Raw genomic sequence first — 55347 nt, forward strand, 5'->3', positions numbered from 1 at the left:
GTAACGTTCGGTGTGCTGTCCGATGGGGGACAGCCGCACGGGTCGTTTCCGGCGGAGGATGGGCTGGTCCCGCCTCGACCGGTGAGGCGGGTTCGTCACGGTCGACGACTGACCGGCCTACCCACGGTGTACGGTCGTGCCGTCCGGGTCGACCGGTGCAGCGGTGGTGTCGACCGCCGTCGCCGGGGCGGGACGGGTCGCCGCCTGCGACACCGAAACGCGGGCGAGGCGTTACGTTGGACGTCCGGACCGCCGTGGGCCGGTGGGGCCCGGAGCGGGTCCGTGCCGGGCCGGTCGGCGGGGACACGAGCAGGAGTGAGGTCGGGGAGTAACGTGCCGAGCAACGCCAGGACCACCCGTCTGGTCATCGTCGAGTCACCGGCGAAGGCCAAGACGATCTCGGGCTACCTCGGCCCGGGGTACGTCGTGGAGGCCAGCTTCGGTCACGTCCGTGACCTGCCGCGCAACGCCGCCGACGTGCCCGCCAAGTACAAGGGCGAGTCGTGGGCCCGGCTCGGGGTCGACGTGGACAACGGCTTCCACGCCCTCTACGTGGTCTCCGCCGACCGCAAGCAGCAGATCAGCAAGCTGGTGAAGCTGGCCAAGGAGGTCGACGAGATCTTCCTGGCCACGGATGAGGACCGCGAGGGCGAGGCGATCGCCTGGCACCTGGTGGAGACCCTCAAGCCCAAGGTGCCGGTCAAGCGGATGGTCTTCCACGAGATCACCAAGCCGGCGATCCAGGCCGCGGTGGCCAACCCCCGGGAGATCGACCGGGACCTGGTCGACGCCCAGGAGGCCCGGCGCATCCTCGACCGGTTGTACGGCTACGAGGTCTCCCCGGTGCTGTGGAAGAAGGTCATGCCGAAGCTCTCGGCGGGCCGGGTGCAGTCCGTGGCGACCCGGATCGTGGTCGAGCGGGAACGCCAGCGGATGGCCTTCCGCACCGCCGAGTACTGGGACATCCTGGCCACCCTCGCGGTGACCGACGCCGGCGAGGGCCCGCGAAACTTCAACGCCACCCTGGTCGCGCTGAACGGCGACCGGATCGCCACCGGCAAGGACTTCGAGCCGACCACCGGCCGGGTACGCCCCGGCGCCGGCGTGGTGCACCTCGACTCCGACGGGGCACGGGGGCTGGCCGCCCGACTCGAGGGCCGGCCGTTCACGGTCACCCGGGTCGAGGAGAAGCCCTACCGCCGCCGCCCGTACGCGCCGTTCATCACCTCCACCCTCCAGCAGGAGGCGGCCCGCAAGCTGCGGTTCTCGTCCCAGCAGACGATGCGTACCGCGCAGCGGCTCTACGAGAACGGCTACATCACCTACATGCGTACCGACTCGGTGAACCTGTCGGAGACCGCCATCGCCGCGGCCCGCCGGCAGATCGTCGAGCTGTACGGCGAGCGCAGCGTGCCGCCGGAGCCGCGCCGCTACACCGGCAAGGTCAAGAACGCCCAGGAGGCGCACGAGGCGATCCGCCCGGCCGGGGACAACTTCCGGACCCCGGGCGACGTGGCCAACGAGCTCTCCGGCGAGGAGTTCAAGCTCTACGAGCTGATCTGGCGGCGGACCATCGCCTCGCAGATGACCGACGCGGTCGGCTCCAGCGTCTCGGTCCGCATCCGCGCGGTCTCGGTCGCCCAGGAGGAGGCCGACTTCGGCGCGACCGGCAAGACCATCACCGACCCGGGCTTCCTGCGCGCCTACGTCGAGTCCAGCGACGACGAGAACGCCGAGGCCGAGGACGCCGAGCGTCGCCTGCCCAACCTGGTCAAGGGCCAGCCGCTGACCGCCGACGAGCTGGCCGCGCAGGGCCACCACACCCAGCCGCCGTCGCGCTACACCGAGGCCTCGCTGGTCAAGGCCCTGGAGGAGCTGGGCATCGGCCGCCCCTCCACCTACGCGTCGATCATGCAGACGATCCAGGACCGGGGGTACGTCACCAAGCGCGGCCAGGCGATGATCCCCACGTTCCTGGCCTTCGCGGTGATCGGGCTGATGGAACGGCACTACCCCCGCCTGATCGACTACGACTTCACCGCCAGCATGGAGAACGAGCTGGACGAGATCGCCGGCGGTGACCACGCGGCGGTCGACTTCCTCACCGCCTTCTACTTCGGCGGCGCCAACGGCGCGGGTGACCAGGACATCGCCCGCTCCGGTGGGCTGAAGAAGCTGGTCACCGAGAACCTCAGCGAGATCGACGCGCGCAGCGTCAACTCGATCCCGCTGCACATCGACGACGAGGGCCGCGAGGTAGTCGTCCGGGTCGGCCGGTACGGGCCGTACCTCCAGCGGGAACTGCCCGGTGGCGAGTCGGCCACGACCGCCGGTGCCGGTGCCGGCGGTGCTGGTGCTGAGGGTGCCGCTGGTGCCGCTGGTGCCGGTGGTGCTGGTGCTGGCGGTGCCGAGGGCGGTGCTGCCGACGGCGGTAGCCAGGGGGACCGGGCGCCGATCCCGGAGGGGCTGGCCCCCGACGAGCTGACCCCGGAGAAGGTGCACGAGCTGTTCCTGGGCGGCGGCGGCGAGCGCAAGCTCGGCGACGACCCGGCCACCGGGGAGCCGATCCTGCTCAAGGCCGGCCGCTTCGGCCCGTACGTCGCCAGTGGCGAACGCAAGTCCTCGCTGCTGCGCTCCCAGTCGCCGGACTCGCTCACCTTCGACCAGGCGTTGCGGCTGCTCAGCCTGCCCCGCCTGATCGGGGTGGCCCCCGACGGCGGCGAGGTCTTCGCCAACAACGGCCGCTACGGCCCGTACGTCAAGCGTGGTGACGAGTTCCGCTCGCTTGACTCGGAAGAGAAGATGTTCACCGTCACGCTGGACGAGGCGCTGGCCCTGCTGGCCGCCCCGAAGACCCGCCAGCGTCGAGCCGCCGCGCCGCCGCTGCGGGAGATGGGCGTCGACCCGCTGACCGAGAAGCCACTGGTGATCAAGGACGGCCGGTTCGGCCCGTACGTCACCGACGGGGAGTTCAACGCCTCGCTGCGGCGCGGCCAGACCCCGGAGGAGCTGACCGTCGAGCAGGCCTCCGAGATGCTCGCCGAGAAGCGGGCCAAGGGGCCGGCCCCGAAGAAGAAGGCCACCGCCAAGAAGGCCCCCGCCAAGAAGACCGCCACCAAGGCCGCCGGCGCGACGAAGGCGGCTGCCACCAAGGCGGCTGCGGCCAAAGCCGGTGCGGCGAAGGCGGGCGCGACCAAGGCGGCTGCTACCAAGGCGGCTGCTACCAAGGCGGCTGCTACCAAGGCCGGTGCGGCGAAGGCCGGTGCCGGTGGTGCGGGTGCGGGTGCGGCGAAGGCGACCGCCGCCAAGAAGGCGGCCCCCCGAAAGGCCGCCCCCAGGAAACAGAGCAGCACCTCAACCTCCGAGTGAGCCCGAAGGTCTGACCGGAGACGGAACCACCTTGGACCGGCCTGCCCTGTTCGCCGGCCTGTCCTGTTCGACGGCCTGTCCTGTTCGCCGGCCTGCGAGGCATCTGCGGCAGACAGGGTGACTGGGAAACGAAGCCCAAGGGCTCTTCTACCCATCACCTGGACTGCTCGACGCCTCGCTGGCCCGACCGGACAGGTGGGTGCAAGGTGGTTCGATTTCTCGGTCACCCCCACCAGCCCCGACCCGTCGATCATCCCGGCTCCCGCCCTCTTCCGCCGCCGATGCGCCTCGCCCTCTCCGTGCCCGACCGGGGTGTAGATCTTGGACACTTACCGTCCAAATAGAACGGTAAGTGTCCAAGATTCACTTCGGGGCCCGCTCCGGCGGTGACGGGGTGGGTGGGTGGGTGGGGAGATGGAATGGGCTTGCGTCGAAGCCGAGGGCCGAGGGCCGACAGCCGAGGGCCGAGGGGTAGGGACAGTTCTCGGTCAGGGGCCGAGGAGGTGGGTCAGGTGGGGGTTGGCGAAGACGCGGTGGGGGTCCAGGCGGTCGCGGAGGCGCTGGAAGTCGGCGAACCGCGGGTAGGCGGGGGCGAGGGACTCCGCGTCGCGCCAGTGCAGCTTGCCCCAGTGCGGCCGGCCGGCCAGGTCGGTGGCGACCCGTTCGAAGGCCCGGAAGTACGGCTCGTACGGCATTCCGGCGTACTGGTGGATGGCCAGGTACGCCGAGTCCCGCCCGTGACCGTGCGACAGCCAGATGTCGTCGGCGGCGGTGAACCGTACCTCGGCCGGGAAGAGCACCCTGGTCGGTAGCGTGTCGACGATGCGGCGCAGCGCGTCGAGGGCCTCGGGCAGGGCGGCGCGTGGCAGGGCGTACTCCATCTCGGTGAAACGGACCCGGCGCGGTGAGCAGAAGACCCGGTCGGAGCGGCCGGTGTAGCGGCGTTCACCGAGCAGCCCGGCAGCGGTCGCGCTGATCGTCGGGGCCAACGCCGGTACGGCCCGGCCGAGCCGGCAGGCGGCACCGAAGACGGTGTTGGCGAGCAGGTCGTCGTCGAGCCAGCCGCGCCACCGGGACAGTGGCCGGTCGTCGACAGGTACCCGGTCGTTGGTCTTGACCTGCACCCGGTCGGTGTAGGGGAACCAGAAGAACTCGACGTGGTCGTGTGCCTCGACCAGGGCCGGCAGGTCGGCCAGTACGTCGCCGAGCCGGGCCGGTCGTTCGTGGGCGTGTAGCACGAACGCGTCGACACACTGGAGGGTCACGTCGACCAGGATGCCGAGCGCGCCGAGGGAGACCCGGGCGGCGGCGAAGACGTCGGGGTGCTGGTCGGCCGAGCAGTGCAGCACCTCGCCGGTGCCGGTGACCAGGGTCAACGCGGTGACGGCGGTGGCCAGGCAGCCGAGTCTCGCGCCGGTGCCGTGGGTGCCGGTGGAGATCGCCCCGGCGATGGTCTGCGCGTCGATGTCGCCGAGGTTGGGCAGCGCGAGGCCGTGCCGGTCGAGCAGTCGGTTGAGCGCCCGCAGGGTCGTCCCGGCCGGCACGGTGACCTGCCGCCGATCGACATCCACCCGGACACCGGCCCCGCCACCCGGCCCGGCAAGCGGCCCGCCACCCGGCCCGGCAAGCGGCCCGTCACCCGGCCCGGCAAGCGGCCCACCACCTGGCCTGTCGGCCAAGCCATCGAGCGGCCCGGCAAGCGGATCGCCACCCGGCTGGAGGTGGTATCCGTCGGTGACGGCGAGGGCGGTGAAGGAGTGGCCACTGCCGACCGGTCGGATCCGTCGACCCTGGGCCGCGGCGGCCCGGACGGCGGCGACGGTCTCGGCGACGGTGCCGGGTCGGATCACCTCGGCGGTGGTCCGTTGGTTGCCCGCCCAGTTGGTCCAGAGGACACGCGGTGTCACCGGTTCGGCCATCGACCCTCCTCGAAACATAGGTGAACGAACTTCGCAACAGGAACGTTGTCCCTGGTAGATACCGCAATCGAGGTCGGCTCGTTAGTACCGGTAGTCACGCATTCGTGACGGGCAGATATGTTCATCCGTCGAAGGGGGGTGGCGCCGAGTGTCCACACCAGCCGCCACGACCGGGCCACTGCGCCGGGTACCGGTGCAGGGTCGAAGCGTCGCTCGGGTCCAGCGGATGCTGGACGCCTGTGCCGAACTCGTCGACGAGGTGGGGTACGAGGGCCTGACCACGACCCTGCTCGCCGAGCGCGCCGAGGTGGCGATCGGGTCGGTCTACCAGTTCTTTCCGGACAAGCGGGCGATCGTGCAGGCGTTGACCCTGCGCACGATCGAGTCGTACCTGCAGCGACTCGACGAGCGGTTCGCCGTCGACGACCTCGCCCACTGGTGGGACGGGGTCGACGCGGGCATCGACGAGTACATCACGATGCACCGTACGGTCCCCGGATTCCGTACCCTCCACTTCGGCGACGTGGTCGACCTGCACCTGCTCGACGAGCAGCGGGACAACAACGGCGTGATCGCCGACCAGTTGGCCCGGGTGCTCATCGAGCGTTTCGGCATCGCCGACGAGCCCCGGTTGCGGTTCATCCTGGAGATCGCCGTCGAGGCCGCCGACGCCCTGATCAAGCTGGCCTTCCGCCGTCAGCCCGACGGCGACGAGCGGGTGCTGGTGGAGGCCAAGGCGCTGATCCGGGAGTACCTGCACCGCCAGGTCGACGCCCCGGCGGTCAGCAACCAGCCCGGCTGACGTCCGGGTCACAGGAAGGCCCGTCCCTCGCCCCGGTATGTGGGCACCGTGGCCACCACCGTGTCGTCGGCGACCAGGTGTAGTTCGTTCACCCGTTCACACAGCTCACCGGCCTTGGCGTGGCGGAACCAGACCCGGTCGCCCAGCCGGAGTCCGGCCGCCGCCGGGCCGGTGAGCGGGGTCTGCACCTCACCGGCGCCCTCCGCGTTGATCAGTTTCAGTCCCTCGGGTAGCCACGGGGTGGGCAGTCGGCTGGGCGCGGCCGACCCGGAGGCGATCCAGCCGCCGCCGAGCACGGTGACCAGCCCGGGGGCCGGGTGCCGGACCACCGGGCAGGCGAAGAACGCGGCCGGGGTGGGGCGCCAGGTCCGGTAGGCGTCGAAGAGCGTCGGCCCGTACAGCCCCGATCCCGCGGTGACCTCGGTGACCGCGGGATCGGCGCTGGTCGCGGCGATGCTGCCGGTGCCGCCGCCGTTGACGAACGCCAGGTCGGCGTGTTCGCGTACCGCGGCCACCGCCGCACCACGACGGGCCAGCAACTCGCGGTACGACCCGCGCTGGGCGAGCCGGATCGCGGCGGCCAGCGCGGCCCGGCCGGGCGGGGCGTCGCCGAGGCCGGCGATCTGTGCCTCGTACGCCATCAGCCCGACCAGCCGGAAGCCGGGCCGGGCGGTGATCGCGGCGGCGAGCGCGCCGGCGGCCCGTGCGCTGTGCACCGGCGATCGGCGTACCCCGAGGTGTAACCGTCCGCGTAGGGGTCGCCAGGAGGCGTCCAGGTCGAGGCAGATCTGGACGGCGGGACGCCGGGTGGCGGGGCGGACGGCGTCGACGAGGTCGAGTTGCCCGGTGGCGTCCACCATCAGGGTGACCCGGTCGGCGAGGGTGGTGTCGGCGGTCAACTCGGCAAGCGCCGCCCGGTCGGCGCTGGGGTAGGCCACCAGCACGTCGTCGGTGAGTCCGGTCCGGGCCAGCCAGATCCCCTCGGCCAGGGTGAAGGCGAGTACCCCCCGCCAGCCGGGCCGCGCCAACGCCCGGCTGGCCAGGTCGCGGCAGCGCACCGACTTGCTGGCCAGCCGGACGGGCTTGGCCCCGGCCCGGTCGGCCAGGGCGGCGGCGTTGGCATCGAAGGCGGTCAGGTCCAGGACCGCGTACGGCGGGTCGAGGTGGGCGGTCGCCCGGTCGAGGCGTTCGCGAAGTTCGTCACGTTCGGTGGCCACTGGTGCACGCTAACTGTCCGGCGAAGAATGCGAAATAGCCTCACCTCTGTCGGGGCTGCGGTCGGTGGCTCCGGCCACCTAGGCTCGACGAGCAGGCGATGTCGCGGCGGGGTGACTCCCCTCCGGGGCTAGAGTGTTCCACCGGGGGTGCCCAGCGATGGGCCGGCACGTGGAGGTACGGCCATCGAAAGCCAGCAGCACGGCGAGTCGCCCGGCGTGTCGTCGAACAACGATCCCGCCACCGGCGGAAAGGACCCGACGGGTGCCGGCCAGCCCGGTGGCCAGAGCGACCGCTCCGGGTACGCGGGGATCCGCTCGGTGCTGCGCATCCAGCCGTTCCGCCGGCTCTGGATCGTGCTCGGCGCGGCCTCCTTCGGCGACTGGCTCGGCCTGCTCGCCACCTCGGTCTTCGCCGCCGCCCAGGTGCAGGGCAGCACCGCGCAGGGTGCCGCGTTCGGTGGCGTGATCGCCATCCGGCTGCTGCCGGCGTTGCTGCTGGGGCCGATCGCCGGTGTCTTCGCCGACCGCTTCGACCGGCGCTGGACGATGGTCATCTGCGACCTGCTGCGGTTCCTGCTCTTCGCCTCGATCCCGATGGTCGCGCTCCTGGGGGCCCGGGGTGCGGTGGTGGTCGGCTGGGCGGCCGTGGCCACCTTCCTGATCGAGACGATCACCCTGCTCTGGATCCCGGCCAAGGAGGCCGCGGTCCCGAACCTGATCCCCCGGGCCCGGCTGGAGGCGGCCAACCAGCTCACCCTGATCACCACGTACGGCTTCACCCCGGTGCTCGCCGCGCTGGGCATCGCGGTGCTCGACCGCAGCGTGCGCGCGGCGACCGGCGGCGAGATGCCCAACTGGGCCGAGCCCGCCCAGTTGGCGCTCTGGTTCAACGCGTTCTCCCGGCTGGCCACCGCGCTGGTGGTGGCCTTCGGGATCAAGGAGATCAGCCGGACCCAGGCCGCCGAGCGGGACCGCACCGAGCAGAGCATGATGCGCCAGTTCACCGAGGGGTGGCGGTTCATCGCCAAGACGCCCCTGGTCCGGGGCCTGGTGCTGGGGATCTTCGGCGCGTTCGCCGGCGGCGGCATCGTGATCGGCACCGCCCGGTTCTTCGCCAACTCCCTCGGTGCCGGTGACGCCGCCTTCTACCTGCTCTTCGGCGCGATCTTCATCGGTCTGGCACTCGGCATCGGGCTCGGCCCGATGATCGTGCGGGACATGTCCCGCCGCCGCTGGTTCGGCATGAGCATCGTGCTGGCCAGCGCGGCCGTGATGACCCTGGCCTTCGCCATCCACCTGTCGATGGCGATCGTCGGCGCGATCGTGGTCGGCGCGGGCGCGGGCATGGCGTTCCTGGCCGGCACCACCCTGCTCGGTGGCGAGATCGCCGACGAGGTACGCGGCCGGGTCTTCGCGGTGGTGCAGATCGGCACCCGGATGGTGCTGATCCTGGCCATCGGCCTGAGCAGCCTGCTCGCCGGGGTCGGCGGCTCGCGCGAGCTGAACATCGTCGACCTGGGCATCTCGATCTCCTCGACCCGGCTGCTGCTGCTCGCCGCCGGTGCGGCCGGCATCTTCGCCGGGATCAGCGCCTTCGGCCAGATGGACGACAAGAAGGGCGTGCCGGTCCTGGCCGACCTCTGGGGCTCGATCCGGGGCCGCCCGCTGATGCCGGCCGAGCCGTTCGTCTCCGCCGGCCTCTTCGTGGTCTTCGAGGGTGGTGAGGGCGCCGGCAAGTCGACCCAGGTCAGCCAGCTCGCCGGGCGGCTGGACGGTCAGGGCCGGGAGGTCCTGGTGACCCGCGAGCCCGGGGCCACCGGGGTCGGTGAACGGATCCGCGCGCTGCTGCTGGGCACCACCGAGGCCGACGCGCCGTCACCGCGGGCCGAGGCGCTGCTCTACGCCGCCGACCGGGCCCACCACGTCGCCACCGTGGTCCGTCCCGCCCTGGTCCGGGGCGCGGTGGTGATCAGCGACCGGTACGTCGACTCGTCGCTGGCGTACCAGGGTGCCGGACGGACCCTCCCGGTGGACGAGGTCTCCTGGCTCTCCTCCTGGGCCACCGGTGGGCTCAAGCCCGACCTGGTGGTGCTGCTCGACGTCGACCCGCGCACCGGGCTGTCCCGGGTCACCGCCCGCGGCGCGGACACCGACCGGTTGGAGGCCGAGTCGGTGGCCTTCCACGAGCGGGTCCGGTACGCCTTCCTCGACCTGGCCGCCACCGATCCGAAGCGCTACCTCGTGCTCGACGCCTCCCGCCCGGCCGAGGAGCTGGCCGAGCTGGTCGCCGCCCGGGTCGACGAGCTGCTCGTCGCGCCCGGTGACCCGGCGCGGCCCCGGCCGACCGGGACGTCGGAGACGCCGGGCCGCCCGGAGTTATCGGACGAGGAACTGGTGGGCGTGAGGCGCCCGGGCTGATGTCGGACGTCTTCGTCGATCTGGTCGGCCAGGACGACGCGGTCGACACCCTGCGCCGGGCGGCCGCCGCCGCGGCCGACGTGCTGCGGGGCACCGCCGACCCCGGGGCCGGGATGACCCACGCCTGGATCTTCACCGGCCCGCCCGGTTCGGGCCGCTCGGTGGCGGCGCGGGCCTTCGCCGCCGCCCTGCAGTGTGCCCACGGCACTGGGTGCGGCCGGTGCCCCGGCTGCCACACCACGCTGGCCGGGACCCACGCCGACGTCCGGCTGGTCGTGCCGGAGGGGCTCTCCATCGGGGTCACCGAGATGCGGGCGTTGGTGCTACGGGCGGCGAGCACCCCCTCCGGGGGCCGGTGGCAGGTGGTGGTGGTCACCGACGCCGACCGGCTCACCGAGGCGGCGGGCAACGCCCTGCTCAAGGCGATCGAGGAGCCGCCGCCGCGTACCGTCTTCCTGCTCTGTGCGCCGTCGACCCACCCGGACGACGTCTCGGTGACCATCCGGTCGCGGTGCCGGCTGGTCCAGCTCCGGCAGCCGCCGGCCAGCGCGGTGGCCGAGGTGCTGGTCCGCCGGGACGGGACCGCCCCGGACGTCGCCGAGTGGGCGGCGGCCGCCGCGCAGGGGCACGTGGGCCGGGCCCGCCGGCTGGCGGCCGACCCGCAGGCGCGCGAGCGGCGGGCCGCGGTGCTGGCGGTGCCGCGTCGGTTGACCGGGGTGGGTGCCGCCTTCGACGCCGCCGCCGCGTTGATCGCCGCCGCCGAGGCGGAGGCCGAGGCGGTGGTGGCCGAGAGCGACGCCGCCGAGCGGGCGGCGCTGCAGACCGCGCTCGGTGCGGGTGGCACCGGCCGGGGGGCCGCCGGGGCGGCCCGGGGCAGCGCCGGTCAGCTCAAGGAGCTGGAACGGCGACAGAAGTCGCGGGCCACCCGGGCCCAGCGGGACGCGCTGGACCGGGCCCTGGTCGACCTGGCCGGCTTCTACCGGGACGCGCTGACCATCGCGGTCGGGGCCCCGGTGGCCCCGGTGCACGCCGACACCGCCGAGCTGGCCGGGGCGGGGGCGCAGAAGTGGTCGGCCGAGGGGGCGTTGCGCCGGTTGGAGGCCGTACTGGCCTGCCGGTCGGCGATCGAGGCCAACGTCAAGCCCCGGATCGCGGTGGAGTCCATGATGCTCACTCTCTGGCGGGGCTGACCTGCCGCTCAGGCAGGCCCCCGCGTAGGGCCATCGACAGTCGCAACCGGGTGCGGTACGGTCCCGGTGATGTCACCGTGACCCTGGTGGCACGCTGCGTGAGGCAGCGCGGTCGGCCCGACCAGGCGACCGTGGCGAGCACTGCCGGGAGGAGCCGCCGATGCCGCGGGGGGAGATCGACGAGGCCTGGATCGAGGAGGCGGTGCGCAGGTACCGCCGGATCGAGACCCTGCAGGCCGAGTTCGACCGGGCGGTGGCCACCGTCGAGGTGACCGTCCGGTCGCCGGACGGGCTGGTCGAGGTGGTGGTGACCGCCGACGGGAAGATCACCGACGTCCGGTTCCTGGGCCCGCTGCACTCCCGCAACCCGCGCGCCGTCGCCGGCAGCGTGCAGGCCGCGATCGCCGCCGCCGCCGACGCCGCGCAGTGGGCCCGGGAGAAGCTGCACAACGAGACCTTTTCGGCGTACCGCACGTTGGCGGGGGCCTGAGATGGACCGGTTGCCGGCGCTCGCCGCCCGACTGGACGAGGCGAGCGACACGCTGCGCACGCTTGCCCGCTCGGTGACCGCCACCGACCCGGCCCACCCGGCCTTCGGCGCCGACGCCGCGGGCCGCCCCGGTGAGGTGGGGCGGGCCCTGCACCGGCAGTGGGTCGCCGCCACCGAGCAGCGGGCCCGCGAGGCCACCGCCGCCGCCGCGCGACTGGCCGCCGCCGCCACCGCCGTGCGGTCGGCCGCCGAGCGGTACGTCGACACCGACGCCGCCGCCGAACACCGCCTGCGCGGCCTCGACCCTTCCGCCCACCGCACCGGCGGGCCGCGGTGATGGACGCGCTGGACCGGCTCGCCGAGCCCGGCCTGGACCTGCTCCGCCGGGTGGACACCCTGCTCGCCGGCGGCGCGCCGGAGGGCCACCCGGTCTGGCCCCTGCTGCGCCGCCTCCAGGTGCTGCCCGCCGAGGCCGTCCGCGGCTTCCTCGACCTGCATCCCGCGCCGTTGACGACCGCCGGCGACGAGGTGCGCCGGCTGGTCCGCTCCTACGACCAGGCCTGCGCCCCGTTGACCGATCCGGTCGCCTGGTCGGGGCCGGCCGCCGCGTCGTACGGGCAGGCGCGGGCGGCGTTGCTGCGCCACCTCGACGAGGGGCCGGAGAGCCTGATCGGCCGGCTGGAGTCCACCGCGGGGTACGCCGACGCGCTCGCCGACTGGGTGGAGCGCAGTCGGATCGCGCTGGCCCGGACCCTGGCCGAGGTGCTCGGCTCGACCGAGGCGGTGACGGTGGTCGCGGCCACCACGACCGCCACCGGCGCCGGCACCGGCCTGACCGCCAGCGGCACCGGCCTGACGGTCACCGGCGTCGGCGCGGGTGTGACTGCCACCGGCGGCACCCCGACTGCCGGCGGTGCCGTCGACCAGCAGCCGGGGGCCGGCCGGCGGGGTCACCGCGAGGCGGCCGAGATCGCCCGGCGGGTGCTGGCGGTGCTCTGTGTGGCCTACGACGGCGCGGAGACCCTGCTGCGGCAGTGGTCGCCGAGCCTGGCCGTCGCGCCCTGGCGGCCGGCGGTGGACGCCCCGCCGCGCGTCGACGCCACCACCCGGCTGGGTTGGTGACCGTGACTGCTGACGGTGATCCTCCGGTGACCGCCGGCCGGACGCCGCCGGCCGATCCGTCGTAGGGTGGGGCCATGGGCATGCTCTGCGCGGTCAGCTTCAACCGGTACGGGCGTCTCTACTACCTGGACCCCGGCGAGTTCAGCCCACAGGTCGGCGACAAGGTGCTGGTGCCCACCGACGACGGCCCCGAGGTGGCCGAGTGTGTCTGGGCCGCCCAGTGGGTCACCGAGGACACCGACGGTTTCCCCCGGCTGGCGGGGCTGGCCCAGGACGACGACCTGCGCCGCGACGAGACGCTGCGGCGGCGTAAGGCCGAGGCCAAGGTGGCCGCCAAGCGGCTGATCCGGGGGCACGGCCTGCCGATGAAGGTGGTCGCGGTGGACCACGTCCTGGCCGCCGCTGACGGCAGCAGCGACCGGACCACCATCTACTTCACCGCGCCGCACCGGGTGGACTTCCGGGCGCTGGTCCGGGACCTGGGGGCCACCCTGCGGTGCCGGGTCGAGCTGCGGCAGCTCTCGGCCCGTGACTCGGCCCGGGTGCAGGGCGGCATCGGCTCCTGCGGCCGGGACCTGTGCTGCGCCACCTTCCTCAACGACTTCGAGCCGGTGACCATCCGGATGGCCAAGGACCAGGACCTCCCGCTCAACCCGCTGCGGATCTCCGGGGCGTGCGGCCGGCTGATGTGTTGCCTCAAGTACGAACATCCGCTGTATGCCGGAGGCGGCACCTCCTATCCGAACCCGGGCCAGCGGGTGGAGACCCCGGAAGGCCAGGCCAAGGTGATCTCCCGGCACCCACCGAGCGAGACCGTCGTGGTCCGGCAGCTCACCGGGGGCGAGACCAAGCGGTGCGGCCTCGCCGAGGTCTGTGGCTCCCGCCAGGCGTACGAAGCAGGGGGCGATCCCCTTCCCCTCCGGGCGGAGTGACGGTCAGCTGGATGCCCGGGCGTCGGCCGGGACGACGGTCGGCGGCTCGGCCAGCCGGGGGCGCAGCGGCTCGGCGGGAGCCAGCCAGGAGGCGTCCGGACCGGGATCGGGGTTGACCTGCCAGCGGCGGCCCACCCGGTCGATCGCGACCGGATAGATCGTCAGCGTGCCGTCGGGGTCGATCCGCATCCGCAGGAAGGCCTTGGCGTCCTCGATGCCCTGACCGGCGAAGAGCTCGTTCAGGTTCACCCCGAACGCCCCGGCCAGCAGCAGGTACCCGGCCACCAGCTGGGTGGCCACCAGCCCGGCGACCGGGCCGTACAGCGCCGCGGCGGCGACCGCCGGCAGGGGCCAGGGCCAGTCGTGCGGGGGCAGGCCGAGCCAGGCCCAGGTGCCGAGGGCGGCCAGCCCGACATGCGCCAGCCCGTGACCCACCCCGAGCAGCCAGTGCCGCACCTGCCGGTTGCCGCTGGCCGTGGGCGGCTTGGCGAAGAAGGCCGCCCCGAGCAGGGTCACCACCACCATCATCACCAGCGGTACGCTGAACAGCCGCTGGTCGGTGCTGTCCACGTCCTGGGTGGCGACCCCGGCCATGGCCAGCATCAACAGCGTGTGCAGGGTGCCGAGCAGGGTGACGAAGCCCGGGTTGCGCCAGGGCAGCCGGGCGAAGACCCCGAAGCCGTACCGTCGGGAGCGGCCCGCCGTCGGATAGCGCCCGGCCAGCGCGTACTCCCGGGTGCGGCTGGCCCGCCGGGACAGCGTCTCCCGGGGCGGCACCTCGATCCGTTCGGGCAGCTGGTGGGTGGGGTAGAGGTACGCCCCGCCGCCGCCACACGTGATCAGCTGCCGGTCGCCGCTTTCGTACCGGGAGTAGTGGTGCAGGTCGCCGGAGAGGATCACCCGGACCCGGGCCCCGGTCGGCGCGACCACGGTCCGCACGAAGTAGTCGATCGAGTCGTACGCGGTGGGGTCGTCGACGGCCTTGACCCAGGTCGGCTCCGGCACCACCAGGATCACCCGGGACTGCGGCCCGAGCCGCCGGGCGACCTGCTCGAAGTAGGTAAGCTGCGGATCGTCGAGGTACGAGCCGGACTGGTCGTCCAGGCCGAGCAGCCACCAGTCGGCCGGCAGTTCGGCGGCGAAGTACGACCGGGTCTGCCCGGTCAGCCAGCCGCCGAAGTGCCGGTCCCGGGTCCGGGCGAAGATCCGCAGGAACGCGGTCAGCCCGTCGTACCAGTCGTGGTTGCCGGGAATCGCGAAGAGGGTGGGCCGCTCGGGCGGGGTGACCGGCAGCGCGGCCTGGTAGGGCCCCTTGCACCGGTCCTCGTACGCCGCGTAGCTCGCCGACGGGTAGACCTGGTCGCCTCCCATGATCAGGGTCTGCGCCCGGGGCAGCCGGTGGCCGTCGACGGTCAGCTCCCGCTGGGCGAGCAGGTACGCCACCGAGTACGTGGCGTCGAAGCCGTCACCCAGGTCGGCGACGTAGTCCAGCCAGAGCCCGCCGTCCGGTCCCACCTGTCGGGGCACCTCGTCGGCGAAGGCCCGCTGCAACTCCCGCTTGTCCAGGTACGCCCCGAACAACATCGCCAGCAACGTACGCAGCCCGGTGCTGATCAACAGCAGCGGCGCGAGCCACGGCACCGGCCGGCGCGGCGTGAAGCCCAACTCGTGCGGCTTGGTGGAACGCGGCCGGTGCGCCTCGCGGCCGCCGGCGGCCTCGCTGGCGTGGGTGTCGTCCGGCTCGACGACGGGGGCGGAATCGTCGGTCACCCGGGGCAGCGTAGTGCTCCCGGCCCGGTGGCGCTGTCTGGCGACCGACGCTGGGCCGGTCGGGGAACCCGTGCGGGCGGAGGGCTGCCGGTGCCGTACACTTGCTGATCGTTGCCGCCTTAGCTCAGTCGGCTAGAGCGACGCACTCGTAATGCGTAGGTCGACGGTTCGATTCCGTCAGGCGGCTCAGAGGATGCCCTGACCAGCGGAGACGCAGGTCAGGGCATCGTTTGTATCGATGAGGATTCGAGTCACCCCCCCCGGAAGCCAGGTCAGGTGGCCGATGTGAACTCCGCTTCTCAGCTCTGCAGGTAGGCCAGGACCGCCAGGATTCGGCGGTTGTCGTCCTCGGAGGGCTTGAGACCGAGCTTGGTGAAGATGCTGTTGCTGTGTTTGCTGACAGTCTTCTCGGTGACGAACATCCGGGTGGCGATCGCAGCGTTCGACCGGCCCTGGGCCATCAGAGCGAGGACCTCATGCTCGCGCTGGCTCAGCTTCAGGAGCTTGGGGTCGGCGGCGCGGTGGGTGAGCAGTGCACTCACCACGTCGGGGTCCATGACGACGCTCCCGGAAGCGACCTGCCGGACGTTGTCGATGAACTGGCCGACGTCCGTGACCCGATCCTTCAACAGATAGCCCACCGCGCCCGCGCGATCCGACATCAGCTCCCGGGCGTAAATCTGCTCGACATACTGTGAGAGCACCAGAATGGGAAGCCCTGGAATCTGCCGGCGGACTTCTACGGCGGAACGCAGTCCCTCGTCGGTGAAGGTCGGCGGCAACCGCACGTCGACGATGGCGACGTCAGGACGGTGCGTCATCAGCGCCCGGATCAGGGCGGCCCCGTTGTCAACGGCTTCCACAACCTCGAACCCATTGGCCCGCAAGATCCTGATCAGGCCCTCGCGGAGCAGGGCGAGGTCCTCGGCTATCACGATACGCACGGCAGCGACATCCTCACCTCGGTAGGTCCGCCCGGCGGACTGTCAACGGTCAGCGTGCCGTCGAAGGCCGCCAGCCGACGCTGGATGCCACGCAGGCCGGTGCCGGAATCGATCGAAGCACCCCCACGGCCGTCGTCGGACACCAGCATCGTCAACTCTCCCGCAGCGCCGTCCCGATGGGGTGCGAACTCCACGGTGATCCGGATCTGCCGGGCCTGGGCGTGCTTGATGGCGTTCGACAACGCCTCGGCGACGGCGAAATAGGCCGCGGACTCGACCGGGGCCGGCAGCCGTCCCGGTAGGCGGGTCACCACCGTGGTCGGGATCGGATTCACCAGGGCCAGGGCCTTGAGGGCGCCGTCCAGGCCACGGTCGGCCAGTACCGGCGGATGGATGCCCCGCACCAGCTCACGCAGCTCGGTCAAAGCGCTGGCGGTCGCCTCGCGGGCCTCGGCCAGCAACTGTCGGACGGTCTGCGGATCCTTGGGCAGTAACTGTTCGGCCAAGCCCAGGCTCATGCCCAGCGACACCAGCCTTGCCTGCGCGCCGTCGTGCAGGTCGCGTTCGATTCGGCGCAGCTCGTGGGCCTGGGTGTCGACGGTCTCAGCGCGTGTGGTCGCCAGCTGTTGGACGCGGGCCCGCAGGCGCGCCTGCTCGGTGGGGCCGAGCAGAGCGCGGATCATCCGAGCGTTGAGGTTCGCCAGGCGTGCCGCAGTGGCGTACCAGAGCAGGAGGAAAACCGGACCGAGCGGTACCAGCGCGAAAGACTGCGCGACGTTGTGCAGCCGGAAGGCCTCCCCCAGCGGAGTGCGGAATACCTGAGGAGGCGTCAGTTGATAGATGAGCGGATAGGTCAGGTAGACGACTCCGAAGGCGAAGAACAGCAGCGACAGTCCGCAACTCCACCATATGGTGATCGAGTTGACCACCAACCAGATCCAGTCCCGCCACGTCGCCGGATCGCGCAGGATCGTCCAGAGCCGCACCAGCCAACCGGCGTCCGGCGTGGGCTGATAGGGGTGGGCGGGCACCGGTACGCCGAGCCGGTCGGCGGCCCACTGGCGGTGCAGGTCGGCAAACCAGCGCACCAGCGCGGTGGTGAGCAGAATCAAGGGGATCCCGACGCCGAGAGCGGCGACTGACATCGAGGTGATCCAGACCGTGGCCAGCACGGCACCCAGGGCCGAACCCGTCAGCAGCACCAGCGACCAGCCCAACAGGCTCATCCGCAAGCCCAGCGCGGAGCGCGGAGCTGGACCGCTGCGTGCGACGGGACCAGGCCCGGAGCGTTCCCGCGAGGGCGAGGAGCCGCCGGGAAGGGTGGTTCCGCTGGAATCGGTCATTTCACTCCCTCATCGCGCATCGTGCCGAATCGACGGGACTGGCGGTCGGTCCATATCGGCCCCCGGGCGATCCGCAATTTCCGCGCGGTGAGGTTTCTTCACTTCCGCCGGTAGACGACTCAGCCGGCTGAGTCGTCTGCCGGCGCACACCTTACCCGCCGCGCAAGCAGTGTCGGCCCGCTCCCGGAATCTCTGCCGCCACCTCGCCGTCATCGAGATCCGGGCCCCTGTCACCCGCTGGCACGATGCCGTTACTTGACGGTGGCGGTCATCTGTGCGATTTCGTTGAGCACCAGGACGGGCTCGTCCTGGGGAACGTCGTGCGAGCTGCCCTTGGCGGTGACGAGGGTGCGGTCGGGCCCCGCCTTGACGAACGCGGCGGCCGCGTCGCGCCAGGCCTGAGCGTCCTGCGGAGATCCGTCGAAGGGTGTCTTGTCCGACACGACATAGATGACGGGGACGCTGTCGGGCCAGGAGACCTTGTGGTACGCCTGGTGCGTGGGACCGAAGTTGTCGGCCGTGGCAATGAGCTGGCGGTTCGCCTTCGTCGACGGCGCCTTCTTGAGCTCTTCGATCTGCGGCGCGGTCAGCGTGACAATTCGTTGGATCTGGGTGTCGGTGAAGAATTGCGGCACGTTGGCATCGATCAGCACCGCCCCGGAGACAACGCCGGGGTTCGCGAGGACGAAGTAGTGGGCCACCTCCCCTGCCTGCGAGTGGCCCGCGAGGACCACGTTCTGGGTGACGCCGAGTTCACGCAGACCGGCCTGCAGGTCGGAGGCGGCGGCCTGGGGGTCCCATGGGCCCTGCACCTCCTCGCTGGCGCCCATACCGGCGCGGTCGTAGGTGATGATCTGCGATCCGGTGGCCTGCGACAGCTGCGGCACCAGGGCATCCCAGTACGAGGAGTCCTCGCCGCCGCCGGCGTCCAGCACGATGGTGGGAGAACCTCCGGGCGTGACGTGGAAGGCAAGCTGATGCCCGTTGTTGGCGATCATATGCAGGCCCGCTGCGGGCGCCGCGCTTGTCGAGGTCGAGGGAACCGCGGCTTCCGGACCGGCCGCGGGCGCGGCCTGCGACGCCGCCGAGTCATCACACGCCGCGAGTGCCCCTATCGCGGCGACGGGAAGGACGAGGGCCACGGCGGCCCGATGAAACCGTGAGATTTTCTGTGTGGTCATGGAAATGAGCTTCCACGGTTTCTAGATCTTGTGCAATCATGCTATCCCCCCAGTCGGGTTGGGAGTTATCTCCACCCTTTCCGGAGGCGAGTCAGAACCCGTCAGGTACTGCTGGACGCGCATTTTCCAGGATCCGTCCGGGTGATAACGGGGGCGCTGGAGCTACCGCTCCCGCCACGCCAGGTGCGCCCGGTCCTGGGCGAGAAGCCCGGCCCCGACGCCGTCGGCGTTCGGGTCGGTGCGATTGTGGAAGGGGCGTTCGGCGGTGGGGCTCAGCGAAGGGGTACGGGGACGGTGAAGCTGGGCTTGCCGATGGGCATCTTCTCGGTGGTGGAGAGAGCGGTGTAGATGTCGAGGAACACGGCGCGTTCGCCATCCGTCGGGCGGTCGTCGCGCGGGTCGTCCAGGTCGAGGTCGAGCCGGACGTTCTCGACGGTGATCTTCCGGTTGGAGGGTGTGTCGGTCCAGTCGCTGAACAGTCCGGGGGCCTGGATGGTGCCGATCTGCACGGCGAGGCGGTGGCCGGCGGCGAGGGTCCAGTCGTTCGACTTGAGGTCGAAGGCGAGCTTGCCGCCGTTCACCAGTGCCACCTGCTCGTTGAAGAAGACCCCGGTGCCGTCGGGGGCGACGTCGTAGAGCCGGACCATCAGGTTGCCGTGGCCCCGGGCGGTGAGGGAGAGGCGAGGAGTGCCGGTCACCCGGGTGGCCTGGCGCAGCGGCTGTGACCAGCGGTAGAAGCTGTTACCGGTATCGACCTTGGGGTCGCCTTCGGCGCTGTCGTCGAGGTATCGGCCGCCGGGCAACGCGAGGGTGGGCGAGCTGTCCACGACCGGCCAGGTGTCCTGGGCGCGCCACCGGCCGTTGTTGTCCTGGATGGCGTACGCGGGGTAGTCGACCGTCGGCGTGACGCCGCGCAGGTACTGGTCGAAGAAGGAGATGGTCTCGGCGAACCAGCTGTCGCGGCCCATCTCCAGCCGGCCGTCGGCGGCGCGTTCGTTGCCCCGCTTGTGGTCCCACGGTCCGAGCCAGCCCCGCTGCGGACCATGGTGGTTGGTGAGGTATTCCTCCATCCCCTCCGGTTCGGTGTTCCACTCGGTGAAGCCCTGGGTGAAGAACAGCGGGGTGTCGCTGCCCTTGGCCTGCCGGGCCAGGTCGCGCGTCTGCCAGTACTCGGACTCGTAGTCGGCGGTCAGGTACTGGATCGAGTTGACGGCCACGCAGGGATGCTTCTCCTCGTACGCGGCATTGGTCCGGTATCGCTCGTCGTCGTCGGGCAGCTGGGGCAGGGTGGCGATCCGGTTGTAGCTGGTGGCCACGTTGCCGATGGTCGAGCGGGGTACGCCGTTGGAGCGGATGTTGCGGTACAGGTCCCAGATGGGTTCCTGGGCGACGACCGCCTTGAGGGCGTCCTGGTTGAGGTTGTTGCCGATCAGGCCGGTGATGGCGTCGTAGGACTTGCCGTACATGCCGACGGCGCCGGTGGACCAGGGCTGGGTGGCGGCCCAGTCGATGGCCGCCTTCACGTCGGCCTGCTCGCCGGGGCCCTGGAAGTCGAGGCATCCTGTGGAGCCGCCGAAGCCGCGTTGGTCGACCATCACGAACGCGTAGCCGCGGGAGAACAGGTCGGTGCCCTCGATGAAGTCGTAGAAGCGGTTCGAGGGGCCGGTGTGCGGGTGCTTCTCGTCATCGAGCTGCCCGGAGTGCCCGAAGTAGGCACCGACCGACAGGATCACCGGTACTTTCTTGCCCTCGGGCAGGTTCTCGGGCAGCAGGACGTCGGCGTGCAACTCGACGTCCGACCCGTCGGAGGAGGGGAAGTAGTGCTGGGTCCACCGGGCACCCTTGGCCACCCGCTTGTTCTCGGCATGGGTGACCGCATCTTCGGCGGTGGCGACCGCTGGCGCCGCCTGGACTGACGGCGTGCAGGCGCCGAGGCCGACCAGCAGGGACGCCGCGGCTGCGGTAGCGACAAGGCGGGCAGCGGTCTTTCCCGAGACGAGCGGCCTTTCCCGGTGGGTGGTGCGCGGGTCGGGTATGGCGGGCCTGTACACGAGTGGCTCCTTGAGTTCGTAGGCAGCAAGTTGCCGACGACCCGAGCGAGTCGGGTGCGGCTGGAAAGGACCGGCAGCGCCGGTGCCCCGGCGGCCGGCAGGGCAAAAGGCGGACGAGGGCCCGGTCAGGTCGACGAGCCCCGATAGGCGCGGTCCTCAGCCCGTACCCCGAAGGAGGTCCTTGACGGCGTGGAAGTCGCCGTACGTGAGGTTCAGCCGGTCGACGTCGATGACGGGTGAGGCGGACATGCACCCATCACAGCGCGGACGACGCCGGCCCGGCAGTGGCGCCGCGTCACCGCCGAATGTGACGTGGTGTCACTGTCCATGGTCCATGGCCAGCTGCGCTGACGCCGTCCGCCCATGCGCTGACGGGCGTGTCACTATCCTTGTGGATATTGGCATTGCTGCCACTGGAGGGTGTGGATCGTGCGCGCGACGCTGGGCGGGAAGCACCGTCCCGGCGCGTCGCGCGCCCCGAACCACGATGAGGAACGTCGATATGACGGATTCGATGAAGGCCGTTGTGCTCGCCCGTTTCGGCGGGGCCGATGCCTTCGAGCTGCGCGATGTCTCCGTACCGCGGGTCGGACCCCGCCAGGTGCGGGTGCGCGTCCACGCGACCGCGGTCAACCCGCTCGACTACCAGATCCGTCGCGGAGACTACGCGGATCAGGTGCCGCTCCCGGCGATCATCGGGCACGACATCTCCGGCGTGGTCGAGGAGGTCGGATCCCACGTGACCGAGTTCCGCGTCGGCGATGAGGTGTACTACACGCCCCGGATCTTCGGCGGCCCCGGCTCCTACGCCGAGCAGCACGTCGCCGACGTCGACCTGGTCGGCCGGAAGCCTGCGAACCTCAGTCACCTGGAGGCGGCGAGCCTGACTCTCGTCGGCGGCACGGTCTGGGAGGCCCTGGTGACGCGGGCCCAGCTCGCCGTGGGGGAGACGATCCTCATCCATGGCGGCGCGGGCGGTGTCGGCACGATCGCGATCCAGATCGCGAAGGCGATCGGCGCCCGGGTGATCACCACCGCGAAGGCCGGCGACCACGAGTTCGTACGCTCTCTCGGGGCGGATGCGGCGATCGACTTCACGTCGGCGGACTACGTCGACGCGGTGGCCGAGCTGACCCAGGGCAGGGGGGTCGACGTCGTCTTCGACACGATCGGCGGCGACGCGCTCACCCGGAGCCCGCTGACGCTCGCCGACTTCGGACGCGTCGTCAGCATCGTCGACATCGCGCAGCCGCAGAACCTCATCGAGGCGTGGGGTCGCAACGCCGCCTACCACTTCGTCTTCACCCGGCAGAACCAGGGAAAGCTGAACGCGCTCACCACGCTTGTCGAGCGTGGCCTGGTGAAGCCGGTGATCGGCGCGACTCTTTCGCTGGCCCGGATGGGCGAGGCGCATGAGCTCCTGGAGAACCGGCGGTCGTACGCCCTGCACGGCAAGGTCGCGATCGACGTGGCGGGCGAAACCCTCGCGCTTCCCGCGCGCGTCTCGTAGCGGGGCGCTCGGGGGGTGGCCGGACGATGACCGCGGTGGTCAGCTCCGCCCGGAGAAGGTGGCGCGGTACTCCGAGGGGGACACGTCCAGGAGCCGGCGGAAGTGCAGGCGGAGGTTCGCTCCGGTGCCCAGGCCGACCTCGTGCGCGATGCGGTCGACCGACAGCGTCGTGCTCTCCAGGAGTCCACGGGCGGTGTCGACCCGCGCCCGCAGGATCCACTGCAGCGGGGTGCTGCCGGTCTCCTCGGCGAAGCGGCGCAGGAACGTGCGGGGCGACAGCTTCGCGTGTGCGGCGAGTCCGGCGATCGTGAGCTGCTTGTCGAGCCGCGTCAGGGCCCATTCGCGCGTCGCCGCGAGGGTTTCGCCGTGGGCGGCCGAGCTGCTCTTCGGCAGGTACTGGGCCTGACCCCCGGTCCGGTAGGGCGCGGTGACGAGTCCTCGGGCGATCTCGTTCGCCGCGCCCACGCCGAGATCCCGCCGGACGATGTGCAGGCACAGGTCGAGACCGGCGGCGGCCCCCGCCGAGGTGAGGATGGCTCCCTCGTCGACGAAGAGCACGTTCGGCTCGACCGTGATCCGCGGATGCCGCCGGGCGAGCTGCTCCGCCGCATCCCAGTGCGTCGTCGCCCGTAGACCGTCGAGCAGACCGGCATCCGCGAGGGCGAACGCGCCGTAGCAGATCGACGCGATGCGCGCCCCGCGGGACGCGGCGTTCCGCAGCGCTTCGCGCACCGCCACCGGTATCGGCCGACCCGCCGGGGCGTACCCCGGTACGACGATCGTGTCCGCGTCGGCCAGGGCGTCCAGGCCCCGCGGGACCGCGTAGCCGAAGTCCCCGTGGGACGGCACCGTTCCGGCGGTGACCCCGCAGGTCGACACCGCGTAGGGGAACCCCGTCTCCGGATGGAACACCTCCGCCGGGATCCCGACGTCCAGCGGGAGCGCCCCGTCGAGCACGAGGGACACCACCCGGTGCGGTCGCTGCATCACCCGACTCCGATCCGACCGACGCGCCGCCGACCGTGTCATGATCCTTGCGCGTACGCGCATTGCCGCCATCTTCGAGGAAAGTTCCGGTTGGCGGCAACCTGTGGCCGGCGGATCGCATGTACCCGGATGTACGCAACGACCGCCACGATCCACAGGGGTCCGGAAATGTCTGCACGTCGTCTTCTGCTGCTGCTGCCCGCTGCCGCCGCCCTGGCCGCACTCACCGCCTGTACCGTCACGGCGGCACCCGGTCCTGACTCCACCGCGTCCGCTCCGTCGCCGGCCGCCCCGGCGGACGGCACCCCCGGTGCTCCGCCCACGGCGGCCACCGGGGCGGCCGGGGATGTCGCAAGCGCCGCCTGCCCCTCGGGGGCGACCCTGCAGAAACTGGTCGAGCTGCCGGAGGGTGTCACCTTCGGCGGGGTCGAGTGCGTGCAGGGCTGGGCGGGAGCCGACCCGCAGGGGCCGAACGTCGGTGACGGCGTCTACCTGTTCCGCCACACCGCCGGTACCGGCTGGAAGTACTACGGCGAGGGCAGCGGATACGACTGCGCGGACCTCGGCGTCACCGAGCCGGCACCGTTCTGCATCTCCGGCTGACCGGGTGACCGCGGTCGCGCGCGGTGGTGTACACCAGCTACGGTGTGCGCCACAGTGGACGGCCTCGTCGACGCCGCCGCGCCCTGACTGGCAACCTGTGCGGTACGTGGGGGCACGAGCGGGGCATGGCGGATTCGATCGACGACCAGTTCCGGGAGTTCGTCCGGACCCGCTCGCCGGCGTTGCTCCGGACGGCGTTCCTGCTGACCGGCGACCGGCACCTCGCCGAGGACCTGGTGCAGGACGCGCTGGCCCGTACCCATCGGGGCCGGCGGCGGCTGGACGATCCGGGGCACTTCGAGGCGTACACCCGCACCGCCATGTACCACCAGCAGGTGAGCTGGTGGCGGCGCCGCAGGGTGGCCGAGTCCCTGCCCGGGGAACTGGCCGACGTGGCGCAGCCCGGCAGTGACCACGCCCGCCGTACCGAGCTCAAGCTCGCCCTGCACCAGGCACTCGCCCAACTCACCCCGCGACAACGCGCGGTGCTGGTGGTCCGCTTCTTCGAGGACCGCAGCGAGGCCGAGGCCGCGAACCTGTTGCAGTGCTCGGTCGGCACGATCAAGAGTCAGACCAGCAAGGCACTGGCCCGGATGCGGGAGATAGCGCCCGAGCTGCTCTCGGCCGTGATGGAGGAGGCCTGATGACCGACCACTTCGGGCCGCTGCGTCAGGCCATGTCCGACCTGAGCGAGCACGGCGGCAGCGCCGACCTCTACGAGCGGTCCCTGCGCAGGTCGCGGCAGTCGCAACGGCGGGCGACCCTCGTCACCGGCACCACGGCCGCAGCGGTGGTGTTGGCCCTCGGCGGTACGGTCGCCTTCGTTACCAGCCACCGGCCCGATCCGTGGGCGACACCCGCCGCCGCCCCCAGCGGTGCCGGATCCGAAGAACCCGACTGTCCATCGGTCGAAGCCCTCGGTGACCTGGTCGAACTGCCCCAGGGCTGGTCCTTCGGGTCCGTCGGGGTGCAGTGCGCGCAGACCTGGGCGGCGGCCGACGTGCAGCGCCCGGGCGGCGGCAGCGTCCGCTACCTTTTCCACTACACGGCCGGTACGGGTTGGCGGTACCACGACCAGGGCACCGAATGGGACTGCGCGGAGCTCGGCCTCACCCAGCCGGCACCGTTCTGCACCTCCTGACCGGCTGCCGTCCGCACCGTCGGGCGTCCTGTCCCGGGCCGAACTGCGGCCTCAGCGTCCCCGGGACAGGCCCGCCGGAGGAGTCGGCCCGCCCCGGGGTGCGGGACGGGCCGGGGCGCGGAGGTCAGTTGGCGGTGGTGGCGGCCGGGTCGGCGTTGGCCATCAGCACGACGAAGATCACGAAGAAGAGAACCGAGAGGCCGGTGAAGAGGTAGCTCAGCACCAGGCCGGCCTTGGCCAGCCCGGCACCCTGCTCTCCGGTCTGCCGGATCTGCCGCTTGGCCAGGTGGCCCAGCACGATGCCGACCGGCGCGGCGACGAAGGCGAAGACCAGCGACAGGATCGCCAGGATGTTGGTGCCGCCGGCCCCGCCGGTGGGGGCGGCGTCGGACTTGTGGCCTTCGTGAACGGTGGCCTGGCTCACTGAAACCTCCCGTGTGGACTGTCGTCGGTGGCGGCACTGGTTTCCGCTCCGCCGCAGCCGTAAACCTGCCAGGTGCGGATCGGCCCGGCCCGTTGACCGTCACTGGGACCCACCCGTCCCCGTTGATCTCGGTGACGGCGTCCGCGCGGCCCCACCGCGCGCGAGCGCCGCGGTCAGGTCAGGAGCGCGCCGGACGCGAGGTTTGCCCCCGAAACAACGGGGTACGGCCTGAGCGACAGGTCCCGGACGCCCGAGGCAGTGGAGAGGCGCACGATGGAGAGCCGACTGAAGGTGCTGGGCCATCCCGTCCATCCGATGCTGGTGATGTTCCCGGTTGCCCTGCTGGTCACCGCCGTACTCTTCGACGTGGTCGACACCGTCGGCGGGCCGGACTTCCTCGGCGAGGTGGCGTACTGGAACATCACCGTCGGTCTGGTCGTCGGTCTGCTGGCGGCGGCGGCCGGGGTCTTCGACCTGCTGGCGATCCCCGCCGGCACCCGCGCCAAGCGGGTGGGCCTGACCCACGCCGCCGCGAACATCGCGGTGATCCTGCTCTTCGCCGCCGTCTGGGTGGTCCGGCTCAACGCCGAGTCCCGGGCCGCCGGAGGCGCGTTGATCGCGATCGAGGTGGTCGGCGTGGCCATCCTCGGCATCAGCGCCTGGCTCGGCGGCGAGCTGGTGGACCGGCTCGGGGTCGGGGTGGACCGCGACGCCGACCTGGACGCGCCCAGCTCGCTGCGGCCCGCCGCCCGGTCGGGGGAGCCACGGTGACCGAGCCGGAGCGCGGCTGGTGTTCGCCCGGCTGGGACCCCGTCGGCGAACTCCAGGCCCTGCGCGCCGAGCTGAGCCGGCTGATCAACGGCCGGTCCGGGCCGCCGGAGGTCGAGCTCTCCGAGGTCGCCGAGGGCTGGGAGGTCGTCGTCCGGCTACCCGGGGTGGCCCCCGAGGAGGTGGCCGTCGAGCTGGACGACCGGGAGCTGTGCGTACGGGCCCGTTCGGAGGCCGAGGTCAACGCCGACCAGGGCATCCCGGGCGGCTTCGAGACCCGTGGCTTCGAGTACCGGGTGGACCTGCCGGCCCGGGTCGACCCCGACTCGATCGACGCGGTGATGGACCACGGACTGCTCCGGATCCGGTTGCCCCGAGCCTCCCGCCCGCGACCGCGCACCATCACCATCGGCGGCACCAGTCGCCGGCCGCCCGGCCGTACCGCGCCACCGAGGGCCGGCGGCGGCGCGCCGCGACCGGTCGACCCGGCCGCCGACCGGGAGCTGCACCACCCGGACACCCGACCCGACGACGACCGGCGATGACGGACCTCCCGGCCACCCCGTCCCGGTTCACACCCGTCGGCAGTCCGCCGGCCGGCGGTGCCGCCCCGGGCCTTCCGGCCGACGGTTTCGGGCTGGGCCTTCCGGCCGGCGGTGCCGCCCCGGGCCTTCCGGCCGACGGTTTCGGGCTGGATCGGGACCGGCCGGTCGACGGGCCGGGCCCGCTGGGTGAGACGCGGGGTCGGGGGTTGGTGCCGGAGGTCGAGCGGATCGCTGTACTGCGGGCCAACGCACTCGGTGACTTCATCTTCATCCTGCCGGCGCTCGACGCGCTGCGGGCGGCGTACCCGGGGGCGGAGATCGTGCTGCTCGGCGCGCCGTGGCACGCGAAGCTGCTGCGCGACCGGCCCGGCCCGGTCGACCGGGTGGCGGTGGTGCCGCCGGCCCCGGGGATCCGGGCGGCCGAGCCGGGCGAGGCCGAGGGCCGGTTGGCCGCCTTCCTGACGGCGGCCCGTACCGAACGCTTCGACCTGGCGTTGCAGCTGCACGGCGGCGGGGCGAACTCCAACCCGGTGGTCAGCGGGCTCGGCGCCCGGGTCACCGCCGGCCTGCGCGCCGAGGACGCCCCGCCGCTGGACCGTTGGGTCCGTTACGTCTACTACCAGCACGAGGTGCTGCGGTACCTGGAGGTGGTCACGCTGGTCGGGGCCCCGGCCACCACCATCGTGCCGAGGTTGGCGGTCACCGACACCGACCGGGCCGAGGCCCGCGCCGTGCTCGGCGAGCCCGGCCGGCCCCGGGTGGCGCTGCACCCGGGGGCCACCGACACCCGCCGCCGCTGGCCCGTCGAACGCTTCGCCGAGGTCGCCCGGGAGCTGGCCACCGCCGGGTACGAGGTCCTGGTCACCGGTACGCCGTCCGAACGCGCCGTGGTGGACCGGCTGGTCACCCTCGCCGAGGCGCCGGTCCGGCCACTGGTCGGCACGCTCGGCCTCGGCGGGCTGGCCGCCTGCTACGCCGAGTGTGCCCTGGTGGTCTCCAACGACACCGGTCCGCTGCACCTGGCCGCAGCGGTGGGCACGGCGACCGTCGGCGTCTACTGGGTGGGCAACCTGATCAACTCCGGCAGCCTGGTACGCGACCGGCACCGGCCGATCGTCTCGTGGACCGTGCACTGCCCGGTCTGCGGCGTCGACTGCACCCGGGGCCTCTACCCGCACCGCGACGGCAGCGGGGAATGCCCGCACCGGGACTCCTTCGTGGCGGACGTACCCGCCGCCGAGGTCCTGGAAGCCGCCCACGAACTCCTCACCTGACCCGCCGCCCCGTCGCCCGCGCTCGCCGCGCGCTCTCCGCGCCGCGCGCTCTCCGCGCCGATTCGGGTGTGAGAAGGGGACCCTTCTCGACTGTATGCGTTAAGCAGGGGCCCTTCCTTACAGGAGTTGCCAGGCTTCGACGGCGCGGTCGGTGACGGTGGTGGGGGACTCCAGGTGGTAGGCGCCGCTGGGCAGGACGCCGGCGCCGCCGTGGGACGCCAGCACGGACAGTTGGGCGGCGACGTCCTCGCCCTGGTGGTTCGGCGGTAGCCGCCGCCAGAAGTCGAAGCCGCCGGCGTCGACCAGTTTCGCCCGGTCGTACAGCACGCAGCCGCCGATCCAGGAGACCCGGTACGCCCGCCAGCTCTCCGGCGTGAGGTCCAGTCCGGCGGTGACGTGCAGCAGGTTCGCCGCCGAGTGGATCTGCGCCCGGTCCCACTCCGGGCTGCCCGGCCGGATCCGCTCCGGCACCGGCGGGCCGTCCCACTCCCGGTAGTGCCGGTGCGTCTCGGGCCGCACGTCGTCCAGGTACGACAGTCCGTGTACGCCGTTGCCGACGAACCCGCAGCCCAGCTCCTCGATGGCGGTGACCAGCCGGTGTACCGCCCCGGGTGCCAGCCAGACGTCGTCGTCGAGGCAGAGCACGTACCGGGCGGTCGAGGCGGCCAGCAGGTACGCCCGGTGTTCGGCCAGGCCGCGCCGGGGCAGCCGCCGGGTGAGCAGTACCGGGTGACCCCGGTGGCGCAGGGCCCGGACCATGGTGGCCGCCGCCGGGTGGGCGAAGCCCGGCGGGTCGTCGGACTGGTCGCTGACCACCACCCCGAATCCGGGTACGCCCTCCTGGGCGGCCAGCCCGGCCAGGGTGACCGCCAGTTCGGCGGGGCGGTCGCGGGTGGGGATCAGCACGTCGAGCAGCCGGTCCCGGCGGAACTCCTGCACCGAGCCGGTGGCCAACGGCCGGTTCACGACGGCGTGCTCGGCACGGTCTGCTCAGGACCGGGCCGGGACGCGGCCGGGTCGGCCGGCGAAGCGGCGGGGCCGGGCGGGGTCGTGGCAGGGCCGGGCCGGGTCGCGGCGGGATCGGGTTCGGTCGGTAGGTGGTGGGCGCGGATCCGGTCGATGATCGCCGAGGTGGACCGGTCCGGGACGTATCCGAGGGTGCGCACCTGACCGCCGAGGCGGCGGACCAGCGGTGCCTCGGGCACCATCTCGGGCGGGTAGTCGCCGCCCTTGACGTACACGTCGGGGCGGAGGGCTCCGATCAGCCCGGCCGGTGAGTCCTCGGCGAAGACCACCACGTGGTCCACGCAGGAGAGTGCGGCCAGCAGGGTGACCCGGTCCTCGACCGGGTTGACCGGCCGGTCCGGGCCCTTGAGCCGGCGTACGCTCTCGTCGGAGTTGACCGCCACCACCAGCAGGTCACCGAGGCCCCGGGCCTGTTCCAGGTAGCGGACGTGGCCGGGGTGCAGCACGTCGAAGCAGCCGTTGGTGAAGACCACCGTCCGGCCCGCCCGTCGGTGTTGGGCGACGATGGCGCCCAGCTCGTCCGGGCCGACCAGCACCGGTCGTACCGTGCTGGTCGGTGCCTCGCCCCCGAGCGCGGCGAGCAGGTCGTCGCGGCGGCACACGCAGGTGCCGGTGTCGGAGACCGTGCTGGTGGCGGCGAGTTGGGCGAGCTGCGCGGCGACCGGCAGCGGTGCCTCGGCGGCCAACGCCAGGGTCATCGCGGCGAGGTACACGTCCCCTGCGCCCACCGCGTGGCTGGCCGGCACCGGGGTGCTGTGGCTGCGCCGGGGGGTGCCGTCGGCCCCGCCGACCACCGCGCCCTCGGTGTCCAGGGTCACCGCCACCACGTCGGCCCCGGTCTGCTCCCGCAGCTCGGTCAGGCGGGACTCGGCAAGTACGGCCCGGTCCACGCCCTCGCCGACGGTGGCGTTGACGGTCACCCCGGTACCGGTCACGCTCGACCCGTCCACGGTCATCGCCACCCGGCCCTCAGCCGCTGTCGGTTCCCCCCGCGGCCCGGGTGCACCGGCCGGCGGGTACCCGTCGGTGGGCGCGGACCGGGCGGCCGGCCCGGACGAGTCGGTCGGCCCCGATCCTGCGGGGTCCGGCAGTGGGCCGGCGCGGCCGGGGGCGGCACCGACGGTCAGCTCGGACGGGCCGTCGGAGGGGTCGCTGCCCGCGTGTTCCAGGTGCAGGTCGCTGCCGCCGGAGCCGGCCGCGCCGGGGGTGGCCCGGGCGAGCAGCCGGGTCGCCTCGGCGAAACTCGGGGTCACCACCGTGGGGGCCAGCCCGTGCCAGTCGGCGAGGTCGTGCGCGTCCAGGGCCACCGTGGTGAAGCGGTCCCGGGCGGCGATCAGCCAGGCGCGTACCGGTGCGGGCAGGGCACCCAGGCCGTAGTCACAGACCACCAGGGTGGGGCGCTGCCCACCGGCGGCGGCCCGCAGCTCCTCGGTGGCGCAGTCCATGGCGGTGAGCAGCCGGGCCACCCCGTCGGCGGTGAGCGCGTCCTCCGGGTCGCCGGAGTCCTCGCGCAGCAGGATCTGCCGGTCGGCGAGCATCCGGCGCTTCACCGGGGTCGGCCGGCCGGGTTCGTTGACGGTACGGTCCCAGACGCCGGCCCGGTCCAGGCAGTCGTGCAACTCGTCACCGGCGACGTCGCCGCCGACCGGGGCGACGAGGACGGCCCGCCCGCCCAGCGCGGCGATGTTCACCGCCGTGTTGGCCGCGCCACCGGCGGCGGAGATCCGCCGGCGCAGGGTGAGTACCGGGGCCGGTGCCTCCCGACAGAGGCGCTCGGAGTCGGCGAACCGCCACTCGTCGAGCATCGCGTCCCCGATGACCAGTACGGGCCGTCCCAGCCAGCTCTGCACGACGGTGGCGAGCCGGTGCTGTTCCGCTGCTGCTCCTGCCATGCCCTGCCGGGTCCCCCGGGCGACCCCGGTCAAACCTGGCTCCGGACCGGGCTCCCGCCCGTCAGTTCTCCGGTTCCGCCGGACGCACTGACCGAAGAGGCATAATCCGGGCCAGGCGGGAAACCGGCCGCCATGACGACCCATGCGGCCCGCCCGGTGTTGACCGCCCGACAGTTGCGCCTGCTGATGGCCGGGTTGATGACCGGCATGCTGCTCGCCGCGCTGGACCAGACGATCGTGGGTACCGCGCTACCCACGATCGTCGGCGAGTTGGGCGGGATCGACCACTACTCCTGGGTGGTGACGGCGTACCTGCTGGCCTCCACCGCCTCCACCCCGCTGTACGGCAAGATGGCCGACCTGTACGGGCGGCGGCCGGTGTTCCTCTTCTCCATCGGCACGTTCCTGCTCGGCTCCCTGCTGGCCGGGTTGTCGCAGGACATGACCCAGTTGATCGTCACCCGTGCGGTGCAGGGGGTGGGGGCCGGTGGGCTGATGACGCTCGCCTTCACCATCATCTCGGATGTGGTCTCGCCCCGGGAGCGGGGCCGCTACCAGGGGGTGTTCGGCGCGGTCTTCGGCGTGTCGTCGGTGGCCGGGCCGCTGGTAGGCGGTTACTTCGCCGAGACCAACTGGCGGTTGATCTTCTACCTGAACGTGCCGCTGGCGATCCTGGCCATCGCGGTCTGCTCCCGGGTGCTGCGGCTGGTGCCGTTCACCCGGCGGCGGCACGCGATCGACTGGCTGGGCGCGACGCTGCTGGTCGCCGGGGTGAGCTGCCTGCTGCTGGCGCTGAGCTGGGGCGGCACCTCGTACCCGTGGCGCAGTCCGGTGATCGTCGGACTCTTCGCCGCCGGTGCGGTGCTGGCGGCGGCCTTCGTCTTCCAGGAGTCCCGGGCCCGCGAGCCGATCCTGCCGTTGCGGCTGTTCCGGGGCCGAACCTTCACGCTTGCCAACGTGGCCGGTTTCGTCCTCGGCCTGATGATGTTCGGGTCGATCATCTTCATCCCGCTGTACCTGCAGATCGTCAAGGGCGCCTCGCCCACCCGCAGCGGCCTGCTGATGTTGCCGATGATGGCCGGCATCATCGTGACCTCCATCGTGACCGGCCGGGCGATGAGCCGGCTCGGGCGGTACAAGTGGTTCCCGGTGGCCGGTTCGGCGGTGCTGCTGGCCGGGATGCTGCTCTTCACCCGGCTGCGGGTGGAGACCTCGCTCTGGATCGCCTTCGGTTTCATGGTGGTGATCGGGGTCGGGCTGGGGCTCAGCATGCAGTCGCTGGTGCTCGGCGTGCAGAACGCGGTGGACCCGCGTGACCTGGGTGCCGGCACCTCCTCGGCGACCTTCTTCCGGTCGCTGGGCGGCTCGTTCGGGGTGGCCATCCTCGGCGCGGTGCTCGCCGGCCGGCTCGACACCGCACTCGCCGACCGGCTGCCCGCCGCGATCGCCCAACTGCCGCCCGACCAGGCCGCCGCCGTCGCCGCCCAGGGCGGCACCGACATCTCGATCAACGCGCCGGGTGCGATCCTGGCCCTACCCGAGCCGGTACGCGCGGCGATCCAGGCCGCCTTCGTCGAGGCGCTGCACCTGGTCTTCCTGACCACCGCGTTGATCGCGGTGCTGGCGGTGCTGGTCACCCTGGCCCTGCCGAACGACCAGCTCAAGGGGGCCGCCGACGACGACCCGCGGACCGGCGACGCCCCAGCCCCCGGCGGCCGGCCACTGGCGAAGGAGTCCAAGGAGGAGGCGGCGACCAGCATGGAGGCCAAGAGCCAGACGATGCTCTGAGCGTCGGGCCCGCGCCGCGGTCAGCGGTGGGTCACTTCAGGATCAGGCGGTTGGTCTGCTCGAAGACGGCCAGGTCGGCGAGGGTCTCCGGGACCGAGGCGGAGAGCGGGCCGGGGAACTGCCCCGGCCGGAAGAAGCCGGCGTCGGTGGTCTCGTCGGTGGTCCGGCTCAGCTGTCCGGACCACTCGTCGATGCGGAACGCGGCGGTGAAGATCTGGTACGTGTGGCCGTACATGTTGGTGTGGGTCCGGTCCGGGCCGGTGTAGAGGGCGAAGGCGCTTACCCGCAGGGCGCGTAGTCCGGTCTCCTCGCGCACTTCGCGTACCGCGCAGTCGGCGATCGACTCGCCCAACTCCATCGCGCCGGCCGGCAGCGCCCACTGACCGTTGTCGGAGCGCTGGATCAGCAGGATCCGGCCGGCGCTGTCGCGCACCACCGCGCGGGCGCCGACGAACATCAACGTCCGGTCACCGGCGAGTGCGCGTAGTTGGCCCACGTACGAGTCAGCCCAGGAGATGCTCACCCGGACAATTTACGAGGGTTCGCCGCTGCGGTGGGGCGTTCCGGGGTTCCCGCCGTAACGTTTTCCGGTGGGTCGTCGCCTTGTGGGGTAGGGGGCAACACTCCTCGATCCCTCCCCACAAGGGGCGGCCCCGGCGTTCGCACCGCGCCGGGGCCGCCCCGCCCTCCATTGTCGCGAAACTTATTCGCTTTCGCCCTGGTGACCGGAAATTCCGGACAACCCGGATCTCACTCGGTGGTGGTGACCAGCACCTTGCCGACCACCGAGTTCTCCACCGCCCGGTGGGCGGCGGCGGTCGCGGCCAGCGGATGGTGGTGCAACGGCAGTCCGGCCGCCGCGCCGACCCGTAGTGCGCCCTGTGCCGCCGCGGCGGCCACATCCGCGACCCCGTGCGCCTTGGCCGCCCGAGGCGCGGTGTAGACCAGCACGAACTGCCAACGGGCGTTCTGGGCCATCAGCGGACGGATCGGCAGGGTGACCTCGGCACCGCCGTCGTCGGCGTACACGCAGACCACGCCGCCGGGGGCGACGACCTGGACGTCGGTGGCGGCGTTGCGCGCGGCGGAGACCTCGACGACCGTGCGCACACCCTGCGGCGCGACGGCCCGGACCTCGGCCACCACGTCCTGCTCCCGGTAGTCGATCACGTGGTCGGCCCCGGCCGCCGCCGCGAGCTGCGCCTTCTCCGGGCTGCTGACCGTCGCGATCACGGTCGCGTCGGCCCAGCGGGCCAACTGGATCGCCGCGTTGCCCACCGCGCCCGCCCCACCCTGCACCAGCACCGTACGGTCGGCCAGCGCGCCCGGGTGCAACCGGTCCGGCATCGTCTCGCCCACGGTCAGGCACCGGTGCGCGGTCAGGAACGGGATGCCCAACGCGGCACCCAGGTCGAAGGAGGCGTCGCCGAGGCGTACCGCCTGGGTCACCGGGACCACCGTGTACTCGGCGGCCGTGCCCCAGGGCCGCTGCCAGGCGGCCTCCCAGAGCCAGACCCGCTCACCCGTCAACGCCCGGTCCACACCCTGACCGACCGCCTCCACCACCCCCGCGCCGTCCTGCCCGGGGATCTGCCAACCCGCCGACAACCAGCCCTGCTGGCGGGCCTTCCAGTCGGTCGGGTTGACCCCGGAGACGGCCACCCGCACCAGCACCTCACCCGGGCCGGGCTCCGGCACCGGCCGGTCGACGAGCTGCAGCACCGAGGCGTCCCCGGCGGATTCGTACACGATCGCCTTCATCCGGGGACGGTACCCGCCCCACCGAAGATCATGCCGTTCGGCGCGCTCAGGCCGCGGGCTTGAGCACCACCTTGGAGTAGCCCGCCTCGCGCTTGTCGAACCGTTGGTACGCCTCGGGCGCGGCATCCAGCGGCAGCTCCTTGCTGACCACGAAACTCGGCGTCGCCCGCCCCGCCACGATCAGGTTGCGCAGATACTCGTTGTACGCCTTGACGTTCGCCTGCCCACTGCCCATCCGCAGGCCCTTCTCGAAGAACCTGCCCATCTTGACCAGCAGCTCACCCCGACCGGAGTGCTCATCCGGCGCGCCCGGGTCATGCGCCAGGTAGAGCCCGACCACCCCGATCATCCCGGTCGCCCGGACCACCTCGATCAGGCTGTTCAACACCGCCGCCGGCTGCTCCTGCCCACCCGCGCCGTGCGCCTGGTAGCCGACCGCGTCCACACCCCGGTCGGTGCCAATGCCGTCGGTGCGGTCCAGGATCTGCCCGACCGGGTCACCGGCGGAGAAGTCGATCGGGGTGGCCCCGATCGACTCGGCCAGCCGGAGCCGGTCGGCGACCCGGTCCACCACGAAGACCTCCGCCGCCCCCATCAACAGCGCCGAGTACGCGGCCATCAACCCGACCGGCCCACCACCCATCACGGTGATCGTCTCGCCGGGGCGCAGCTCACTCATGGCCACCCCGTGGTACCCGGTGGGGAAGATGTCGGCCAGCATCGCGAAGTCGTTCTCGAACCCGGTGCCCGGCGGCAGCTTCAGACAGTTGAAGTCGGCGAACGGCACCCGCAGGTACTCGGCCTGCCCACCCCGGTACGGGCCCATCGACACGTACCCGTACGCGCCACCGGCGAAGCCGGGGTTCACCGTCAGACAGAACCCCGTCTTACCGGCCCGGCAGTTGCGGCAGAACCCGCAGGCCACGTTGAACGGCATACTGACCCGGTCACCGACGCGCAGGCTGACCACCCCCGGACCGGTCTCCACGATCGTGCCCATGTTCTCGTGACCGAAGACGATGCCCGGCTCGGCGTCCGTGCGCCCCTCGTACATGTGCAGGTCAGACCCGCAGATCGCGGTCGTCGTGACCTTGACGACCACGTCGTTGGGATCCTCGATGCGCGGATCGTCGACCTCGGTGACCGTCACGTCGTGCGGCCCCTGGTACACCACAGCCCTCATACCCCGACCGTAGGCCCACCCCGCCCCCACCACCCCCCACTCCGGTAAGGAAGGGCCCCCTGTTAACGATTTTTGTATAGCGGGGCACCCCTCTCACCGGCTGCGGGAGGTGAGACGCCGGCGGCTCAGGTGAGCTGGTCGACCACCTGCGGGGTCAGGTCGGCCACCGTGCGCAGGACCACCGCGGCGAGCGCCTCGGCGTCCGGGTCCAACGGGTACGCCCCGTGCGGGATCGCCACCACCCGCATGCCGGCGGCGGCTGCCGACCGTACCCCGTTGGAGGAGTCCTCGACCGCGGCGCAGCGGGCCGGATCGACGCCGAGCCGCTCGGCAACGGCCAGGTAGACGTCCGGAGCGGGCTTGCCCCGCGCGGTCCGCTCGGTCGACAGCGTCGCCCCGAAGGCGTCGGTCAGCTCGGTGGCGGCCAGCGCCGCCTCGATCAGCCGGGTCGGGGAGGAACTGGCCAACCCCAGCGGCCACCGCGCGGCCAGCCGGCGCACCACCCGGTCCGCGCCGTCGATCACCGGCACCCGGGCGGCGTACCGGCGGGCCATCTGGTCGACGACCTCGGCGGCGACCTGCTCGGCGCTGCGGTCCACCTCCAGCTCACCACTGAGGTACGCGGCCCACTCGCCGGTGCTCATCCCCATCAGCCGCCGCTGGGTGTCCGGTTGCCAGGTGCCGTGATGATCGGCCACGTACGCCCGGCGGACCTCCTCCCACACCGGCTCGGAGTCCACGATCACGCCGTCCAAGTCGAAGATCACTGCGTCTACCACGCCCCCATCCTGCCCAACCCACCCCCGACCGAAGGAAGGGCCCCTTGTTAACACCGCGGAGTGAGAGGGGAACCCTTCTCTACCGAAAGCGTTAACAAGGGGCCCTTCCTTACCCGCGGGGGGCTAGGCCGGGGGTGGGAGGCCGATCGGGTTGTCGGTGGGGATGACGCTGTGGCAGCGGCGGGCGATCGGGCCGAGCAGCTCCCGCAGGCGGGCGGTGTGTGTCGCGCCCAGCGCCTCCCACGGCCGGGCGGCGGCCAGATCGGTGGCGTCCTCCACCGCCTGGAAGGCGGCGTGACCGTCGGCGGTCGGCTCGCCCTCAGCGGTCAGCCAACCCCGCTCGGCCAGCCGCCGCTTCGCGGCCTGCCACTGCTGCTCCGACCAGCCGCGCCCGAGTAGCCCCTGGGCGGACAGGTCCACGGCGGCCCGCCAGGCGAGCGTCTCGACCGGGTCCAGGCCGGCGCTGACCAGCGCTGCGACGTGCCCGTCTCCCCGGTGCTCGCGCAGGGTGGTGGCCGCCTGCCAGAGCCGGGCCAGCGGGTACTCGGCGGTCGGCAGGGCCGCGTTGGCCGCCGCGAGCACCCGGCCGGCGCAGTCAGCCTCCCCAGCCGCCGCCTCCAGCAGCGCGGCGGCCTCGGCGAGGTACGTCTCGGGCAGCTCGTAGGTCAGCTCGGCCAGGGCCTGCACGGCACCGGTCAGCCGGGCCCGCAACGCCTCCTGCGGGCCGGCCAGCTCCCAGACCGCCGGCAGCGCCCGGGCCACCATGTGCGGCGCGAAGGCGAAGAACGCGGCGGTGACCGGTGCCGCGTCGACCGGCCCGAGCGGCGCGGCCCGGCCGGCGAAGTAACCCCGCCAGTACCCGCGCAGCCCGACCGACTCGTAGGCGGCCCGCGACCGGGGGTGGAAGTAGGTCACCGCATGCACCGGCTCGACGTGGGTCCACATCGACCGGGCCGGGTGCCCCGGCTGGGTCACTGGGCGGCGAGCACGTCGACGACGAAGCGCAGCGGGCCGGTCGGCCGGCCGCCGGAGGCGTCGTCGCCGTACGCCAGGTCGGACGGAAGGTCGAGCTGCACGCGGCTGCCGACCTTCACCCCGACCAGGCCCTGGTCCCAGCCCTTGATGACCTGGCCGACGCCGATCGAGAAGGTGGCCGGCTCGCCCCGCTCCCAGGACGAGTCGAACTCCTTGCCGTCGGCGTAGAAGACCCCCACGTAGTTGGTGGTGATGCTCTGGCCGGACTTGACCTCCGCGCCGGTGCCCTCGATCAACGGGGTCACCTTCAGCTCTTTCAGCTCACCCTGGCCCGCCTCGACCTTCGGCTTGCTGCCCAGGGCCGGGTCCGCGCCCTCGGGCAGCTGCGGCGCGGGCGGCGCGCCCGGCGCGTTGGGGTCGGCGGCGGGGGCGGAGGCCGAAGGCTCGCTGGCCATGGTGTCGGCGGGGTCGTCGTCGCCCTGGCCGACGACCACGAACACCCCGATCAGCACCGCGGCCACGGCCAGGCCGGCGAGGCCACCGGCCCACGCCTGCCGGCGTCGCTTGGCCTCGGCCGCCTTCTGCGCCGCCAGTTGGGCGGCCAGTCGGCGCTGGGACTTGGAGGCCTGGGCCTGGCCACCCGTACGCTCGCTCACGTCGTCGACTCCCTGCTGGAGAGGTGGTGTGCGTCGGCGCCGGACACCGTCGCCGACGCACACGGTACCTGGTAGGTGGCGCGCTGCCGACGATCGATGTTGTCACGAGTGACTCCTGGGGCGGTTCGTGCCGGTGATCCCACCGGGTTCGGGGGTACTTTCAGCCCCATGACGATCCTTACCGACGAAGACCTGGCCCTGCTCGCCGAGCCGCAGTTGGCGCACGTGGCGACCATCGAGCCCGACGGCAGCCCGCACGTGACCCCGGTCTGGGTGGACACCGACGGCGAGACCATCGTGTTCAACACCGCCAAGGGTCGGCAGAAGTACAACAACATCCTGCGCAACCCGGTGGTCGCGGTCAGCGTGGTGGACAAGGCCGACGACTACCGCACCCTCTGGATCAAGGGCAACGCCGAGTTCGTCACCGAGGGCGCCGACGCGCACATCGACAAGCTGGCCAAGAAGTACCTCGGCCAGGAGACCTACCCGTTCCGCCAGCCCAACGAGGAGCGGATCATCGTCCGGATCACCCCCACCCAGAAGCTCGGCCGCGGCTGAGGTGTAAGGAAGGGCCCCCTATTATCGCTTTCTGTTGTATAGGGGACCCTTCCTTACACACCTGGGAGGGGTTAGCTGGGGGATCGACCTTGGCGGGGGGCTGCGGTCGGAGTGCCGTGCCAGGCGGGGTTGGTCGCCGACGGCTGTTGGTAGGAGGCGCCGGCAGAGGTCAGGGCGGCGGCGTTCGCCACCAGCGCCTGCGGCGCGGCTCCGGCGGCACGGATCGCGAAGGCCTGCTCGACCAGCGGTTTGACGGCAGTGGCCAGCTCCATTTTGGCCTGGCTGGCCACCGCCTCGGCGTGCCTCACCTGGTTGATGTCCGTGTGTGTCCCGGCGGCCGAGAGCGCGTCGATGAGCTGCTTCTCCTGCTGGCTGAAAACCCCCCGGACCTCGGTCAGGTAACTCACCGCAGTAGACTTCTGACCCTCGGGAGTGAACTCTGGTCTTGGCGGTGGAATGACGATGTGATCCGGGTTCCGGTAGATCATCGACTCCGGTTGACCGAACGGGCCGGGTACGGCCTCCTGGTAGCTGGAATCCTCCTTGCCGTAGGTCGCTCGGTACTGCTGGGCGGCGTCTCGAATGCCCAGCACCCGGCCGGCTTCCATCAGTTTGTCGAGCGGCCTGGCGACCGCCGGATTCATGACGATCGCGCGGCGTTCCGCATCGGTGAGGCGGGTCGTGGCTTCCTGGAGGGGACCTTCGTCCAGGTATCGGGCGAGTTGTGTTGCTCTGGCGTCTGTGTGTGGATCCATGAGGTGCTCCTGAGGGGCAAGAGGGCGGCTGGTGGCACCGGGGGGGGGGGGGGGGGGGGGGGGCGGTCAGCGGACCAGACGTGACAACGATGATGTCCGAACTCCCGAGCCGCCAGCGGAACCGGTACCTACGTACTACGGCACCACCCGTGACCTGGTTCACTCGGTCACGGGCTGACTGCCACCCGGTGCCGGACGGCGGTGGCTGTTCAGGCCGACTTGCGCGGGGCGGCCTTCTTCGGGGCGGTCTTCGTCGTCGCCTTCTTCCCGGCTGCCCCGCCGGAGCGGGCCTCCTTCGCCGAGGAGTGCTCGGCGGTCTTCTTCGCCGGCGCCTTCTTCCCAGCCGACTTCGCCGCACCGGACCGCGCCGGCTCGGACTTCGCCGCACTGGACCGCGCCGGCTCGGACTTCGCGGCCCTGGACCGCGCCGGCTCGGACTTCGCGGCCCTGGACCGCGCCGGCTCGGACTTCGCCGCACTGGACTTCGCGGCCCTGGACCGCGCCGGTTCGGACTTCGCGGCCCGCTCGGACTTGGTTCCCGTACCCGACTTCGCGGCCTTGCGGGCCGAGCGAGCCGAGGTGATCGGCGTCGGCTCACCGGCCCCGCCACCCCGGCCGGCCCCGGTCCTGCCGCCCCCGCCAGCGGCGGCCCCGCCGCTTTCGCCCCGGGCGGCCTTGGCGCGTTCCACGGAGGCCTTCAGTGCGGCCATCAGGTCCACGGCGGCGGCCGGGGCCTCCTCGGCCTCCTCCGGCTGGACCACCTCGCGACCCTCCACCTTGGCGTCGATGACCTCCTGCAACGCTGTCCGGTAGTCGTCGGTGAAGGCCTCCGGCTGGAACTCGCCGGCCATCGAGTCGATCAGGGAGCTGGCCATCGCCAGCTCCGGCGCGCGGATCTTCAGGTCCTCGTCCAGGAAACCGAAACCGGGGGTACGGACCTCGTCCGGCCAGAGCATCGTGTTGAGCAGCAGCACGCCCTCGCGTACCCGCAGGGTGGCGAGCTGTTCGCGTTGCCGCAGCGCCACCTTGACGATGGCCACCCGCTCCGAGTCGGTCAACGCGTCGCGTAGCAGCACGTACGGCTTGGTGGCGGTCCCCTCCGGCTCCAGGAAGTACGCCTTGTTGTAGAGGATCGGGTCGACCTGCTCGGCCGGGACGAACTCCAGCACGTCGATGGCGCGGGAGGAGGTCAACGGCAGGTCGGCGAAGTCTTCGTCGGTGAGGATGACCAACTCGCCCCCGCCCAGGTCGTACCCCTTGGCGATGTCGTCGTAGCTGACCTCCTCGCCGCAGATCTGGCAGGTGCGCTTGTACCGGATCCGGCCGCCGTCTTCCCGGTGTACCTGGTGGAAGCGGATGTCCTTCTCCTCGGTGGCGGAGTAGAGCTTCACGCCGATCGAGACCAGACCGAACGAGACGGCCCCCTTCCAGATGGCCCGCACGCTGCGCTCCTCCCGCCGGCTCCGCCGCAGGTAGCCGGTACTTCTCAGGATGGCAAAGGATCGAAGCCCAGGTGACCGGTTCGGCGGGCAATTAATGTCGAAAGGTGCCAAAAGCGCCGCTCACCCCGATGCTCGCGATGACCGGCCCGCTGCCCCGCGGTGCCGGCTGGGCGTACGAGTTCAAGTGGGACGGCATCCGCGCGCTGGCCGACATCCGCGCCGGCCGGCAACACCTGTACGCCCGTACCGGCGTGGAGATCACCGCCGCGTACCCGGAGCTGGCGACCCTGCCCGGTCAGCTCGCCGCGCGGCCGGTCGAGGAGGGGCCACCGATCGACGACGCGTTGTTCGACGGTGAGGTGGTGCTCTTCGCCGGCGACTCCGGGGCACCCTCGTTCACCGCGTTGGCCGAACGGATGCACGTGCGGGACCGGGACCGGGCGGCGCGGCTGGCGGCGGTCGCCCCGGTGACGTACATGATCTTCGATCTGCTCCGGCTGCGGGGTGCGGACCTGACCGGCTGGCCCTACCACCAGCGGCGGGCGACCCTGGCCGGGCTCGGGCTCGGCGGCAGCCGGTGGGCGGTGCCGCCGGACTTCGCCGACGGGCCGGCGACCTGGGCGGCGGCCGGCGAACACGGGCTGGAAGGGGTGCTGGCCAAGCGGGTCGGCTCGGTCTACCGGCCCGGGGTCCGCTCGCCGGACTGGGTGAAGGTCAAACTGGAGGTCACCGGGGACTTCGTGGTGGGCGGCTGGCGACCCGGGGCCCGTCGGATCGGCGGCCTGCTGGTCGGGGTGCCCGGCCCGGATGGGCGGCTGACCTACCGGGGACGGGTCGGTGGGGGCATCGGCGCGACCATGGAACGACAGCTGCTGCGGGAGTTGGAGCCGCTGCGGACCGGCGCGTCCCCGTTCGCCGGGGACGTACCCCGAGAGGACGTCCGGGGCGCGATCTGGGTGACCCCGACGGTGGTGGTGGAGATCAAGTACGGCCAGCGGACCCCGGACGGGCGACTGCGCTTCCCCCGGGTCCTGCGGCTACGCCCGGACAAACCGGCCGAGGAGGTCACCGATGCCCAGTGAGCGGCTCCGGGTCGAGGTGCAGGGGCGGGCGCTGGAGCTGTCCAACCTCGACAAGGTGCTCTACCCGGCGGCCGGATTCACCAAGGGCGAGGTGATCGACTACTACACCCGGATCGCCCCGGTGCTCCTGCCGCACCTGGCCGACCGGGCGCTGACCCGGATCCGGTACCCCAACGGCGTCGACGGCGGCTCGTTCTTCGAGAAGAACGCCCCCGCCGCCACCCCCGACTGGGTACGGGTGGCCACCCTGCCCGCGCCCGGCTCCCGCAAGGGCCGGGACACCATCGACTACGTGGTCGCCGACGACCTACCCACCCTGGTCTGGCTGGCCAACCTGGCCGCCCTGGAACTGCACACCCCGCAGTGGCGGATCGGCGCGCACCCGGACCTGCTCGTCGTCGACCTGGACCCGGGCGCCCCGGCCGGGCTGCGCCAGTGCTGCCAGGTGGCGCTGCTGCTGCGCGACCGGCTGGCCGCCGACGGGGTACGGGCCTTCCCGAAGACCTCCGGCAAGAAGGGCATGCAGCTCTCCTGCCCGATCGCCGGCACCCAGTCCGCCGAGTTGGTCAGCTCCTACGCTCGCCGGGTCGCCCAGGAGTTGGAGGGTGAGCACCCGAAGTTGATCGTGTCGAAGATGGCGAAGAACCTCCGCCCCGGCAAGATCTTCATCGACTGGAGCCAGAACAACGCGGCGAAGACCACAGTCGCGCCGTACTCGCTGCGGGCCGCGCCGACGCCTACCGTCTCCACCCCGCTGACCTGGGACGAGGTCGAGGCCGGCGCAGCCGGCAAGGGTCCGGCCCGCACCCCGTACGGCCCCCCCGAAGTCCTAGCCCGAGTCGATTCCCACGGCGACCTCCTGGTAAGGAAGGGCCCCTTCTTAACGCTTCCGGTATAGCGGGGCACCCCGCTCACCATCGAGGGTGCCGGTGAGCGGCGGACTACGGCAGCCGGGGACCACGGCGGGCGGGTCAGGGGGCGGTGGTCAGCGCTTGAAGACCGTGCGGGCGAGGTTCCTGAGATCGTGGTGGCCGGTGGAACTGCTGGCCTGACCGGCCGCCGGGCCACCGCCCAGGTTGGCTGCCGCGGCGACTCCGGAGTTGCGCCCTCGAACGATGTCCCGGGCCGCGCCGGCCACCACCGGAGTCAGTTCTCCCAGCCGGTTCTCGTACCGCTGACGGGCTTCCAGCAGCAGATCTTCGGAGGTTGCCAGTCCACTCCTGAGTGCGGCCTCGTAGGCGGTGGCCTCGGGATGGGGGATCCTGTTGGCCCACTCGTACCCCATCGCCTGCATGTTGATGTCGTCGTGGGCCTGGCGCGTCGTGTAGTGCACGACCTCCCCGGCGTCGTCATACCCGACATGGTGTCCGGGAGTCTGGAACGAGCCGCCCCCGAGCGCCTTCTCCTTGATCCCCTCGTGCCGCAGCCACTCGACAAGGTCGGCCTTCGCGGCCGCGAACGCGCCGGCCGCCGCACTGTCCTGGAACAGGGTCTGCCGCTCAGTGTCGGTCAGTTTGTCGAGCTGCTTCGCATCTCTCCTGGGAAGTCGCTTGCCGAGATCGTCAAGGATCTGCTGGTCGTTCTCGTCCATCTCCGTCACTCCACATCGGCCTGAGTAGGGGCTGCCCCGTCTACGGCCGCGGCTTCGTCCCGGTTCAATCGGTTCCCGGCGACGTCGAGCGACACCGACGCGTCACCCGGCGGCACCGTAGCGGCGCTGGTTGCCACGGCTGGTGCAGGCCGCGACGTGGTCGGTGGGCAGCCCGCACCGCGCCCCGCCGGGCAGTCGCCGGTCACAGAAGACCCGATGATGTACGCCCTGCTCGTCCTCCCGCGACACGGTCACCTCCCCGACGTCGACCGCGCGGCTGAGCCGCACCAACACCCGAGCGGCGGTACGGGCGAAGATCCGCGCCCGGAGCAGATCCGGTACGCCGACCGGCAGGTGGATCACCCACCGGTCCTCGGGTCCGCCGCTCACCGGCACGCCAACTCGGGTAGGCCGGCGGCCTGGGCGGACTGCCACGAGCGCAGCGTCCGCTTGATCCGGGCGTTCTCCTCCCGGAGCGCCCCGAGCGCGGTCTGTGCCACGGTCAGCTCGTCGGCCACCAGGTGCAGGAACTCGGTCACCTCGACCGGGTCCAGCCCGTGTCGGCGTACCGTGAACCAGCGGTGCCGGACCTGCCACGGCCGTAACGGCATCCGGTGGGCCGCCGCCCGGTGGCGGCCGGGCGGTTCGGCCAGGTCGGCCGGGCTCGGCGCGGGTCGGAATCGGCGCAGCAGGGATCGCATCGGTGCCGCCTTTCGCGGGTCGGTGGGGGTGGACCGGCCGGCGCAGCCTTCGATCGGCGGTACGCCGGCAGGGCACATCACGGGGGCCCGGGGCGGCCGGACCGGGGGATGGCCCGGCCGCCCCGGACCGGGGGGAGTAAAGCCGACGCGACGGGCCACCACCACGGCAAGCGCCAACCGACCGCAGGCACCCCATCACTAAAAGCAACGGTACGGCTGTACGCGCAGCAGTGTCAAGAGGGCACGCAGTGTCTTCATTGGCTCCACCTATGTCACCAGTTTCAAAACCCTTAGCTGTGTTGATCCTGCCAACCCGCGCGTCGATACTGGCGGTGCCAACCGACTGCAAGGGGCCCTGCTGTGCCTATCCCGCCGACCATGGCCGAGCTCGTCGACGATCACATCAGGCGTATCGAGGAAGGTGAGTGGTCGCCGGGCACCCAGTTGCCTGCCGCGCACGTGATGGCCGACGAGTACAACGTGTCTCTGTCGACCATCAACCGGGCGTGGGCGACGTTGCGCAAGCGCGGCGTACTGGTTGGGCGGCCTGGTCGGGGGGTTTTCGTCGCCGAGCGGTAGCCGAGGGCTGCCGAGCCGGGCTCAGCACTCAAAGCGTGGACGCGACCATGCGGGCTGATCGCGTCCACGGTAGGGGTGTGTCGTCGCTGGGCGGGGAGCGGGGCTCAGGCGGGCCCGGTCACCGACCCGATCGGCGCTGCTGCGGCGGTACGCCGTCCTTGAAGAAGTGGTCGGCCCCGGGCCGACTGGCCGCGCTGGTCCGGCCCGGCGCGGCCGGGTCCTTCAGGTACTGGCCGGGCCAGGCACCCGTCGTCCGGGTCTGCTCCGCGAAGTCGTCGGCCGTCGGCCGCCGCGGACTCGGCTCGCTGTCGACCCCCGGTACGACGTAGAAGTAGCCCTTTCCGCCCTGGCTGGTTGAGGTCGACGGAGCCGGCGCGGTCGGGTCCGGCCCGCCGTACTGCGGTGCCCGTGCCTGGGCCGCCCACGCCTGGGCGGGGTCGAAGCTGGGCTGCGCCGGGGAGGTCGTCGGCGCTGCGGTCCGGTGCGAACCGTTGGCCCACGCGCTGACGAAAGCGTTGAGCATCGGCTCTCCAGTCTCTCGTCGTCCGTGCCGATCCGATCGAGTCCGCCCAAGGGTCTGCTGCGGGGATCGATGGGTACCCACCCTGACGGCTGCCGAGGTGACGCGGTTCACTTTTCCGTCCGATCTGGACTTCAACCTGGATGCCGGCTTCGACCTGGTCACCAGCCGGCACCCGGTCGCACCCGACTGGCCGGAGATCGCCCGGATTCTGGTCGACGGCGGCACCTACCTGGCCCAGCACGTCGGGCCGGCGTCGGTCTTCGAGCTGATCGAGTGCTTCCTCGGGCCGCAGCCGACGCATCGGCGGGACCGGGACCCGGCCCAGGAGTCGGCTGCGGCCGAGGCGGCCGGGCTGCGGGTGGTGGACCTGCGCAGCGTCCGGTGCCGGATGGAGCTGTTCGACGTCGGGGCGGTCGTCTACCTGCTGCGCAAGTGCGTCTGGTGGGTGCCGGACTTCCAGGTCGAGCGGTACCGGGACACGCTCGTGCGGCTCGATGGGCACATCCGCGAGCACGGCTGTTTCGTCGCGTACTCGACCCGTACCCTGATCGAGGCGCGGCGGGTGGTCGGGGGCTGACGGTTACCGGCGGGCGGGTCCCTGGGGCGTCGGTGCGCCGGGCCAGCCGAAGAACTGTTGACCGTAGGGGCCCTGAGGGGCCATGGGTGGCGGCGGCTGGTGTGGGTTCGACGGCGCGTACTGCGTTGCCCGGGCCTGCGCGACCCCGGCCAACGCGGTCTGGTCTTGGGCGACCGGTCCGGCTGACCACGACGACTGTGCGGGCGGCGCGGTCAGCTCCTGAATCTTGCCACTGACGACGGAGTTCACACCATTTTGGAGTGTTTGGATCTCCTGTTCGCAGCTCTTCGTCTCGTCGGTGCTGCCGAGGATTCTAGCCTGCTTGGCGCGTTCGATCTGGGGCGGCTCACCGGGGAGGTTCGGCATGGGCCAGTGACCGCCGAGCAGGTAACTTCCCTGCATCCCCGTCTCCGCATCGCGGAAGACGATGTGGGTGCTGTTGCTCAGCGTCTCACGGCCCGGTTCGGAGTAGTAGTTGCCCTTCCCTTTGTCGATCGCATCCATGGCCTTCGCTCGCACCGATTGGTTATGTCCCACGACGCTTTCGAGATAGGTCAGCTGCTCAAGCGCGTATGCCGCATCGTTGGCGATGGGCGCTTGCTGGTCGCGGCTGAGCTGCTCGAAGTTCGCTCGAATTTCCGGATCCAGGCGGTGCCGCAGCTGTTCGATCGCTTGGTCTGTGGTCAGGGGCATGGCGGTTACTCCGTTCGGTCGTCGCGCTCCGCTGCCTTGACGGCTGGCGGCCCCGGCTGGTTCAACCCGGACGCTTCTGAAAGGCGAGGATCCGGTGCCCGGCGATGTCTGGTACGTCCCTTTCGCCGACTACCTTCCAGCCCGTGCGCTCCACTGACTCCCGTGACCGCACGCCGCCCGGCCCGTACGTGTTGACGACGAGGTGGCCGCCCCCTCTGGTAATGCGGTGCAGTTCCTCGAAGGCGCGTACCGGCAGCGTGAAGTGCAGGACGAAACAGGCAACTGTGAGGTCCATCCGGGAGTTCCCGATGGGAATGTCACCGTCGGTGGAGATCTGGAACACCCGTCCCTTCGGCCTGGACCGGCGCAGCGAAGCGAAGCTTATGTCGCACCCGAGCACGTGGGCGTTCGGCAATCTGGTGGCAAGTGTCCGGGAGAACCTGCCGTCACCGGTTCCGAAGTCCAGCACGACCGGCCCTGCGTCGGCGGCCGCGATCCTCTCCGCCGCCGCCTCGCGGAGCTGGTGGGCCACCTTCGCGTAGATCGTCTCGTCGATCAGTTCGTCCATGAACTCAAGACGCAGTTCACACAGCTCGGCAACCATCGAAGGATCGAGATCGTGCACCGGTAGCGGGCTGTACAGGCGATCCATGAACCGGAACCACGGCCGGCCGTCGATCATCAGTTGTCGCGGTCCTCGGGGTTGGCCAGGTGCCAGGAGCAGGAAGGAGCCGTGCCGGGTGAGGTCAAACATCGCTCCAGGAACCTATTCTCACGCCCCGGTCGAGCTGCCACCGCACTTCCTCGGCGATGCTGTCGGCGAGGAGCGGGTGTCGGCGCTCGGCGAGCGGAACATGAAACTGTACGGCCTGCCAGAGCCAGCGGGGAATCTTCCGGTAGGCCTGGTGTCGGTCGTCGACGAACCGACACGAGATCAGATTGTCCAACACATCGACCAGATGGACCAGCAGGGTGATCCCGCCCTCGGCGGAGACCCGCTGCCACTTCTCCTGCTTCCGCTGCGAGCGGGCCGTTGACGACTCGCCGACAGTGGCCGGAGCGGAGAGCAGCACGACCGACCGGGCGACCTGCCCACCGTAGTCGCGGGCCAGCTCGGCAGCGGTGACGCCGCAGTCCTCGACGACGTCGTGCAGCAGCGAGATGAGGACCGTCTCCACCGGGCCGGCCGGGCGGTAGGCGAGACTCAGCAGGGCGACGCGTCGGGGATGGACGATGTACGGCGACCCGTCCCCCCTGGTCTGGCCGCGGTGCCACGTCTCGGCCTGGCGGTCGCAGCGCAGCACGGTCTGGGCCCCGGTTGGCTCGTACGACGCGTCCTGTGTCGCCTGGGCGAGCAGGTTCCGGTAGGACTCCGCAGGCTCGATGGATTCGCGGAGTCGCGTCACGGTCCGCCCGAAAGCAGGCGCGTCAGAGGTGGATGGACTTGAGGACTTCAAGCTTTATCCCCTTCGGTCCGCTTCTGGCGATGTCGATCGTGCTGACGGTGGCTGGCGGAATCGGGGGAGCGGTGTTGATTATCCCGTCCAACTGCGCCCCGGACTGCTCCGTGCACGAGATGGTGAGGTGCGGGGTGGCGCTGGTGCGGGACGGTTCCGCGTAGATGTCCACCAACCGCGACTGGATCAGTGACCGCCAGTTGGCCGCCCGGTCGGGGAGCACCACGTCGAGGAGGATGTAGCGGCCGGTCTCCGTTTCACGGTAGGCGGGACCAAACGTCATGTCGAATGGCCCGCCGAGTTCGGTCAGCAGGCTGCGGGTCGCTTCCTCGACAGCGGCCACCCTGCTGCTCGGCAACAGTCCCATCGCCACCGTCACGTGCGGTTCGGAGTTGCCGGCTGCTCCCAGCCGCACCTGTACCGGCACCTCGGCCGCCACCGCGTCACTGAGCCGTACGCAGGTGGAGCGGGCCGAACCCCCCACCGGAAAGCTGACACCTACCTTGATCAGGTCGGTCACGCCTGCTTCCTCCTTATGTCCTCGATGATGTCGCTGGTGGACCGTTCCTGGGGTCGCGGTAGCTGCATGAGCCTGATCTCCAGTCGCCGCAGTTCCGCGATGTCAGCTGTCGAGAAGTACTCGAAGTGGGTCGCGCAGAAGCAGGAGGGGCGAACCGCGAGGATGGTCGAGCACGGGTTCGTGTCGTCGTAGGGGACAATGTAGTCGATCATTGTGAGGCTCGACAGGATGCCGACCCGTTCACGAAAGGTCAGAATCGGTCGACCCGGACCCTTGCGTCGCCTGACCGATGTGTCGGTGGCAAGCGCCACCACCAGGGAGTCTCCGTGTTCCCGGGCCATCCAGAGAGATTCCACGTGACCGAGGTGGGTGAGGTCGTAGACACCCTTGGCCATCGAGATCCGCCCGAGCCGGTTCCGGATCTCGGTGCTCTGCAGATGAGGCAGGTCGACCAGTCGTGACCTGGGTGACCGGTTCACGGGGCTGATCCTGGAGTTGGTCCGGCGGTCAGGTCGGGGAACTCCCCGATTATGTGGCGGAGCACGGTGTGTGCGGTGTCCACCACCCGGCCGTTCAGTTCGGCGGTGTCCACCAGGACGACCTTGCTGGCCATGCCGATATCGGCTCGCGTATCGGCGACCGCCCGCGCGGAGAACTCAAGCTCGTGCAGGAAGGATCTGTTCATAACTCGGCCGGCACCGGTCGAGAGCTTGTTTCTGGTCTCCCGGTCGAGGCTCAACTCGGGAGTGGTGACGAAGATGAAGCAGAGGTCCGGGCGCGGGACATCAGTGCAGCCGAGCAGCGCGGTGACAAGCGCTTGATGGGAGTCTGAGACCCGGCCCATGCGAGTAAGTGCATCGGTGAAGATGAATCGGTCGACCGGTCCCCGGTCCATCAGGTGAATCTGGGGAGACCTTCTGCGGCTGTTCCCCTCCAGCAGGTACTGGACCGCCTGGCAGGCGAGGTAGACGTTCAGGGCGCCAAGATCCTCCTTGCCGACCGGAGCGTAGCGTCCGCCGCCGTGGAACTCCGCGATGTCCGCGCCGGACCGGCGCAGATAGTGGCTGATGACGTCCACGATCGTCGTCTTGCCGCTTTTCGGCATGCCGGCGAACTCGATGTAGGTGTTCCCCGCACGGATAGCCTGGGACATCAGTTTCCTTCCCTGAGCACTCGTTTTCGAGCGGACACGACGTCGGCCTCGGGAAAAGCCTGAAGAGACGCTTCGGCATCCAGGTCGATGCCTTTTGCCGCGAGGTAGAAGGTCATGTGGCCGAGGACCGCCTGCCGGTCCCGCGCCTCGTGGCACGCCACGGCGAGAAGTGCCACGATCTTGTTTGCCGCGTCCTCCTGCTCCGGAGTGTCGAGGCTGCGGCGATACGTCCACTCGATGGTCATGCACCAGATTTCCTTGATCCTTCTGGCACTCCTGAGCGTCTCGGCGTCGGCGTGGGCGTCGCGCAGCACGGGAATCGCGGCCCGGTCGTCCTGGAGCTTGGTGAGGATGAGGGCCTGATAGAACTTTCCGAACGGCTCTCGCGGGGCAACCCTCGTCGCCTCCCCGAAGGCCGACAGCGCGTCCTCGTACCGTTCGCTGTCTCTGAGTAGCAGCCCCAGGTAGTTCCAGTTGTCGCTGGACTTCGGATCGAGGTCGACTGCCCGCTCGGCAAAGTCGATGGCCTCGGTCAGGTTGACGTAGCGACGACAGGTGGAGAGCGCCCGCCAGGCGTCCGCGTTCAGGGGATCCCGGGTCGTCGCCGCACGCAGCACGCGTTCGGCACGGCTGTTGAAGCCCTTGTTCACCAGGGCCCGCGCGAAACGGACCTGAATCCGCGGATTGTCGGGTTGAAGCTCCAGCGCCTGCTGGTAGGAGGAGATCGCTCGATCGTAGTCCGCTTTCGCGTACGCCACCTGTCCCTCGTGGAACAGATGTGCGGTCATCACGAGCGCCTCAAGGTCGACGTGGAGGCTCTTGAGCTTGCCCTCGATCTCGTCACGGGTCTCCTGGGCCGCGGCCAGGGCCCTACTCAACTCGCGTTGCCGTCGCCTGATCGTCGCCATCTCCCGCAGGCCCAGGAACGCCAGCAGGGCGAGGAAGAGGGTCAGCACCGTGACGACACCGACGCTGATCTGAAGGGCCAGGTTGGCGGTGTCGAGATAGGTCCCGGGGTCCAGTGCGGGGGGTGGTGCGTCCCCACCGGGCGGCGCAGTCCCGGGTGGCGGCAGGCTGATCAGGGGAGAAAGCGGTGTGCGGCCGGATCCGAGCGGCACCGTTGATCTCCTTGCTGCTGGGCCAGAAGATTCATCGACCCCGATTATGTGGGGTGGGTGCACGCGCGTGAAGGTGTGGCGTTGGCGCAGCAGTTTTCTGCCGGTCGGAGCGGCTTGTGGCGGAGGCTACCGCTGGCCTCGCAGCTGGGGTGGCGGTGCGTTGCCCGGGCCGCCGCTGAACTGCTGCCAGGCCGGGGGCGGCGGGAACTGGGTGGTGGGGTGCTGGCTCGACGGCGGGTACCCGGCTGCCCGTGCCTGCGTCACCTCCGCCAGGGTGGCCTGGTCCGGCGGAGCTGGTGTCGGTGGTCGCACGCGCAGGATCGCGTCACGCACCCTGGTGTCCAGTGTCGACGTGGCAAGTTCCAGCTGGTCGGTGTGGTACATGATCTCGTTCGTGCTGGAGTACCGGCCGTTGGCCTTGGCGTGTTGGATCTGTTCCGCCTCGCCGGCCTGTACAAGGTGGTGGTTCTGGAGCAGGTGACTGCCCTGCCGGTTCGCCCAGACGACGTGATCCCGGTTTTCCTCGGGCTGGCCGGCTGCCCGGTAGAAGGACGCCTTTCCTGCCGCCACCGCCGCACAGGCCTGGTCCTTCACCGCTTCGCTCGGTCTCTGCTGACGGTGGCGATGACGGATGCCGGATGCCTGTCGGTTCAACCCAGACCCCGCCTGACCTTGCCGATCGTGGCTTTCTCTGACTATGGTCAGAGAATGGACGGGGTGTTGGTGGGGCAGGTGCGGCGGTTCAACCGTACGGTCACCCAGCGGATCGGGGTGCTCACCGACACGTACCTGGCGCGTGGGCGGTCGCTGGGGCAGTGCCGGGTGCTGTGGGAGGTCGGTCCGGAGGGGATCGAGGTCCGCGCGCTGCGCGCCCGCCTCGACCTGGACTCCGGCTACCTCAGCCGGTTGCTGCGCGCCCTGGAGACCGAAGGGCTCGTCGTGGTCGAGGCCGACGACGACGACGCCCGGGTACGCCGGATCCGGCTCACCCCGGCCGGCGTCACCGAACGGGCCGAGCTGGACCGGCGCTCCGACGAGCTGGCCGCCTCGATCCTGACGCCGCTCGACGGGCGGCAGCGGGACCGGCTGGTGGCGGCGATGGCCGAGGTGGAACGGCTGCTGCTCGCCTCGATGGTGGAGGTCACCGCCACCGAACCGACGCACGCCGACGCCCGGCACTGCCTGCGGGCGTACGCGGAGGAGTTGAACTCGCGTTTCGCGGCCGGCTTCGACCTGACGCGGGCCCAACCGGCGGACCTGACCCCGCCGGCCGGGCTGCTGCTGGTGGCCCGGTTGCACGCCGCGCCGGTCGGCTGCGGCGCGCTGGTCTTCAAGGGTGACGAGGTGGCGGAGATCAAGCGGCTCTGGGTGTCCACCTCGGTCCGCGGGCTGGGCCTGGGCCGTCGGTTGCTCACCGAACTGGAGACCACCGCCACCGACCACGGGGTACGCCTGCTGCGGCTGGACACCAACAGCGCGCTGCCGGAGGCGACCGCCCTGTACCGCTCGGCCGGCTATCAGGAGGTGGACCGGTTCAACGACGACCCGTACCCGGAGCTGTTCTTCGCCAAGCAGCTCGGCTGACTCGGGCGCCGCTCGCCGGGCACCCCCGCCCGGCCTGACCGGGTTAGGGTGAGGACGATCGTGCTCACCCTGCGTATCCGGCTGGAGAGTTCTTCGTGGACGCTGCCCTTCCCGTGCTGGTCCCCGGCGATGTTCCCGGGGGCGAGCAGCCGCTGCTCACCTACCTCGACGGGACGACCGGGGAACGCACCGAGCTGACCGCCGCCGAGCTGGGCGGCTGGGCGGCCCGCAGCGCCGGGTTGCTGCGCGACGGGTGCGGGCTGGCCCCGGGCAGTCGGGTCGCGGTGCTGCTGCCGCCGCACTGGCGTACCGCGGCGGTGTTGCTCGGGGCGTGGTCGGTGGGGCTGACGGTGTCGTTCCGGCCGCGCGCCACGGCGGGCCTGCCGGTGCTGGAGCCCGGCGGCGACCGACCCTACGACGCGGTCTTCGTCACCCCGGCCCGGCTCGACGACTGGCTGGAGGAGGTGCCCGCCGGCACCCACCGCTACCTGGTAGGCACCGGGGCGCAGCCGCTGGTCGAGCCGCCGGCCGGCTGGCTGGACTGGTCGATCGAGGTGCTCCGGCACGGCGACACGCCACCCGCGCACCACCTGATCCACCCGGCCGATCCGGCGAGCCCCGACGGCACCAGCTACGGCGCGTTGGGGCGGATCGCCGCCGAGATGGCCGGGAAGCTGGACCTGCGGGCCGGTGACCGGTTGCTGGTGGACGTGGCCGAGCACGAGCAGCCGTTGAAGTGGCTGCTCGCGCCGCTGCTCACCGGGGCGTCGGTGCTGCTCGCCGCCGACCTCGACCCGGACCGCCGGGCTGCCCTGATCGACGCCGAGCAGATCACCCGCACGCTCTGACCCCGCGCCGGCTCAGCGGCCCGGTGGGGAGACCCGGCGGGACAGGGTGGCCGCGTGGTGCTTCGCCGGGGTGGTGTGGCCGTACCAGCTGCTCGGTGTGCTGGTGTTCTCCCACCGGCGGGCCTCGCCGACGCTCTTCGCGGCGAGTCCGACCGCCTGGAGGCTGAGGCCGGCGTACCGGGCGACCGGGTTGGCGGTGGCGACCCCACCGGCGATGGTGGCCGCGCCCACCGCGCTGAACAGGCCGCCCATCAGCTTGGGCACGTTCACCCCCTTGCCCTGGACTCCCCGGACCACCTCGCTGGCGAACTCGCCGGCCGCCGTACCGCCGGCGAACAGGGCGGCGGCCACCGCCGTCGGGATCGGTCCGGCCGTTCCGGTGCCGCCGGTGTCGAGGCTGCGCTGCTCCAGCTGGCGCTGGGTGCGCAGCGCCACGGCCTGTAGCACCGGGGCGGCGGTGGTGACGAAGGCGCCCACCATCTTGGCGATGTCCCCGCTCGGCGTACGGGTCAGAGCGGGGGTGCCGTCCTCCCACCGGTACCCCTCGCCGACCCCCTTGAGGACCAGGCCGACGTCCTGCACGCCCATGCCGGCGTACCGGGTCGGATCGACCCGGTTGGCCATGCCACCCACGTTGACCAGCAGCCCACCGGAGGTGAGGACGCCGCCGAGCAGCTTCGGCACGTTGATCCGGCCCTCCTGGAGGTACTTGACCACCTCACTCGCCGCGTCGCCGATCGCGGTGGCGATGGAGACACCGACCCCGGCGGTGGCCAACTGCTGGCCCTGACCGGCCACGTTGGCGATGCCCACCCCGGGCACCGCCAGCGCGACGGCCGCCCCGATCGACTTGGCCAGGTCCCCGTCCAGGTACGACCGCCGGACCGGCTCGTACCCACCCGACTCCAGCGAGCCGGGTGGGCGGTGTCCCGGGTACGGCGGCGGGCTGGGTTGCCGGGAAACTGCCGGGCTGGATTGCGGGGAGACCGCCGGGCTGGGCTGCCGGGAGACTGCCGGGCTGGAGTCGCGGGAGGGGGGCAACGGGATCTGCGCGGGGTCGACGGGCTGTCGTACCACGGGAGGACTCCTCGCCTCGGAACCACTGGCGAGGCCAGGCTAGGAAGCCGAAACGGCCGGATCCCTACCCGAAGGTGAACGGAACGGGTCCCGGAGGCGGCAGGCGGGTCACCGCCGCTGACCCGCCCCGGGACGGCCCTGGGCCTGGCTCGATCCGCCTGCCGGCGGTGAGTACCCGGAGGGCGCGGACTGCGCGGTCTGATGTCGCCAAGACTCGGGCATCTGCTGCCACAGCGGGGCGGACGGGCGCGTCGGGGACGCTCCACCCTGCCCGTGTAGTCGTTGCAGGTCCGTCGCCGCCCGGTACAACGGGCCGCTGACATGACCTGCCTCCACCATCATCCCCACGACGGTGGCGGCGGCTGCCGCCTGCTGGTCGGGGCCAATGTTCACCATCCTCGCGATCTGGTAGTTGAGTTTCCCGGTGAGCTCCGGTGCGAGATGGGGGCGCTCGTTCAGAAAGGCCCGTTCCAGTGACCGCCTGCTGTCCTGAAAGGATGGTGCCGGATTGGACATCGAGTGCGGCAGGGTGGCTGCCCTGGCCGGTGCGGGCAGGGAACTCTCCGATGCGTTCCCCGCCACCGGGTGCGTCGCCCGTCGAACGGCCGGACGCGGGGGATCCGTGGGGCCGGTCCGTGAGGCGGGAAAGGCCGCGGCAATCGCCTTGAAGGTCTCCTTGGCCTGCGAGGCGGCTGTGTAGAGTCCCCAGTTCGACCCGTCGACGCGGCCGTCCGGTCTGCGGAGGGCCGCCAGCACGCCGCGGACCGCGGACAGGTTCTGCCGCACGTCGTTCGGGTCCGGCTCCGGTCGCCAGGACGCCCGCTGCCCGAGGAGGCCGTCCACCTGGCTCAGGGTCTCGTTCGAGATGGGGGAGACCCGCTCGTGCAGAGTCTGCCAGAGGCTGGTCATCGTGTCGTAGGCGAGTTTCCTGGTGCCCTCGGGGAGGGGGTTCCGTGGTGGCTGTCTGGCCGGCGGCGGGGACTGCAGGGCGGCGGCACTGCTGGTCACGGCGGTCTCCGAGCCGTA

54 protein-coding genes, 1 tRNA gene and 2 pseudogenes (1 of these 57 cut by a window edge) are annotated in these 55347 nt (G+C 71.5%); 24 read left to right on the top strand and 33 right to left on the bottom strand.

Features of this window, described 5'->3' with window-relative positions:
* Positions 1 to 333 precede the first annotated feature (333 nt).
* Positions 334 to 3369 (top strand): type I DNA topoisomerase, encoded by a 3036-nt coding sequence (topA, locus tag GA0070617_RS02795; protein ID WP_091433568.1) that lies wholly within the window; start codon positions 334 to 336, stop codon positions 3367 to 3369.
* Positions 3370 to 3857: 488 nt separating this feature from the next.
* Here topA and GA0070617_RS02800 read toward each other — a convergent pair whose 3' ends face one another.
* On the bottom strand, positions 3858 to 5288 hold the full coding sequence (locus GA0070617_RS02800) for a D-arabinono-1,4-lactone oxidase (RefSeq protein ID WP_091433570.1): 1431 nt from the start codon (positions 5286 to 5288) through the stop codon (positions 3858 to 3860).
* A gap of 148 nt (positions 5289 to 5436) precedes the next feature.
* Here GA0070617_RS02800 and GA0070617_RS02805 point away from each other — a divergent pair, with 148 nt between their 5' ends.
* The gene (locus tag GA0070617_RS02805; protein WP_175440413.1) at positions 5437 to 6090 is read left to right on the top strand and encodes a TetR/AcrR family transcriptional regulator; all 654 of its coding nucleotides are present in this window, start codon (positions 5437 to 5439) and stop codon (positions 6088 to 6090) included.
* Between the two features lie 8 nt (positions 6091 to 6098).
* Here the strand turns inward: GA0070617_RS02805 and GA0070617_RS02810 are convergent, their stop codons facing one another.
* Positions 6099 to 7307: an alanine racemase gene (locus GA0070617_RS02810; RefSeq protein WP_091433574.1), complete on the bottom strand. Its 1209-nt coding sequence runs from the start codon at positions 7305 to 7307 to the stop codon at positions 6099 to 6101.
* 318 nt (positions 7308 to 7625) lie between these two features.
* On the opposite strand from GA0070617_RS02810, the gene tmk reads away from it, so the two are divergent.
* The 6 genes from tmk to GA0070617_RS02840 all read left to right on the top strand — a co-directional run bounded on the left by tmk (position 7626) and on the right by GA0070617_RS02840 (position 13459).
* Positions 7626 to 9725, top strand: a complete 2100-nt coding sequence (gene tmk / locus GA0070617_RS02815) for a dTMP kinase (protein WP_091445801.1) — start codon at positions 7626 to 7628, stop codon at positions 9723 to 9725.
* Positions 9725 to 10915, top strand: a complete 1191-nt coding sequence (locus GA0070617_RS02820; protein WP_091433577.1) for a DNA polymerase III subunit delta' — start codon at positions 9725 to 9727, stop codon at positions 10913 to 10915. Before tmk ends, GA0070617_RS02820 begins: the two co-directional genes overlap by 1 nt.
* Positions 10916 to 11075: 160 nt before the next feature.
* Positions 11076 to 11405: a YbaB/EbfC family nucleoid-associated protein gene (locus GA0070617_RS02825; protein WP_091433580.1), complete on the top strand. Its 330-nt coding sequence runs from the start codon at positions 11076 to 11078 to the stop codon at positions 11403 to 11405.
* A gap of 1 nt (position 11406) precedes the next feature.
* The gene (locus GA0070617_RS02830; protein ID WP_091433582.1) at positions 11407 to 11742 is read left to right on the top strand and encodes a hypothetical protein; all 336 of its coding nucleotides are present in this window, start codon (positions 11407 to 11409) and stop codon (positions 11740 to 11742) included.
* Positions 11742 to 12527, top strand: coding sequence for a hypothetical protein (locus GA0070617_RS02835; protein ID WP_091433584.1), 786 nt, complete (start codon positions 11742 to 11744; stop codon positions 12525 to 12527). The genes GA0070617_RS02830 and GA0070617_RS02835 overlap by 1 nt, the downstream gene beginning before the upstream one ends.
* A 74-nt stretch (positions 12528 to 12601) precedes the next feature.
* A complete protein-coding gene (locus GA0070617_RS02840) occupies positions 12602 to 13459 on the top strand; it encodes a PSP1 domain-containing protein (RefSeq protein WP_091433586.1) in 858 nt (285 codons plus the stop codon).
* Between the two features lie 3 nt (positions 13460 to 13462).
* Here GA0070617_RS02840 and GA0070617_RS02845 read toward each other — a convergent pair whose 3' ends face one another.
* Entirely contained in the window at positions 13463 to 15238 is a 1776-nt protein-coding gene (locus GA0070617_RS02845) for a metallophosphoesterase family protein (RefSeq protein ID WP_229688418.1), read from the bottom strand.
* 104 nt (positions 15239 to 15342) lie between these two features.
* Here GA0070617_RS02845 and GA0070617_RS02850 point away from each other — a divergent pair.
* A tRNA-Thr gene (locus GA0070617_RS02850) sits at positions 15343 to 15416 on the top strand.
* A gap of 112 nt (positions 15417 to 15528) precedes the next feature.
* Here the strand turns inward: GA0070617_RS02850 and GA0070617_RS02855 are convergent.
* From GA0070617_RS02855 to GA0070617_RS02870, 4 genes are all read right to left on the bottom strand, one after another.
* Positions 15529 to 16173: a response regulator transcription factor gene (locus GA0070617_RS02855; protein WP_091433588.1), complete on the bottom strand. Its 645-nt coding sequence runs from the start codon at positions 16171 to 16173 to the stop codon at positions 15529 to 15531.
* Positions 16161 to 17399 (bottom strand): sensor histidine kinase, encoded by a 1239-nt coding sequence (locus tag GA0070617_RS02860; RefSeq protein ID WP_175440414.1) that lies wholly within the window; start codon positions 17397 to 17399, stop codon positions 16161 to 16163. Before GA0070617_RS02860 ends, GA0070617_RS02855 begins: the two co-directional genes overlap by 13 nt.
* A gap of 368 nt (positions 17400 to 17767) precedes the next feature.
* Positions 17768 to 18697: an alpha/beta fold hydrolase gene (locus GA0070617_RS02865; RefSeq protein ID WP_091433592.1), complete on the bottom strand. Its 930-nt coding sequence runs from the start codon at positions 18695 to 18697 to the stop codon at positions 17768 to 17770.
* 272 nt (positions 18698 to 18969) lie between these two features.
* Positions 18970 to 20748 carry a CocE/NonD family hydrolase gene (locus tag GA0070617_RS02870; RefSeq protein WP_217628762.1) on the bottom strand — a complete coding sequence of 593 codons (1779 nt, stop codon included), beginning with the start codon at positions 20746 to 20748 and terminating at the stop codon, positions 18970 to 18972.
* A gap of 502 nt (positions 20749 to 21250) precedes the next feature.
* On the opposite strand from GA0070617_RS02870, the gene GA0070617_RS02875 reads away from it, so the two are divergent.
* Positions 21251 to 22258: a zinc-dependent alcohol dehydrogenase family protein gene (locus tag GA0070617_RS02875; protein WP_091433594.1), complete on the top strand. Its 1008-nt coding sequence runs from the start codon at positions 21251 to 21253 to the stop codon at positions 22256 to 22258.
* A 39-nt stretch (positions 22259 to 22297) separates the two neighbouring features.
* Here GA0070617_RS02875 and GA0070617_RS02880 read toward each other — a convergent pair whose 3' ends face one another.
* On the bottom strand, positions 22298 to 23245 hold the full coding sequence (locus GA0070617_RS02880; RefSeq protein ID WP_091445805.1) for a GlxA family transcriptional regulator: 948 nt from the start codon (positions 23243 to 23245) through the stop codon (positions 22298 to 22300).
* A 168-nt stretch (positions 23246 to 23413) separates the two neighbouring features.
* Between GA0070617_RS02880 and GA0070617_RS02885 the strand changes: the two genes are divergently transcribed.
* From GA0070617_RS02885 to GA0070617_RS02895, 3 genes are all read left to right on the top strand, one after another.
* Positions 23414 to 23848, top strand: coding sequence for a hypothetical protein (locus GA0070617_RS02885; RefSeq protein ID WP_091433597.1), 435 nt, complete (start codon positions 23414 to 23416; stop codon positions 23846 to 23848).
* Positions 23849 to 23973: 125 nt separating this feature from the next.
* On the top strand, positions 23974 to 24492 hold the full coding sequence (locus tag GA0070617_RS02890; protein ID WP_091433599.1) for a SigE family RNA polymerase sigma factor: 519 nt from the start codon (positions 23974 to 23976) through the stop codon (positions 24490 to 24492).
* Positions 24492 to 24989, top strand: a complete 498-nt coding sequence (locus tag GA0070617_RS02895; RefSeq protein ID WP_091433603.1) for a hypothetical protein — start codon at positions 24492 to 24494, stop codon at positions 24987 to 24989. The genes GA0070617_RS02890 and GA0070617_RS02895 overlap by 1 nt, the downstream gene beginning before the upstream one ends.
* A 124-nt stretch (positions 24990 to 25113) precedes the next feature.
* Here GA0070617_RS02895 and GA0070617_RS31235 read toward each other — a convergent pair whose 3' ends face one another.
* On the bottom strand, positions 25114 to 25413 hold the full coding sequence (locus tag GA0070617_RS31235; protein WP_373868357.1) for a DUF4190 domain-containing protein: 300 nt from the start codon (positions 25411 to 25413) through the stop codon (positions 25114 to 25116).
* A 273-nt stretch (positions 25414 to 25686) separates the two neighbouring features.
* Here GA0070617_RS31235 and GA0070617_RS02905 point away from each other — a divergent pair, with 273 nt between their 5' ends.
* The 3 genes from GA0070617_RS02905 to GA0070617_RS02915 are packed head-to-tail and all read left to right on the top strand — an operon-like array spanning position 25687 to position 28000.
* Positions 25687 to 26184, top strand: coding sequence for a DUF2231 domain-containing protein (locus GA0070617_RS02905; RefSeq protein ID WP_091433609.1), 498 nt, complete (start codon positions 25687 to 25689; stop codon positions 26182 to 26184).
* Positions 26181 to 26726 (top strand): Hsp20/alpha crystallin family protein, encoded by a 546-nt coding sequence (locus tag GA0070617_RS02910; RefSeq protein ID WP_091433612.1) that lies wholly within the window; start codon positions 26181 to 26183, stop codon positions 26724 to 26726. The genes GA0070617_RS02905 and GA0070617_RS02910 overlap by 4 nt, the downstream gene beginning before the upstream one ends.
* Positions 26723 to 28000 (top strand): glycosyltransferase family 9 protein, encoded by a 1278-nt coding sequence (locus GA0070617_RS02915; protein WP_229688407.1) that lies wholly within the window; start codon positions 26723 to 26725, stop codon positions 27998 to 28000. The genes GA0070617_RS02910 and GA0070617_RS02915 overlap by 4 nt, the downstream gene beginning before the upstream one ends.
* A gap of 117 nt (positions 28001 to 28117) precedes the next feature.
* On the opposite strand, the gene GA0070617_RS02920 is transcribed toward GA0070617_RS02915, so the two are convergent.
* Together GA0070617_RS02920 and rfaE2 are read right to left on the bottom strand one after the other, a co-directional pair.
* Entirely contained in the window at positions 28118 to 28966 is an 849-nt protein-coding gene (locus GA0070617_RS02920; protein WP_091433615.1) for a glycosyltransferase family 2 protein, read from the bottom strand.
* Positions 28963 to 30918, bottom strand: a complete 1956-nt coding sequence (gene rfaE2 / locus GA0070617_RS02925; RefSeq protein WP_091445810.1) for a D-glycero-beta-D-manno-heptose 1-phosphate adenylyltransferase — start codon at positions 30916 to 30918, stop codon at positions 28963 to 28965. Before rfaE2 ends, GA0070617_RS02920 begins: the two co-directional genes overlap by 4 nt.
* 132 nt (positions 30919 to 31050) lie before the next feature.
* Between rfaE2 and GA0070617_RS02930 the strand changes: the two genes are divergently transcribed.
* Positions 31051 to 32706 (top strand): MDR family MFS transporter, encoded by a 1656-nt coding sequence (locus tag GA0070617_RS02930; protein WP_091433618.1) that lies wholly within the window; start codon positions 31051 to 31053, stop codon positions 32704 to 32706.
* 31 nt (positions 32707 to 32737) lie between these two features.
* Here the strand turns inward: GA0070617_RS02930 and GA0070617_RS02935 are convergent, their stop codons facing one another.
* The 6 genes from GA0070617_RS02935 to GA0070617_RS02960 form a co-directional block, all read right to left on the bottom strand.
* Positions 32738 to 33229: an NUDIX domain-containing protein gene (locus GA0070617_RS02935; protein ID WP_091433620.1), complete on the bottom strand. Its 492-nt coding sequence runs from the start codon at positions 33227 to 33229 to the stop codon at positions 32738 to 32740.
* A gap of 227 nt (positions 33230 to 33456) precedes the next feature.
* Entirely contained in the window at positions 33457 to 34467 is a 1011-nt protein-coding gene (locus GA0070617_RS02940; RefSeq protein WP_091433623.1) for an NADPH:quinone reductase, read from the bottom strand.
* A 46-nt stretch (positions 34468 to 34513) separates the two neighbouring features.
* On the bottom strand, positions 34514 to 35650 hold the full coding sequence (locus GA0070617_RS02945) for a glutathione-independent formaldehyde dehydrogenase (RefSeq protein ID WP_091433626.1): 1137 nt from the start codon (positions 35648 to 35650) through the stop codon (positions 34514 to 34516).
* A gap of 125 nt (positions 35651 to 35775) precedes the next feature.
* On the bottom strand, positions 35776 to 36429 hold the full coding sequence (locus tag GA0070617_RS02950; RefSeq protein WP_091433629.1) for an HAD family hydrolase: 654 nt from the start codon (positions 36427 to 36429) through the stop codon (positions 35776 to 35778).
* A gap of 123 nt (positions 36430 to 36552) precedes the next feature.
* Positions 36553 to 37374, bottom strand: a complete 822-nt coding sequence (locus tag GA0070617_RS02955) for an SCO6745 family protein (protein ID WP_091445812.1) — start codon at positions 37372 to 37374, stop codon at positions 36553 to 36555.
* 26 nt (positions 37375 to 37400) lie between these two features.
* Complete coding sequence (locus GA0070617_RS02960; RefSeq protein WP_091433631.1) at positions 37401 to 38060, bottom strand: FKBP-type peptidyl-prolyl cis-trans isomerase; 660 nt, start codon at positions 38058 to 38060, stop codon at positions 37401 to 37403.
* A 168-nt stretch (positions 38061 to 38228) separates the two neighbouring features.
* On the opposite strand from GA0070617_RS02960, the gene GA0070617_RS02965 reads away from it, so the two are divergent.
* A complete protein-coding gene (locus GA0070617_RS02965; protein WP_091433633.1) occupies positions 38229 to 38621 on the top strand; it encodes a PPOX class F420-dependent oxidoreductase in 393 nt (130 codons plus the stop codon).
* Positions 38622 to 38692: 71 nt separating this feature from the next.
* On the opposite strand, the gene GA0070617_RS02970 is transcribed toward GA0070617_RS02965, so the two are convergent.
* Both GA0070617_RS02970 and ku read right to left on the bottom strand, forming a co-directional pair.
* On the bottom strand, positions 38693 to 39376 hold the full coding sequence (locus GA0070617_RS02970) for a hypothetical protein (RefSeq protein WP_139135558.1): 684 nt from the start codon (positions 39374 to 39376) through the stop codon (positions 38693 to 38695).
* Positions 39377 to 39927: 551 nt separating this feature from the next.
* A pseudogene (gene ku, locus GA0070617_RS02975) lies at positions 39928 to 40818 on the bottom strand (non-homologous end joining protein Ku); the annotation flags it as partial.
* A 128-nt stretch (positions 40819 to 40946) separates the two neighbouring features.
* Between ku and GA0070617_RS02980 the strand changes: the two are divergent.
* Together GA0070617_RS02980 and ligD are read left to right on the top strand one after the other, a co-directional pair.
* Positions 40947 to 41900, top strand: coding sequence for an ATP-dependent DNA ligase (locus tag GA0070617_RS02980; RefSeq protein ID WP_175440721.1), 954 nt, complete (start codon positions 40947 to 40949; stop codon positions 41898 to 41900).
* Positions 41890 to 42798, top strand: coding sequence for a non-homologous end-joining DNA ligase (gene ligD, locus GA0070617_RS02985; RefSeq protein WP_091433642.1), 909 nt, complete (start codon positions 41890 to 41892; stop codon positions 42796 to 42798). Before GA0070617_RS02980 ends, ligD begins: the two co-directional genes overlap by 11 nt.
* A gap of 87 nt (positions 42799 to 42885) precedes the next feature.
* Here the strand turns inward: ligD and GA0070617_RS02990 are convergent, their stop codons facing one another.
* The 3 genes from GA0070617_RS02990 to GA0070617_RS03000 all read right to left on the bottom strand — a co-directional run bounded on the left by GA0070617_RS02990 (position 42886) and on the right by GA0070617_RS03000 (position 44192).
* The gene (locus GA0070617_RS02990; RefSeq protein ID WP_139135559.1) at positions 42886 to 43491 is read right to left on the bottom strand and encodes a hypothetical protein; all 606 of its coding nucleotides are present in this window, start codon (positions 43489 to 43491) and stop codon (positions 42886 to 42888) included.
* Positions 43492 to 43593: 102 nt separating this feature from the next.
* Positions 43594 to 43881, bottom strand: coding sequence for a hypothetical protein (locus GA0070617_RS02995; protein WP_091445815.1), 288 nt, complete (start codon positions 43879 to 43881; stop codon positions 43594 to 43596).
* Entirely contained in the window at positions 43878 to 44192 is a 315-nt protein-coding gene (locus GA0070617_RS03000) for a DivIVA domain-containing protein (RefSeq protein WP_091433646.1), read from the bottom strand. The genes GA0070617_RS02995 and GA0070617_RS03000 overlap by 4 nt, the downstream gene beginning before the upstream one ends.
* A 360-nt stretch (positions 44193 to 44552) precedes the next feature.
* Here GA0070617_RS03000 and GA0070617_RS03005 point away from each other — a divergent pair, with 360 nt between their 5' ends.
* Positions 44553 to 44771 (top strand): winged helix-turn-helix domain-containing protein, encoded by a 219-nt coding sequence (locus GA0070617_RS03005; RefSeq protein WP_091433648.1) that lies wholly within the window; start codon positions 44553 to 44555, stop codon positions 44769 to 44771.
* Positions 44772 to 44889: 118 nt separating this feature from the next.
* On the opposite strand, the gene GA0070617_RS03010 is transcribed toward GA0070617_RS03005, so the two are convergent.
* The gene (locus tag GA0070617_RS03010) at positions 44890 to 45294 is read right to left on the bottom strand and encodes a hypothetical protein (protein WP_091433650.1); all 405 of its coding nucleotides are present in this window, start codon (positions 45292 to 45294) and stop codon (positions 44890 to 44892) included.
* A gap of 136 nt (positions 45295 to 45430) precedes the next feature.
* On the opposite strand from GA0070617_RS03010, the pseudogene GA0070617_RS03015 reads away from it, so the two are divergent.
* Positions 45431 to 45871, top strand: a pseudogene (locus GA0070617_RS03015) (SAM-dependent methyltransferase); the annotation flags it as partial.
* A 3-nt stretch (positions 45872 to 45874) separates the two neighbouring features.
* On the opposite strand, the gene GA0070617_RS03020 reads toward GA0070617_RS03015, so the two are convergent.
* The 8 genes from GA0070617_RS03020 to GA0070617_RS03055 all read right to left on the bottom strand — a co-directional run bounded on the left by GA0070617_RS03020 (position 45875) and on the right by GA0070617_RS03055 (position 51406).
* Positions 45875 to 46564, bottom strand: coding sequence for a hypothetical protein (locus GA0070617_RS03020; RefSeq protein WP_091433652.1), 690 nt, complete (start codon positions 46562 to 46564; stop codon positions 45875 to 45877).
* A 61-nt stretch (positions 46565 to 46625) separates the two neighbouring features.
* Complete coding sequence (locus tag GA0070617_RS03025; RefSeq protein ID WP_175440415.1) at positions 46626 to 47246, bottom strand: class I SAM-dependent methyltransferase; 621 nt, start codon at positions 47244 to 47246, stop codon at positions 46626 to 46628.
* 64 nt (positions 47247 to 47310) lie between these two features.
* Complete coding sequence (locus GA0070617_RS03030) at positions 47311 to 47970, bottom strand: HD domain-containing protein (RefSeq protein ID WP_175440416.1); 660 nt, start codon at positions 47968 to 47970, stop codon at positions 47311 to 47313.
* Positions 47971 to 47992: 22 nt separating this feature from the next.
* Positions 47993 to 48541: a 2'-5' RNA ligase family protein gene (locus GA0070617_RS03035; protein ID WP_091433671.1), complete on the bottom strand. Its 549-nt coding sequence runs from the start codon at positions 48539 to 48541 to the stop codon at positions 47993 to 47995.
* Positions 48538 to 49020, bottom strand: a complete 483-nt coding sequence (locus GA0070617_RS03040) for an adenylyltransferase/cytidyltransferase family protein (RefSeq protein ID WP_091433674.1) — start codon at positions 49018 to 49020, stop codon at positions 48538 to 48540. The genes GA0070617_RS03035 and GA0070617_RS03040 overlap by 4 nt, the downstream gene beginning before the upstream one ends.
* The gene (locus tag GA0070617_RS03045) at positions 49017 to 49694 is read right to left on the bottom strand and encodes a hypothetical protein (RefSeq protein WP_091433677.1); all 678 of its coding nucleotides are present in this window, start codon (positions 49692 to 49694) and stop codon (positions 49017 to 49019) included. The genes GA0070617_RS03040 and GA0070617_RS03045 overlap by 4 nt, the downstream gene beginning before the upstream one ends.
* Positions 49694 to 50812 (bottom strand): tetratricopeptide repeat protein, encoded by a 1119-nt coding sequence (locus GA0070617_RS03050; protein ID WP_139135560.1) that lies wholly within the window; start codon positions 50810 to 50812, stop codon positions 49694 to 49696. The genes GA0070617_RS03045 and GA0070617_RS03050 overlap by 1 nt, the downstream gene beginning before the upstream one ends.
* 126 nt (positions 50813 to 50938) lie before the next feature.
* Positions 50939 to 51406 carry a hypothetical protein gene (locus GA0070617_RS03055; RefSeq protein WP_091433683.1) on the bottom strand — a complete coding sequence of 156 codons (468 nt, stop codon included), beginning with the start codon at positions 51404 to 51406 and terminating at the stop codon, positions 50939 to 50941.
* Between the two features lie 114 nt (positions 51407 to 51520).
* Here GA0070617_RS03055 and GA0070617_RS03060 point away from each other — a divergent pair, with 114 nt between their 5' ends.
* Positions 51521 to 52396 (top strand): bifunctional helix-turn-helix transcriptional regulator/GNAT family N-acetyltransferase, encoded by an 876-nt coding sequence (locus GA0070617_RS03060; RefSeq protein WP_091433687.1) that lies wholly within the window; start codon positions 51521 to 51523, stop codon positions 52394 to 52396.
* Between the two features lie 95 nt (positions 52397 to 52491).
* The gene (locus GA0070617_RS03065; protein WP_091433690.1) at positions 52492 to 53244 is read left to right on the top strand and encodes a TIGR03089 family protein; all 753 of its coding nucleotides are present in this window, start codon (positions 52492 to 52494) and stop codon (positions 53242 to 53244) included.
* 12 nt (positions 53245 to 53256) lie between these two features.
* Here GA0070617_RS03065 and GA0070617_RS03070 read toward each other — a convergent pair whose 3' ends face one another.
* Positions 53257 to 54321, bottom strand: coding sequence for a hypothetical protein (locus tag GA0070617_RS03070; RefSeq protein ID WP_091433693.1), 1065 nt, complete (start codon positions 54319 to 54321; stop codon positions 53257 to 53259).
* A 108-nt stretch (positions 54322 to 54429) separates the two neighbouring features.
* A protein-coding gene (locus GA0070617_RS03075) for a hypothetical protein (RefSeq protein ID WP_091433696.1) crosses the window boundary here: on the bottom strand, positions 54430 to 55347 show its 3' portion. It continues 399 nt past the right edge of the window; the window shows 918 of its 1317 coding nt (coding positions 400-1317); the start codon falls outside the window, past its right edge; the stop codon is at positions 54430 to 54432.

Origin of the sequence: Micromonospora yangpuensis (assembly GCF_900091615.1) — a bacterium.
Classification (GTDB): Bacteria; Actinomycetota; Actinomycetes; order Mycobacteriales; family Micromonosporaceae; genus Micromonospora; species Micromonospora yangpuensis.

Bases quoted from the DNA above. Each gene is read 5' to 3' on its own strand.
- GA0070617_RS02800 (WP_091433570.1), bottom strand. From the start codon at position 5,288: ATGGCCGAACCGGTGACACCGCGTGTCCTCTGGACCAACTGGGCGGGC.
- GA0070617_RS02820 (WP_091433577.1), top strand. From the start codon at position 9,725: ATGTCGGACGTCTTCGTCGATCTGGTCGGCCAGGACGACGCGGTCGAC.
- GA0070617_RS02825 (WP_091433580.1), top strand. From the start codon at position 11,076: ATGCCGCGGGGGGAGATCGACGAGGCCTGGATCGAGGAGGCGGTGCGC.
- GA0070617_RS02830 (WP_091433582.1), top strand. From the start codon at position 11,407: ATGGACCGGTTGCCGGCGCTCGCCGCCCGACTGGACGAGGCGAGCGAC.
- GA0070617_RS02835 (WP_091433584.1), top strand. From the start codon at position 11,742: ATGGACGCGCTGGACCGGCTCGCCGAGCCCGGCCTGGACCTGCTCCGC.
- GA0070617_RS02840 (WP_091433586.1), top strand. From the start codon at position 12,602: ATGGGCATGCTCTGCGCGGTCAGCTTCAACCGGTACGGGCGTCTCTAC.
- GA0070617_RS02860 (WP_175440414.1), bottom strand. From the start codon at position 17,399: ATGAGCCTGTTGGGCTGGTCGCTGGTGCTGCTGACGGGTTCGGCCCTG.
- GA0070617_RS02865 (WP_091433592.1), bottom strand. From the start codon at position 18,697: ATGACCACACAGAAAATCTCACGGTTTCATCGGGCCGCCGTGGCCCTC.
- GA0070617_RS02875 (WP_091433594.1), top strand. From the start codon at position 21,251: ATGACGGATTCGATGAAGGCCGTTGTGCTCGCCCGTTTCGGCGGGGCC.
- GA0070617_RS02880 (WP_091445805.1), bottom strand. From the start codon at position 23,245: ATGCAGCGACCGCACCGGGTGGTGTCCCTCGTGCTCGACGGGGCGCTC.
- GA0070617_RS02885 (WP_091433597.1), top strand. From the start codon at position 23,414: ATGTCTGCACGTCGTCTTCTGCTGCTGCTGCCCGCTGCCGCCGCCCTG.
- GA0070617_RS02890 (WP_091433599.1), top strand. From the start codon at position 23,974: ATGGCGGATTCGATCGACGACCAGTTCCGGGAGTTCGTCCGGACCCGC.
- GA0070617_RS02895 (WP_091433603.1), top strand. From the start codon at position 24,492: ATGACCGACCACTTCGGGCCGCTGCGTCAGGCCATGTCCGACCTGAGC.
- GA0070617_RS02905 (WP_091433609.1), top strand. From the start codon at position 25,687: ATGGAGAGCCGACTGAAGGTGCTGGGCCATCCCGTCCATCCGATGCTG.
- GA0070617_RS02915 (WP_229688407.1), top strand. From the start codon at position 26,723: ATGACGGACCTCCCGGCCACCCCGTCCCGGTTCACACCCGTCGGCAGT.
- rfaE2 (WP_091445810.1), bottom strand. From the start codon at position 30,918: ATGGCAGGAGCAGCAGCGGAACAGCACCGGCTCGCCACCGTCGTGCAG.
- GA0070617_RS02930 (WP_091433618.1), top strand. From the start codon at position 31,051: ATGACGACCCATGCGGCCCGCCCGGTGTTGACCGCCCGACAGTTGCGC.
- GA0070617_RS02940 (WP_091433623.1), bottom strand. From the start codon at position 34,467: ATGAAGGCGATCGTGTACGAATCCGCCGGGGACGCCTCGGTGCTGCAG.
- GA0070617_RS02945 (WP_091433626.1), bottom strand. From the start codon at position 35,650: ATGAGGGCTGTGGTGTACCAGGGGCCGCACGACGTGACGGTCACCGAG.
- GA0070617_RS02955 (WP_091445812.1), bottom strand. From the start codon at position 37,374: ATGTGGACCCACGTCGAGCCGGTGCATGCGGTGACCTACTTCCACCCC.
- GA0070617_RS02965 (WP_091433633.1), top strand. From the start codon at position 38,229: ATGACGATCCTTACCGACGAAGACCTGGCCCTGCTCGCCGAGCCGCAG.
- GA0070617_RS02970 (WP_139135558.1), bottom strand. From the start codon at position 39,376: ATGGATCCACACACAGACGCCAGAGCAACACAACTCGCCCGATACCTG.
- GA0070617_RS02980 (WP_175440721.1), top strand. From the start codon at position 40,947: ATGCTCGCGATGACCGGCCCGCTGCCCCGCGGTGCCGGCTGGGCGTAC.
- ligD (WP_091433642.1), top strand. From the start codon at position 41,890: ATGCCCAGTGAGCGGCTCCGGGTCGAGGTGCAGGGGCGGGCGCTGGAG.
- GA0070617_RS02990 (WP_139135559.1), bottom strand. From the start codon at position 43,491: ATGGACGAGAACGACCAGCAGATCCTTGACGATCTCGGCAAGCGACTT.
- GA0070617_RS03000 (WP_091433646.1), bottom strand. From the start codon at position 44,192: ATGCGATCCCTGCTGCGCCGATTCCGACCCGCGCCGAGCCCGGCCGAC.
- GA0070617_RS03010 (WP_091433650.1), bottom strand. From the start codon at position 45,294: ATGCTCAACGCTTTCGTCAGCGCGTGGGCCAACGGTTCGCACCGGACC.
- GA0070617_RS03020 (WP_091433652.1), bottom strand. From the start codon at position 46,564: ATGCCCCTGACCACAGACCAAGCGATCGAACAGCTGCGGCACCGCCTG.
- GA0070617_RS03025 (WP_175440415.1), bottom strand. From the start codon at position 47,246: ATGATCGACGGCCGGCCGTGGTTCCGGTTCATGGATCGCCTGTACAGC.
- GA0070617_RS03045 (WP_091433677.1), bottom strand. From the start codon at position 49,694: ATGTCCCAGGCTATCCGTGCGGGGAACACCTACATCGAGTTCGCCGGC.
- GA0070617_RS03060 (WP_091433687.1), top strand. From the start codon at position 51,521: ATGGACGGGGTGTTGGTGGGGCAGGTGCGGCGGTTCAACCGTACGGTC.